This window comes from Bradyrhizobium sp. HKCCYLRH3061 (genome assembly GCF_051168015.1).
Classification (GTDB): domain Bacteria; phylum Pseudomonadota; class Alphaproteobacteria; order Rhizobiales; family Xanthobacteraceae; genus Bradyrhizobium.
The window spans coordinates 449,642-504,033 of record NZ_JBNPUE010000003.1; the positions used below are offsets into that span (position 1 = coordinate 449,642).

Below are 54,392 nucleotides of genomic sequence, written 5' to 3' on the forward strand. Positions count from 1 at the left end.
CGCTGAGGAATGGGCAGACCCATGACCGCCACCGATTTGAACGCGCTGCCCGTCACCGTCAACGACGTGCGCGCCGCCGCGGAAACCATCGGCGGCGCCGTGCTCGCGACGGCCTGCAACCAGAGCAGGACGCTCGGCGAGATCTGCGGCTGCAACGTCTGGCTCAAATTCGAGAACCTGCAGTTCACCTCCTCGTTCAAGGAGCGCGGCGCGCTGAACCGGCTGAATGCGCTGTCCGCCGGGCAGCGCGAACGCGGCGTGATCGCGATGTCGGCCGGCAACCACGCGCAGGGCGTCGCCTACAATGCGCGGCGTCTCGGCATTCCCGCGACCATCGTGATGCCGGTGGGCACGCCGATGGTGAAGGTGGAGAACACCAAGCGGCACGGCGCCGAGGTCGTGATTTCCGGCGCCACCCTGGAAGAGGCGGGGGCATTTGCCAGGGAGCACGGTGCGGCCAAGGGCATGACCATGATCCACCCGTACGACGATCCGCTGATCATCGCCGGGCAGGGGACGGTGGCGCTGGAGATGCTCGCGGTGGTCCCCGAGCTCGATACGCTCGTGGTGCCGATCGGGGGCGGCGGGCTGATCTCTGGCATGGCGGTCGCGGCGCGCGCCATCAAGCCGGGCCTGCGCATCGTCGGCGTGCAGGCCGAACTCTATCCCTCCATGTACAACGCCGTCCGCAACAGCCAGCTGCCGATGCGCGGTGATACGTTGGCCGAGGGCATCGCGGTGAAGTCGCCGGGCCGGATCACGACCGAGATCATCCGACAGCTCGTCGATGACATATTGCTGGTCACCGAGCCGCAGATCGAGCGTGCGCTGGCGACCTTGATCTCGATCGAGAAGACAGTGGTCGAAGGCGCCGGCGCCGTCGGTCTCGCCGCCGTGCTCGCGCATCCTGCGCAGTTTGCCGGACGCAATGTCGGCCTGGTGCTGAGCGGCGGCAACATCGATACCCGGTTGATCGCCTCGGTCCTGACCCGCGAGCTGGCGCGTGAGGGGCGGCTGACGCAGTTGTCGATCGACATCGTCGACCGCCCGGGACAGCTCGCTGCGGTCTCGACCCTGCTGGCCGACGCCGGCGCCAACATCATCGAGGTCTCGCACCAGCGCACCTTCTCGGACCTGCCGGCGAAGGCGACCCTGCTGGAGCTGGTGATCGAGACGCGCGACCAGGCCCACCTCAACGACGTGATGGCAAAACTCGTCGCCGCCGATTTCAAGGCACGGTGCACCTGAGCGTCATACGGTCCACGGCATATTCTCTTGCGCAGCCGGCGCCAGCTCGCGCCGGTCGGTCCCCGCCTTCCCAGCTCAGCTAGCCGTCTCTCCCGCCTGCAATACGTATCGCAAACGCGAACACCTCATCCTTGAGGTTCTCACTGTCAGAATTTCAGTTGCGCACCTCAGAAAATGAGGACAGGATTACCGCAACAAAGAAGACGGTTGGGAGGATTCCGATGGGACTGCTCGCGAAGCTGGGACTCGCCGCTGCCGCATGCCTGCTTGGTGCGACCGCCGCAAGCGCCGACACCACGGTGAAATGGCTGCATATCGAGGTCAATCCGGCCCAGGTGAAGATCTGGGAGGAGGTGGCCCGCGCCTACGAGGCGTCGCATCCCGGCACCAAGATCGAGATGCAGTTCCTCGAGAACGAGGCCTACAAGGCCAAGCTGCCGACCATCCTGCAATCCAAGGACCGGCCGAACATCATCTACAGCTGGGCCGGCGGCGTGCTGAAGGCGCAGATCGAGGCCGGCGTCCTCGAGGACATCACCGACCAGGTGAAGGGTTACAGCGACAGCGTGACGCCGGCAGCGCTCGCGGCCTTCACCGACAACGGCCATGTCTACGGCCTGCCGATCTCGCTGTCGCAGGTCGGCTTCGTCTGCAACAAGGAGCTGATGGCCAAGGCGAAGGTCGATCCGGCTGCCATCAAGAGCTGGGATGATCTGCTGGCGGCCGTGAAGGCGTTGAAGGCCGCGGGCGTGACCCCGATCGTCGTCGGCGGCGCCGACAAATGGCCGCTGCATTTCTACTGGACGCATCTGGCGGTGCGCATCGGCGGCAAGCCGGCATTCGACGCGGCGTTGCGCGGCGAGAATAGCGGCTTTGCTGGCGACACCTTCGTCAAGTCCGGCGAGCTGTTCAAGCAGCTCGTCGATCTCCAGCCGTTCCAGAACGGCTTTCTTGGCTTCAAGAATCCGCAGGCCGTCGGCTATTTCGGCGACGGCAAGGCGGCCATGACGCTCGCGATCAGCTCCGTCTACAACCTGCAGCGGGCGCTCGCCGCCGACAAGGTGGGCCTCAGCGAAGACAAGATCTGCTGGTTCGATTTTCCGGTCGTGCAAGGCGGCAAGGGCGCGCCGACGGATACGCTCGGCGGCATCACCGGCTGGCTGGTCACCAAGGGCTCGCCCAAGGAAGCGGTCGATTTCCTGAAGTACTTCATCTCCAAGGACGTCCAGACCCGGCTGGCGGCAGGGAATTTCATCATCCCGGTGGTGCAGGGCGCCGACGCCGGCCTCAACAATTCCTTCATGAAGCTGATCGCGTCCAATCTGGCAAAATCGAACTATCACCAGAACTTCTATGACCAGAGCCTGGGTCCCTCCGTCGGCCGTGTCGTCAATGACGTCTCCGCGGAGATTGCCGGCGGCAGCATGACCCCGCAGGACGCCGCCCAGGCGATCGAGGCGGCGCGGAAGCAGGGCAACTGACGTGGCGCGGCCGATCGCGGGCTCGCCGGCGATGGTGTCGCCGGCATCGCTCTCCGCGCGCGCGGTGCGCGGCCCGAGCTGGGACGGCCGCTTCACCGTCCTGGTCCTGTTCCTGCCGCCGGCGCTGCTGCTGTTCACGCTGTTCGTGGTGCTGCCGATCGGCGAGGCCGCCTGGTACTCCGGCTTCAACTGGAACGGATTCGGACGGCCGACCCATTGGATCGGCTTCGACAACTACCGCTTCGTGCTGGAGACGCGCGCCTTCTGGCTCGCGCTGCGCAACAACGGCCTGATCATTGCGGTCTCGCTCTGCGTCCAGCTGCCGCTGGCGTTGACACTGGCCCTGATGCTCGCGGAGCGGTTTCGCGGCGCGGTCGCGCTGCGCATGCTGTTCTTCATGCCCTATATCCTCGCCGAGATCGCGACCGGGCTGATCTTCAGCTTCGTCTATGACGGCGATTACGGCCTGGTCGCGTCGATCTGGCGCAGCTTCGGCGCCGAGCCGCCGCATCTGCTGGCCTCGACCGACACGGCGATGCTGGCGGTGCTGATCGTGATCGTCTGGAAGTATTTCGGCTTCCACATGATGCTGTTCATCGCGGCGCTGCAAAGCATCGACAAGAGCCTGATCGAGGCGGCACGGATCGACGGAGCCACCCGGACGCAGAGCCTGCGCCATGTCGTCATCCCCTTGCTCTATCCGACGATCCGGCTGTCGGTGTTCTTCGCCATCGTCGGCTCGCTGCAGCTGTTCGATCTCGTGATGCCGCTGACCCGCGGTGGCCCCGCCGACTCCTCGAACACGATGGTGAGCTTCCTCTACAACAACGGCATCTCCCGCATGCGGGTCGGCTATGGCAGCGCCATCGGTGTCATCCTGTTCGCGATCTGTGTGACATTTGCCTTCACCTACAAGCGATGGTTCATGCGCGATGAATAGTGCCGAGACGAGCCAAGCGCCGTTCGATCCCGCCGTGCTGTTCAAGGCGGTGTTCCTCGCGATCGTCGCCATCTTCGTGCTGGTGCCGCTGCTCGCGACGCTGCTGGGCGGCTTCAAGTCGCTCGGGGAACTGCGCGTCAATCCGTTTGGCCTGCCGCAGCGCTGGGAGTGGCAGAATTATGCCGACATCCTGTTCTCCGGGCGCTACTGGCAGCTGCTGCGCAACTCGCTGATCATCTCCACGCTGACGGTGGTCCTGACTCTCATCGTCGCGTCGATGGCGGCCTTCACCTTTGCTCATGTCCGATTCTACGGCAGCTCGATGCTGTTGAGCTATCTGACGCTCGGCCTGCTGTTTCCGGCGGCGACCGCGGTGTTGCCGCTGTTCATCAAGGTGCGCGATCTCGGGCTGCTGGACACCTATTTCGGCGTCGCGCTGCCGCAGGTCGCCTTCAGCCTTGCGATGAGCGTGCTGCTGCTGCGCCGCTTCTTCAAGGACATCCCCTACGAGCTGCTCGAGGCCGCGCTGGTCGACGGCTGCAGCTACGTCAAATTCTTCCGCTATGTGACGCTGCCATTGTCGCGCCCGATCCTGGCGACCGTGGGCACCATCACTTTCGTGAACAGCTGGAACGCCTATCTGTTGCCGCTCGTGATGCTCAACACCGACGCGCTGTATCCCTGGCCGCTCGGCATCATGGTCTATCAGGGCGAATATTCCTCCGAGTGGCACCTGATCCTCGCCTTCATCACCCTGACCATCCTGCCCACGATCGTCCTTTTCCTCCTGGCGCAGAAGCACATCGTTGCCGGCCTGACATCGGGCGCGGTCAAGGGATGAACGAGACCTCACGGAGACCCCAATGAGAAAAGTCGGCATCGGCATCATCGGCTGCGGCAACATCAGCACGGCGTATCTGAAGGCCGCGCAGCGCTTTCCCGTTCTGGACATCAAGGCGCTCGCCGACATGCGCAGCGACGCCGCCGAGCGGCAGGGCGCGGCCTTCGGCCTGCCGGCGATGCGGGTCGATCAATTGCTGAAGCGCGATGACGTCGAGATCGTCATCAATCTCACCGTGCCGCTCGCCCATACCGACGTCAGTCTCGCCGTGCTGAACGCCGGCAAGCACGTGCATTCCGAGAAGCCGCTGGGCATCGACGTCGCCGAGGCCCGCAAGGTGATCGAGCTTGCCGCGCAGAAGAATCTCCGCGTCGGCTGCGCGCCCGACACCTTCCTGGGCGGCGGACACCAGACCGCACGCAAGCTGATCGACGACGGCGCGATCGGCACACCCGTGGCCGGTAGCGCCTTCTTCGGCTGCCCCGGCCATGAGCGCTGGCATCCCGCGCCGGGCTTCTATTATCTGCGCGGCGGCGGGCCGATGCTCGACATGGGGCCGTACTACATCACCGATCTCGTGCAACTGCTCGGCCCGGTGGCGAGCGTCATGGGCTCGACCGCGCGCCCGCGAGCGGAGCGCCTCGTCACCAGCCAGCCGATGAGCGGCACGCTGATTCCGGTCGAGGTGCAGACGCACGTCGCAGGCACGCTCGAATTCGAAAGCGGTGCGGTGGTCTCGGTCACGATGAGCTTCGACGTCCCGAAGCACCGGCACGCCCCCATCGAGATCTATGGCGACGAGGGCAGCATGCTGGTGCCGGACCCCAACCGCTTCGGCGGCGAGGTCCAGGTCGCCAGGACCGGCGGCGACTGGCAGACGATGCCGTTGACGCATGGTCACATCGACGGCGAGTTCCGCTCCATCGGCGTCGCCGACATGGCGACCGCGATCCTGAACGACCGGCCGCATCGCGCCAGCGGCGCGCTTGCGTTCCACGTGCTGGAGGTCATGGAAGCGTTCCAGACCTCCGCAAACGAAGGCCGGCGGGTCAAGATCGAGAGCCGCGTGGAGCGGCCGGCGATGTTGCCGGTTGGACGCGACACCGGACAGATCGACTGAGGACAGAGACATGCGCAAGGCAATGATTGTGTGGGGCGGCTGGCCGGGACATGACCCCGATCTCTGTGCCTCGATGATCCGCGGCTGGCTCAAGGCGGAAGGCTTCGAGGTGCGGATCGAGACCACGACGGCTGCATTCGCAGATCCTGCGATCCACGATCTGTCGCTGATCATCCCGATCTACACGATGTCCAAGATCGAGAAGGCGGAAGCGCTCAATCTCTGCGCGGCGGTGCGCAGCGGCGTTGGGCTCGCCGGCCATCATGGCGGCATGTGCGATGCCTTCCGCGATTCGGTCGACTACCAGTTCCTGTGCGGCGGGCAATGGGTCGCCCATCCCGGCAATATCATCGACTACCGGGTCGACTTGACCCGGCCGGACGATCCCATCATGAAGGGCCTGACAAGTTTCGAGCACCGTTCCGAGCAGTATTACATGCACGTCGACCCGGCCAACGAGGTGTTGGCGACCACGACCTTCACCGGAGAGCACGCCCCGTGGATCGAGGGGGTGGTGATGCCGGTGGTCTGGAAGAAGCGCTACGGCGCGGGCAGGGTGTTCTATTCCTCGCTCGGCCACCGCGCTTACGAGCTCGACGTGCCGGAGATCCGGACGTTGATGACCCGCGGCATGTTATGGGCGGCGCGCGAGTGACGGCTGACGCGAACCCGTTGCCGGTCCGGGCCACGCTGGAGGACGTCGCGCGGACGGCGGGCGTGTCGCTCGCCACCGTCGACCGCGTCATCAACCGGCGCGAGGGCGTGCGTGCCAAGACCGTTGCCCGGGTGGAGGCCGCTGTTGCCAAGCTGGGTTATCGCGCCGACGTCGCCGCGGCACGGCTCGCGCGCGGCCAGAGCTTCCGCTTTGCCTTCGTGCTGCCGACCGGTGGCAACAGCTTCATGACCGTCCTGACCGAGCAGGTCCAGCGCACGGCGGAGTGGCTGGCCGGCCAGCGCGGCTTCATCGATATCCTCCACGTCGACGTGTTCGATCCTGACGTGCTGGCCGGTGCGCTGGAGAACCTGTCGCCGGCCTATCAGGGCGTTGCGGTCATCGCGCTCGATCACCCCAGAGTGCGCGCCGCGATCGACGAGCTCACCGCGCGCGGTGTCGCGGTGGTGACCCTGGTCTCGGACGCGCCCAGCTCGCGCCGCCTGCATTATGTCGGGATCGACAATCCGGCCGCGGGGCGAACCGCCGCCACCCTGATGGGACGCTATCTCGGCGGTCGCGAGGGAACGGTCGCGGTGATCGCGGGATCTCTGTCGCTGCGCGATCATGCCGAGCGGCAGTTCGGCTTCAACCAGATCCTCTCCAGCGAATATCCGAACCTGCGGGCGCTGCCCGTGATCGAGGGCCGCGACGACAGCGAGCGCACGCGGGAGCTGACCGCGGCGCTGCTCGCGCGCCATGCGGATCTGCTCGGCATCTATTGCTGCGGCGCCGGCAATCGCGGCATCGCCGATGCCCTGGAGGCCTCAGGGCGGGCTCGCGAGGTGGTGTGGATCACGCATGAGCTGACCCAGCACACCAGGAGGTTCCTGGTCCGCGGCACGTGCGACGCCATCATCAACCAGGATCCCGGCCACGAGGCGCGCTCGGCGGCGCGCGTCCTGCTCGCGCACTGCTCGGGGGAGCCGATCAGTCCCGATCAGGAGCGCATCCGCATCGATATCTTCCTGCGGGACAATCTGCCCTAGCGGATCGCTAGAGCCAGCCGAAGATCGCGACCGCGAGCACAGCCTGTGCCGCGAAGCCGACCACGAACGCCAGCGTCCGGAACACCGGCAGGCCGATCGCGTAGACGATGACGTGAGCGACGCGCGACCAGAAATAGACGGCGCAGGCGAGCACGGTCCATTTGGTCGAGTAGTCGATCGCATTGAGGATCAGCACCAGCGGCGCGAAGATCACGAGGTTCTCGACCGCATTGTCGTGCGCGAACATCAGCCGCGTGGCCCACGGTGCGTGCGGCTTGTCGTTGCGGGAGGGATTGGCCATGGCGCCCGTGAGGCCGCGGACCTGGCAGCGGTTCAGGATGTAGGGAACCCACAGCAGGCCGGTCAGAATGACCGTGAGCGTCAGCCAGAACAGTTCGCGCGTCATCGAGATCCCCTCAACTGATTCCCGTCCCGTCCCGGCGGGACGGAGCGGTTATAGTCAATCGCGGCGGATCACGCTATGCGCGGACGCGGACATAGGAGCCCGGCGCATCCTCGAGCGGTGGATAGGCCTCGCTGCCGACGTCGCGTGCGGGAACTTCTTCCGGATCCAGCTGGCTCAGCCATTCGCGCCAGTCCGGCCACCACGAGCCCTTGTGCTCCTGCGCGCCCTTCATCCAGTCCTTCAGCGAGATGTCGTGGATCTGGTCATTGGTCCAGTACTGATACTTGCCGGAGGAGGGCGGGTTGACGACGCCGGCGATGTGGCCCGAGCCCGACAGCACGTACTTTACCGGACCGCCGAAGAATTGCGATCCGTACAGCACGGAGTCGGCCGGCGCGATGTGGTCCTCGCGGGTGGCGAGATTGTAGACCGGCACCTTCACCTTGGAGAGGTCGAGCAGCGTGTTGTCGAGCACCATGGTGCCCTGCGTCAGCCGGTTCTCCAGATAGCAGTTGCGCAGATAGTAGGAATGGTTCGCCGCCGACATCCGCGTGGCGTCCGAATTCCAGTGCAGCAGGTCAAACGCCTGCGGCGCCTGGCCCTTCAGGTAATTGTTGACGACGTAGGACCAGATCAGGTCGTTCGAGCGCAGCATGTTGAAGGCCATCGCCATCTTGCTGCCTTCGAGCACGCCCGAGGCCTGCATGTCGCGTTCCAGCGCCGAGATCTGGGTCTCGTCGACGAACACCAGGAGATCGCCGGCATGGGTGAAGTCGACCTGCGCGGCCAGGAAGGTCGCGGAGGTCACGCGCTGGCGGCGCTTGTCGGCGAGCCAGGCCAGCGTCGTCGCCAGCATGGTGCCGCCGACGCAATAGCCCATCGTGTGCACCTTCATCTCGCCCGTCACCTTCTCGATGACGTCCATCGCGGTGAGCGGACCTTCCTTCATGTAGTCCTCCCAGGTCTTGGTCCCGAGCTTCTTGTCGGGATTGACCCAGGAGATCACGAACACCGTGAGGCCCTGATCGACGCACCATTTGATGAAGGATTTCTCGGGGCGCAGATCGAGGATGTAGAACTTGTTGATCCAGGGCGGCACGATCAGCAGCGGCGTGCGCAGCACGTTCTCCGTCGACGGCGCGTACTGGATCAGTTGCATCATGTCGTTCTGGAAGATGACCTTGCCCGGCGTCGTCGCCATGTTGACGCCGACCTCGAGATTGGCCGGGTCGGACTGGCGAATCTTGAGCGAGCCCTTGCCGGCCTCGATGTCCTCCGCGAGCATCTGCATGCCACGCACCAGGTTATCGCCGCTCGACGCCACCGTCTGCCGCAGCACCTCGGGATTGGTCAGAACGAAATTCGAGGGCGCCAGCGCATTGGTGATCTGGTTGACGTAAAACTCGGCCTTCTTGCGCGTGTGCGGATCGAGGCCTTCGGCATTGTGGACGAGGTCCTGCGCCCATTGCGTCGTCAGCAGATAGGCCTGCATCACGAAATCGAAGAACTGGTTCGACTTCCATTCCGGATCGGCGAAGCGCTTGTCGCGCGGCGAGGGCGAAATGGCCGGGGGCGCGTCTTCGCCGGCGAGACGGCGCGCGGCCGAGCCCCACAAATCGAGATAGCCCTTGGCGATCTTGGTCTGGACGTCGCTGGCGCGATCCTTGTCCGACAGCCAGTAGTCGGCGACCGCGGTGAAGGATTTGACGACCTCGGTCAATTCGGTCGGTGGCCGGTCCTGAACCTCGCCGGTCTCGCGCGGCTTCAGATAGGCGGACAGCGCCTTGCCGCTGCTTTCCATGGCCTTCGCGATGTTCATCGCGAACGCTTCCGCATCGAATGTTTTTTCTGGATTGCTGCTGTTCTGAACGTCGGTCATGGCTCGATCACACTATCGCGTCGGGATCGTTTCGTCACCGCGCGAGATCAATAATCCGCGAGTTTGCGGCAAATTCGATTTCTGATTGTTGCGCTGCGAAAAAATCTCTCGCTTCCGACATCATGATCACGTAGCTGGATGAAATTCCTGTTCAAGCCGGTCACGTTTCGAGTGACAATTGGTTGTGCTGCGGCAAAATGCGCCGCGCTGCGGTCGGGCCGGGGACCGTCGACTGGAAGTTGGGGGCTGAGGGACGTGCGCGTGGGGACGCAGGGGCGAGGTTGGAGGTCGGGACGGCGCGCCCTTGTTGCGGGACTCGTCGTGTTCGGCGCGCTCGCGCTTGCCGGGTGCTCCAGTCCAATCGCGGACATGCCTTCGCTCGACGCGGATGCCGTCGCCCGACCCAAGGAGCCGGGTGGGTATCTGCCCGTCAACGACGTGCCGCGCGACCGCGATGCGCCGATCATCTCGCCGCAGGAGCGCGACAAGATCGAAAAGGAGCTGCTCGCGGCGCGCGACCGCCAGGCTTCGGCGGGTACCAGCGTCAGGCCCAAATGACCGGCCCGGGACAAAGGCTGGGCGATCGGCCGCGTGGCGCGGCGTAATTGTCTGGCGCGGCGCGGCGGCCATGATAAAACAACCGGAATCAACACCTCCGCGTGTCGTTGCCAGCCAAGCCGCGAGCCCGTGCTAAACTCCTGATCCAGCACCGGTTTCAAGGCATGGCGCGCGCCGCCGCAGCGCCAGCCCTGCTGGCGAATCCGCCCCCGGTTGCCGGAGCCGAGAGACCCATGGAAGATTTTTACCGCATCCGCCGTTTGCCGCCTTACGTGTTCGAGCAGGTCAACCGGGCCAAGGCGGCCGCGCGGAATGCCGGGGCCGACATCATCGATCTCGGCATGGGCAATCCGGATCTGCCGGCGCCGCCGCACGTGCTGGAGAAGCTCAAGGAGACCCTGGGCAAGCCGCGGACCGACCGCTATTCGGCCTCGCGCGGCATCGTCGGACTGCGCCGGGCGCAGGCCGGCTATTACGACCGCCGTTTCGGGGTGAAGCTCAATCCCGACACTCAGATCGTGGCGACCTTGGGCTCGAAGGAAGGTTTTGCCAACGTCGCGCAGGCGATCACCGCACCGGGCGATGTCATCCTCTGCCCGAATCCGAGCTATCCGATTCACGCCTTCGGTTTCCTGATGGCGGGCGGCGTGATCCGCTCGGTGCCGTCCGAGCCGACCCCGCAATTCTTCGAGGCGGCCGAGCGCGCGATCATCCATTCCATTCCGAAGCCGCTGGCGCTGATCGTCTGCTATCCGAGCAACCCGACCGCCTATGTCGCGAGCCTCGACTTCTATCGCGACCTCGTCGCATTCGCGAAGAAGCACGAGATCCTGATCCTCTCGGACCTCGCTTATGCCGAGGTGTATTTCGACGACAAGAACCCGCCGCCGTCGGTGCTGCAGGTGCCCGGCGCGATGGATGTCGCCGTCGAATTCACCTCGATGTCCAAGACCTATTCGATGGCCGGCTGGCGCATGGGCTTTGCCGTCGGCAACGAGCGCATCATCGCGGCGCTCGCGCGCGTCAAATCGTACCTCGACTACGGCGCGTTCACGCCGGTCCAGGTGGCGGCCACCGCTGCGCTCAACGGCCCCGACGACTGCATCCGCGAGATGCGCGACGTCTATCGCAAGCGCCGCGACACGCTGGTCGAGTCGTTCGGCCGGGCCGGCTGGGAGATCCCGTCGCCGGAGGCCTCGATGTTCGCCTGGGCGCCGCTGCCGGAGAAGTTCAAGAGCCTCGGCAGCATGCAGTTCGCGACGCTCATGGTCGAGAAGTCCGGCGTCGCGGTGTCGCCGGGCGTCGGCTTCGGCGAGCATGGCGAGGGCTATGTCCGCATCGCGATGGTCGAGAACGAGCAGCGCATTCGGCAGGCCGCGCGCGGTGTCCGCCGCTTCCTTGAAAGCGGGATCGAAACGTTGCACAACGTCGTTCCCATCGCCAACCGGCGCTGAGCCCTCCCGTACTTTCCTTTCGACAGGTTCTTTGATTCCATGGTCGCACCCCTGAGAGTGGGCATCGCGGGCCTCGGCACCGTGGGTGTCGAGGTCGTTCGTCTCATCGAGCGTCAGGCGCGCGTGCTGACCGAGCGGACGGGGCGCCCGGTCAAGGTTGTCGCCGTGACGGCGCGGTCGAAGGCCAAGAAGCGCGGCATCGATCTGTCCGGCATCACCTGGGCCAAGGATGCGCTGGCGCTTGCCTCGGATCCGGAGGTCGATTGCCTGGTCGAGCTGATGGGCGGCGCCGGCGATCCTGCGCTGTCGGCGATCGACACCGCGCTGAAGGCCGGCAAGTCGGTGGTGACCGCCAACAAGGCGCTGATCGCAAAGCACGGTCTGAAGCTCGCCAAGGCGGCCGAGAAGCATGGCGGCGCGCTGAATTTCGAGGCGGCCGTCTGCGCCGCCATTCCGGTGATCAAGACCCTGCGCGAGGGTCTCGCCGGCACCGGCATCAGCCGCGTCTATGGCATCCTCAACGGCACCTGCAACTACATCCTGACCCGGATGGAGCAGGAAGGGCTGTCGTTCGACGAGTGCCTGAAGGACGCCCAGCGCCTCGGCTATGCCGAGGCCGATCCGTCGTTCGACATTCATGGCCACGACACCGCGCAGAAGCTCGCGATCCTCGCGAGCCTCGCCTTCGGCACCCAGGTGGCGGAGAAATCCATCTATGTGGAAGGCATCTCCTCGATCGCTCCGGAGGACCTGAAGGCGGCGGCCGAGCTCGGCTACCGCGTCAAGCTGCTCGGCGTCGCCGTGCGGACCGCCAAGGGCATCGAGCAGCGGGTGCATCCGACGATGGTGCCGAAATCCTCCTCGATCGCCCAGGTGATGGGCGTCACCAACGCGGTCACGATCGACGGCGACGGTATCCCGCCGATCACGCTGGTCGGTCCGGGAGCAGGGGGCGCCGCGACGGCCTCCGCGGTCGTGGCCGATATCGCCGATGTCGCGCGCGGCATCCGCGCCGCGCCGTTCGGCCGCCCGGTCGAGAAGCTGCAGGCGACCGAGAAGGCGCCGATGGAGCGGCACGAGGGTGGCTATTACATCCGCCTGATGGCGCGTGACCATGCCGGCACCGCCGCCACCATCGCCACCCGGCTGGCCGAGCAGAAGATCTCGATCGAATCGATCGTGCAGCGCCATCCCAACGGCAGCGAGCCGGCGAAGACGGCCGGCAAGTCGGCGCCGGTGCCGGTCATCCTGATCACCTATGCGACACACGAGGATGCCGTGCATCGCGCGCTCCAGGCGGTGCAGCGCGACAAGGTCATCAGCGGCAAGCCCCAGGTCATCCGGATCGAGAAGAACTAGCGCATGATGCCCAGGGAACCGCTTGTCCCTGCTCAAACAAACGCGTGGCGTTTGGTATAGGTTCATGCTCAAAGCGGGAGAGTAGACAGGCGGGGAGCGGCCGTTCGTGCCGACCGCCTGACCCGGATGCCGCCCAGGGGGGCGGCGTGCGAGCGGTAGATTTTGATGGCGGATGTCCGCCTTGACGTCTTGAGGAGTTGATCGATGTCGACGCAGATTTCTGTCCCGCAACAATTGCTGCTCGAGCGCATCCTGACGCTGGAGCTGGTGCGCGTGACCGAACGGGCGGCGGTGTCGGCGGCGCGGCTGCGCGGCCACGGCCAGGAGAAGCCGGCCGACCAGGCGGCCGTGGATGCGATGCGCCGCGAGCTCAACAAGCTGCCGATCGAAGGCACGGTCGTGATCGGCGAGGGCGAGCGCGACGAAGCGCCGATGCTCTACATCGGCGAGAAGGTCGGCCTCAATGCCGGCCCCAAGGTCGACATCGCGGTCGATCCGCTCGAGGGGACGACCTTGTGCGCCAAGAACATGCCGGGCGCGATCGCGACCATGGCGATGGCCGATGGCGGCACCTTGCTGCATGCCCCCGACGTGTACATGCAGAAGATCGCGGTCGGCCCCGGCTACGCCAAGGGCGTCGTCGACATCGACGCGACGCCGGCCGACAACGTGCGCCGGCTCGCCAAGGCCAAGGGCGTCGAGCCCGGCGCGATCACGGTGCTGGTGCTCGACCGTCCGCGCCACGCCGACATCATCCAGGGCGTCCGCTCGACCGGCGCCGCGGTGCGCCTGATCACCGACGGCGACGTCGCCGGCGTGATCCACTGCGCCGACCCGGACAATACCGGCGTCGACATGTATCTCGGCACCGGCGGCGCGCCTGAGGGCGTGCTGGCCGCGGTGGCGCTGCGCTGCATCGGCGGCCAGATGCAGTGCCGCCTGATCCTCGACACCGAGGAGAAGCGCGAGCGCGCCCACAAGATGGGCGTCGGTGATCCCAAGATGATCTACGGCATCGAGGACATGGCGCGCGGCGACTGCCTGTTCGCGGCGACCGGCGTCACCACCGGCTCGCTGCTCTCCGGCGTCAAGTTCCGCAAGGACGGCGTCATCGAGACCGAGACCGTCGTGATGCGCTCGGTCACTGGCACGGTGCGCTACATCCGCGCCGAGCACCGCCAGTTGGCGAAGTTCCACCTCGACTAATCCAACCCTGTCATTCCGGGGCACGCGACTTGTCCGCCGAAGCTCGTAGAGCGAAGGCGGAAGCGTGAACCCGGAATCCCGAGCTCGCAGATCGAGATTCCGGGTCTGCGCGCTTCGCAGGCATCCCGGAATGACGAAGTCGGGGAGCGATTCAGCATGTCCGATCTGTCCATGGTCAAGGCGCTGGTGTTCGACGTGTTCGGCACCGTCGTCGACTGGCGCACCAGCCTGATCAACGACTTCACCGCGTGGTCGAAGACCCGCGGCATCCAGGGCGACTGGACCGCGCTGGTCGATGGCTGGCGCGGGCTCTATGTCGGCTCGATGGACGAGGTCCGCAAGCACCCCGAGCGCGGCTACGTCATCCTCGACGTCCTGCATCGCCGTTCGCTGGAGACGCTGGTCGCCGAGCTCGGCATCACCGGGCTCACCGAAGCCGATCTCGATCATCTCACCCGCGGCTGGCACCGGCTGCATCCGTGGGCCGACAGTGTCGCCGGCCTGACCCGGCTGAAGTCCAAATACATCATCGCGCCGCTCTCCAACGGCAACGTCGCGCTGCTCACCAACATGGCGAAGTTCGCAGGCCTTCCATGGGACCTGATCCTCTCCGCCGAGCTGTTCGCGCACTACAAGCCCGACCCCGAGACCTATCTCGGCGCCGCGCGTCTGCTGGGTCTTGCGCCCGGCGAGGTGATGATGGTCGCCGCGCACAACAACGATCTCGAGGCGGCACAACGTTACGGCCTGAAGACCGCCTTCGTCGCCCGTCCCACTGAATACGGCCCGCTGCAGAGCCGCGACTTCGACGCCACCGGGGCCTGGGACATCGTTGCCGATGATTTCAACGGCATCGCCGACCGCTTGGGCTGCTGATCCTCCCGCCTCACGCGCCCGACACGATCACGCCGTACCAGCCGAGCCCCTTGTAGGTCTCGTAGCCGGGCGTGGCGTGGAACGCGACCAATCGTCCGGACGCATCCTGATAGAAGCCGCTGCGCTTGCCATCGAGCTTCAGCGACACGCGCTCGCTGAGAATGCCCTGACCGTCCGAGGATGCGATCACGCGCAGATTGGAGTCCACCAGCAGCACACGCGCCTTGTCGCTTTCGCTGACGCGCACGCCCTGGACGATCGCGCGCGCCTGCGCCTCCCAGTCGAAATGGATGGCGAGCACGCCGAGCGGCTTGCCATGCGCCTTGCCGTCCTCTCGGACCGAGGCGCAATAGGTCGCGACCTGGGCGTTGCCGAGCAGCGGCTGGCACTCAACGTCGCCGGCGACGTAGTCGTCGCCCGAGCGCAATCCACGCGCCTCGCGAAACCATTTGGTCTCGGCCACGCTCTGGCCGACGACGTTGAAGCGGTCGGCGCGGCCGTTGGCGATCACCTTGCCGCTGGGATCGCACAGCCACAAATCGAGATAGACCGTGTAGGCCGAGAGAATCACCGCGAGCCGTTCGGAGACATGGGCGACGCGCGCCGCGTCCGGAGCGGCGGCGCAATCGACCACGGCGGAGTCGGTCGCCCACCAGCGCACGTCGCAGGTCCGCTCATAGAGATTGCGGTCGATCAGCTCGATCGCATTCAGCGCCAGATCGACCATGCGCTCGCCGCGGGCCCGTTCGGTCATGCGCTCGATCGAGCTCTTGAGATTGCCGGTGCGCGTCGTGAGCTGGCCTTCGAGCTCGCGCGCGATGGTCTCGACCAATTGGCCGACGGCGCGGACCTCCTGGGCCACCACGGCGAAGCCCGCGCCCTGCGCGCCCACCCGCGAGCTCTCGATCAGCGCGTTCAAGGCCAGCATCTTCATCTGGTTGGTGATCTGCTGGATCGACTTGGTCTTCTCGCAGGCGATCTGATTGACCTCGCCGGTGAGCCGCGCGATCAGCGCCGAAACGTCGGTCTCGTCGTCCTTGGGAGTCGTTTGCGACGGAGCGGCGGAGGAAAGCGTCTTCAACTCGGGCGCGGTCAGCATCGGCAATCAACTCCATGTTGCCGCGCCTCCTCGTCGGCACGAAGAGGGCGAACAAATCGGACGAAATAATTGATTGAAATGTTACGGAATTCGCCTAACGGCTGTTTAATGCACTCCATTGAACGCAGCTCTAATTTTAGGCAGCCGGGCGTATATATCAGCAGCCCTCTCATTTCCTGTGAGTTCCGTGGTTCTCCGGCACAAATCCGGTGGGCTCCAGCGAAGGAACCTGCTGATGGATGCCAGTTGCTGTAGATTCGAGGGGTCCGTTTTCGAATCGCTGCGCTGCAAGCGAGGCCCTGCGCATCATGGCACCATCCGCCCTTGCACTGCCCCTGAGCGCTCCGCAGGCGTTCCTCGGCGTGCGGCTGTCGCTGACCAACAAAATGTGGCGCGACCGGCTGGACGCGCGCGGTGCGGCGCGGGCCCTGGCGATGGTGCAACGCTATCAGTTGCCGGAGATGCTGGCGCGCGTCCTCGCCGGCCGCGACGTCGAGCTCGACGCGGTCAACGACTTCCTCGATCCGACCATCCGCAAGCTGATGCCGGACCCGTTCACGGTGACGCAGATGGAAGCGGCGGCGCAGCGCATTGCCGACGCCGTGGTGAGGGGCGAGAAGGTCGCGATCTTCGGCGACTACGATGTCGACGGCGCGACCTCGGCCGCGCTGCTCGCCTGGCATCTGCGCCATTGCGGGCTCGATCCGCTGATCCACATTCCCGACCGCATCTTCGAAGGCTACGGCCCGAACGTCGACGCCATCCGAGCGCTGGCGAACAAGGGCGCGACCTTGCTCGTCACGGTCGATTGCGGCACCACCAGCCTCGAGCCGCTGGCGGAAGCGCGGCGGCTCGGCATGTCCGTGGTGGTGATCGATCACCATCAATGCGGCGACGAGCTGCCGGAGGTCGAGGCGCTGGTCAATCCAAACCGGCCCGACGACCTCTCCGGCCTCGGCTATCTCGCCGCGGTCGGGCTGACCCTGGTGACGCTGGTTGCCGTCAATCGCGAGCTGCGCGGCCGCGGCTTCTGGAGCAGCACGCGCCCGGAGCCGGATCTGCTGTCCATGTTGCATCACGTTGCGCTCGGCACCGTCGCCGACGTCGCGCCGCTGATCGCGCTCAACCGCGCCTTCGTCGCCAAGGGCCTGATCGCGATGCGCCGGCGCGACCATGTCGGTCACACCGCGCTGATGGATGTCGCCCGTCTCAACGGCCCGCCCGAAGCCTGGCATCTCGGCTTCATGCTGGGGCCGCGCATCAATGCGGGCGGGCGCATCGGCCGCGCCGATCTCGGCGTGCGGCTGCTGTTGGAGAGCGACGTCTCGGAAGCCGCGCGCATCGCCGCCGAGCTCGACCGCCTCAACAGCGAGCGCCGCGTCATCGAGCAGCAGGCCGAAGCGCAGGCGGAGGCCGAGGCGCTGGCCTCGCTCGGGCTGGAGGACAAGGGCGCGGTCATCGTCACGGCATCGGAAGGCTGGCATCCCGGCGTGGTCGGGCTGGTCGCCTCGCGGCTGAAGGAAAAGTTTGCCCGGCCGGCGTTTGCGATCGCGCTCGAGCCGGGCGGCATCGGCACCGGATCGGGCCGCTCGATTCCGGGTGTCGATCTCGGCAAGGCGGTGCGGCATGCGGTGGAGCAGGGCATCCTGATGAAGGGCGGCGGGCACGCGATGGCCGCCGGCGTCACCTTGCGCAAGGAGCGGCTGGCGGAATTCCGCGCCTTTCTCGAAAGCGCGCTCGCGGCTGACGTCGCCGAGGCGCGCCACGTCAACGAGATCCTGATCGACGGCGCCATCAGCGCGCGCGCCGCGACGCCCGAACTGGTCGCGACGCTGAATCGCGCCGGTCCGTTCGGCAGCGGCAATCCCGAGCCGATCGTGGCGCTGCCGTCGCATCAGCTGGTTTATGCCGACGAGGTCGGGCAGGCGCATCTCAAGCTGCGCTTCAAATCCGGCGACGGCGCTACCGTGAATGCGATCGCATTCCGCTCGGTCGGCCAGAAGCTCGGCAACGCCCTGGTTCAGCATCGGGGCCAGATCCTGCACGTCGCCGGCACCCTCACCGTCGACCGCTACCAGGGCGTCGAGCGCGTGCAGCTGCGCGTGCTGGACGTCGCCGTGCCGGACCACGGGCCGGCGATGATCAGGTAGCGGTTCCACATTCGGCGTCGTCCCGGACAAGCTTCCCATACGCCGCAGCAGTTGTTGTGAGAACGAAATGCTCACGCTGTTCGTGCCTCACCTTGCTCCCTGTGGGTATGGGTCCCGGCGCGGAGGCTGGGGCGACGACAGCGGGGGATGACGCGGCTGTCGTGCCTCTCATGAATTCGCGTGTCTTTGCATCCCGCCGCGCATTCGCGCCCGAGTGATGCATCGTCAAAGACCCTCTTGATGGGAGAGGGCGCAGGGAATGCCGGGCGAAGGCCTCACCCATGGCCCGCCTGCAAACAAAAAGCAGGCGGCAGTCACCACAGGTAGGCCGATCAACCGGCATTCCCTGCGCGATGGTTTTCACGCTTATACGCGATCTCCCCGGTGTCCGGCTTGTTAGCCACCGTCGCCCTCAGGGCTCATCATCACCCGACGACTTGGCGCCAGCTTCGGGGCGCCAGGACCACGCGATTTCACGTCCGCAACCTGCCGTTCGTCCGCGCGCATGGAGCACGCTGCGACACGATCGCGGCCACCGCATCCCGCCCTCCACGTTCATGACGATCGCGAAGCGCCCCTCTCATGAGGACGAGACCCGGATGTTATTTCCGATTTTCGGAATAAAAGCAAGCGGAAAGTTGGCTCCCGAGAGCTGAAGGAAGCAGGCGGCTGATTGTCCTGCGGAATGGGTTCGATTGGCGCAGCGATGCCGGCATGGCGCCACGTGATTGGAGAACTGAGGCCCCCGGGGCAGCGCGCCAGGTGCAGCACGCTTTGGCGAACGTCGAGGACGCGCACGCGCGAGGCGGTTGCACGCTCTTGACCGGCTCGGCAAGGTGCGCAGGCGGCTGAGGGGGGGGGGCTAGATGAATCGCGTATCGTTCAAGGGCGTCGTGATCGGAAACATCGTCGACATTCTGTCGACGAACCTTGCCATCTTTCCCGTGACGATCCTCGTCTTCATCGTGTCGGGATCGGCCGCGGCGGAGCTCGCGGCCTCCGATCCGCGCGCACTGATGGCGAGCAATCTCTTCAAGGCGTTGTCGTTCACGTTCGGAGCCCTCAGCTCCGTGTTGGGCGGCTACGTGTCCGGGCGGCTTGCCAAGCACGACGACATCTTGAACGGAGCTCTCTCGTCGATCCTGTGCATGGGGTTCGGCGCGTACGCGATGTTTGGCGGCCGTGGCAGGCTTGGGACGCAGCTGGCCCTCATCGCCTTGAGCCCGGTGCTGGGCGCTGTTGGCGGATATCTCAGCATGCGCCACAGGAAGCCGCAGTGACAGCCGGCGGGCCGCGTCGGAAGCTCAGCGCCAGGATGGCTTCGGGAGTTGATCAGGATTGAATCTCGGCGTCGGCCGGGGCGCTGGCGGGGGCGCGGCGTCGTCGGACGCCGAGAACAGCAGAAGCGCCTCGAACGGCACGTCGGGAGCTTCCGCGGCATAGCCGGAGCAGGTGACGGGCGTGCCTCGGCAGCACCCTTCGAGGCTGAGCGTCAGCTCGTCCGGGCCGAACAGCGACGGCTGTCCCGGGGCATGGCGCTTGGTCTTGATGATGGCGGTGAAACGGTCGCCATGGGCCTCGTAGCTGCCGGCATAGCTCAGCACTGTATCGCCGCCGCAGATCCTGCCACCGACCAGCTCGACGATGCCCGTTCCCTGGCCCTTGGGGGTCCTGAACCAGGCTGAATAGGTGCCTTCTTTCATCATCTGCCGTAGATCCCACCGTTGGGTCGCGCGCATCGTTGTGCGACGCAAATTAAGAGAAGGTGAAAACCACCGCCAGAACAGGTCGGGAACCCGGAATTTGTTCGTATACGAATGGTGGGGGCGCTGCGGGCCGTCTCCGCTGGCTACGCCCCGGGTCGTGCCAAGTCGTATCCCGTGGTCTTGCCATTCGTCTCAAGAAAATCATCCGGCCGGATATCGGCCCGCGTATAAGGGAATGAGAACAGGGCCTACTTTGGGGACTATCCGATGCCGTCCGAACCTCGCTCGCCGCGTCTTGCCGTTCTGATCGACGCCGACAATGCCTCGGCCAAGATCGCGGACGGGCTGTTCGAGGAGATCGCCAAGATCGGCGAAGCCAGCGTGCGCCGGATCTATGGCGACTTCTCCAGCCCGCGCTCGAAGCCATGGGCCGATACGCTGGCGCGCCACGCGATCGTGCCGCAGCAGCAGTTCGCCTACACCACCGGCAAGAACGCCTCCGACATCACGCTGGTGATCGACGCGATGGACCTGTTGCACAGCGGACGGTTCGACGGCTTCTGCCTGGTGTCGTCGGACAGCGACTTCACCCGGCTCGCCGCGCGCATCCGCGAGCAAGGCACCGACGTGTTCGGCTTCGGCGAGCAGAAGACGCCGGAGAGCTTTCGGCAGGCCTGCCGCAGGTTCATCTACACGGAGAATTTGCGCAGCGACGCTGCGAGCAGCAAGGATGCGGACAGCGCTGCGGCGCCGAAGTCGCTGCTGCCGATCAGCGCGGCGACGCCGATGATCAGGAAGGTCATCACGCAGATGGAGAGCGAGGACGGCTGGGTCGCGCTCGGCGAGGTCGGCAAGCAGCTCTCCAACCTGGTGTCCGACTTCGATCCGCGCACCTATGGCTGTCGCAAGCTCAGCGATCTCGTTCGCAAGACCGGCGCCTTCGAGATCGAGGAGCAGGCCAAGGGCGGCGGCTCGGTGCGCATCCGGGTGAAGGCTGCCAGCGCGTCGCAGCCCAAGGCGCGGGCGTCGAGGTCCGGCCACCGCGAGGCGGCCGCCAAGACGTGATCACTCCGGCGCGAGGCTCGCGATGACCGGAGCGTTGCGCTACTCGCCATGACGGCGAACTCGTAGGGTGGCCGAAGCAGCCGCCGAAGGAGGCCGCGTGCCCACCGTCGGGCCGCGTGCTCAACCGCGGGATGGTGGGCACGGCGCCACCGCGATTTCGATCGTTGAGAGAGCACGGCAGCGCCTTTGCCCACTCTACTTGTTGGTCACACGGCAGCGACCGTACCGCTCAACCGCCCTGTCTGAGCTTCGCCAGCACCTTCAGCCCACCATAGCCGTCGGCCGGCGTGAGGCCCGCTTTGGCCTGGAAGTCGCGGATCGCCTTCATGGTGTCGTTGCCGACGCGGCCGTCGGTGCCGCCGGTGTCGAAGCCGGCCGCGGTCAGGCGCTTCTGCATCTCCTGCACCTCGGCCAAGGTCAGCGCGCGCTCCGAGCCGGGGAAGGGCTGCAGGAAGGGCGGGGCGCCCAGAATGCGGTCGCCGAGATGGCAGATCGCGAGCGCGTAGCTCATGGCCGGATTATAGGACTTCACCGAGTAGAAGTTCGGGCCGAGCAGGAAGGCGGGGCCGCCCGCGACCGGAATCCAGAGCTGCGCTGACGCATTGGGCTGCGGGAACGGCTGGCCGTCGGCGCGGGTGACGCCGGCTGCCTGCCACGCCGCAAAGCTGCGGCTGCCAGACATGTTGCCGGGCGCGCGCACCTCGTAGCCCCAGTGCTCGCCGCGGTGATATTTGCCGCGGTTGACGAGATAGCGGGCGGTCGAGCCGAGCGCGTCGTCGGGACGGCCGAACGGGTTGATCTTGCCATCGCCGTCATAGTCGAAACCGACATTGAGCCAGACCTCGGGCATCCATTGCGTATGACCCATGGCGCCGGCCCAGGAGCCGCGCATCTCCTCCGGCGTGCTCCAGCCGCGATCGACGATTTTCAGCGCATTGGTGAGCTCGGTCTCCCAATAGGCCTTGCGGCGCGGCTCGTTCCAGGCGAGCGCGGCGAGCGCCGGAAACACCGGGCGCATGTGGTTCTGCTGCACCAGCGGATCGCCGAACGCGGATTCGACGCCCCACAGCGCGAGAAGCGTGCCGCGCTCGACGCCAAAATCCTTCTCGATGCGGGCGAACAGCGCCTCGTTCTTCTGCAGCGCGATCTTGCCGTTGATGACGCGCCAGTCGGAGACGCGGCGGTTGATGTATTGCCAGAGCTGCTCCTTGAACTCGGGCTGGTTGCGCATCTCCTTGAACACGGTCATGTCCGGCTCGAGCCGTGCCATGACCCGCGTCCAGGTCGCCTGCGAGATGCCCTTGGCGAGCGCGCGGTTGCGGAAGCCGTCGCGCCAGGCCTCGAACTCGGCCGGCGCCGCGGACGCCGGCAGGGCCGGGACGAGCAGCGCGGCGGCGCCGAGGCCGGAGCGGAGCAGGGCGCGGCGGGTCACCGGATCGGGTCGTGAATCGGACTGGGTCATGGCCGCCAGTCTACCCGGTCAGGGCGGTGCGCGGCAAAGCCTTGGCAGCGCCGGGAACCCGCTAGGCGCCGTGGAGATCGGCGGCGATGTGCGCGAGCCAGCGCCGGATGGTCGCGAGCTCACTCCGTTTCAAGCCGCGGGCGAGCCTGCGTTCGATGGCGGTGGCCTGCCGACGCGCCGTGGCAAGCAGCGCGAGGCCACGGCGCGTCAGGCTCCATTGCAGCATCCGGCCATGGACCGGATGCGGCGTCCGCCGGACGGCGCCGTCCCGCTCCAGATTGCCGATGATGACGTTGACGGTCTGCGGCGTCAGCAGCGCGACGCGGGCGCAGTCGGCGCCGGACAGGCCGGGATAGGCCTTGAGCATCGTCAGCACCACGAATTGCGGATGGGTCAGGCCGGTGGCGACGAGCGCGCGGTCGAGCGAGAGCCGCGCCGCGGCCTGCGCCTGGCGCAGCAGATAGGCGAGGTGGCCGTCCTCGCCGCGCTTGCCCTCGCCGGGCGATGGCGGACGGGCCGCCGTCTTGGGCTGACTCTTGGGTTGAGACTTGGGTTGCGTCTTGGATTGCGATTTGGGCCGACGCGCGGGGCCGGCCTTTCGCGAGGCTCGCGAGTTCGTCAACGCCGGTGCCTTGCGCATGTCATCAGAGCCCTGATAAGTTCTCAGACATCTGATAACATGAGAGACGGATAATGTCACATGCGCGCAGCGAATACACCGCGTTCCGGAGCCAGGCGCCGGAGCTGTACGAGGCCATCCTGGCGGTGAGCCAGCAGGCGGCCAAGGCCGGCCTCGACAAGCAATTGCTCGAGCTCGTCAAGATCAGGGCGTCGCAGATCAACGGTTGCGCGTTCTGCGTGCAGCATCACGTGCTGCTGGCAGAGAAGCTCGGCGTCTCCGCCGACAAGATCAACCTGGTCGTCGTGTGGCGCGAGGCGCCGCAATTCTCGGCCCGCGAGCGCGCGGCGCTGGCGTTCACCGAGGCGCTGACCACGCTGCACGGCGGCGTCAGCGACGAGGTCTACGCCCAGGCGCGGGCCGAATTTTCCGAAACGGAGCTGGTGTTCCTGACGTCGGCGATCGGCGTGATCAATCTCTGGAATCGCTATGGCGTCGCGTTCCGCTGGACGCCGGCGGAGCGGCCGGCAAGGGCGCCGTCCTGAGCTGCCTGGAACCGCAGCGGGGCCGGGCGGGTTATGCGTGCAACTCAGAGGAGGCGCGCATGACCGGGACGGACGAACCGCTCAAGCCGGAGGATTTCCCGCTGGAGGCCGACAAGGAGCGCGTGCAGCGCCAGGACGGCAAGCCGATCGCCACGACGAAGAACGAGGCGATGGCGCACGAGATCGCCGAGCGTCTCAATCCGAGGAGCAACGCCGCGAAGAGGACAAGTGGTCGGCGTGACCGACGACAACGAGCTCATGAGTTGCCTTGCGAGACGGCGAGCCGCGCGATGTGAACGATGATCTCGCGGCTTGCGCCATGCACCTCGCCGGGAGAGGTCGGATCGAGGGTGACAGGTCTACCACTCATACTTCCCGTGCGGCTGCCCCTCACGCCAACCCTCTCCCCGTAAGAACAGGGCGAGGGACCACACCGGTGATGGCGGGCAAGCTTGTGTCTCTCTGAGAGCCGCGGGAGACAGATACCGGCTGCAAGCTAATAAGTATGTCGCGCTCAGAACGGATTGGCCGGCTGCGCGCGCTTGGGGCCTTCCGGCTTGGGCTCGACCGCGAGGCTAGGGTCGGTCGGCATCACGCGCGCGCCGGCAGCGCGGGCGACCTGGCCGGTGGTCGAATGACGCGCTTCGTCGGCCGACTTGATCTCGGGCGGATGCCAGCGGTCGCGCACCAGCATCGTCAGCGCGCCGACACAGACCAGCGCAATCGCCGCTGAAACGAGCGCCGGGCCGGCTCTGCGATGTGGGTTGGCTGTCACCGTCTGCGATCCTCCGCGCAGACAACCCGGAACGGTGGGCCGCGGTTCCAGCCGCGCCGGCGATCAGTTCCGGTCGCGCCCGGCGGCAGCATCGGCCGCAGGTCCGGGCGGCGAGGGTCCGAGCGCGCCGGTGGTCAACGGCGGCTGCGACGCGGTGATCTCCTCCAGCCCGACCTCGCGGCCGCGGCCGCCGATCAGACGCTCATAGGCTGCGATCAGCGTCATGTAGGGATTGACCCAGATCCAGCCGTCGCGCGTGAACAGTTGCACGTCGAAGTGCAGGTGGCGCGTGGTGCCGTTCGGATGGTCGAGATAGTTCGAGACCACACCGATCGGCTCGCCTTCGCGCAAGCGCCGGCCGTTGAGCAGGCCGTCGGCGTCCATCGCCGAAGGGTTCATGTGCATGTAGCGGAAGCGGATGTGCTCGGTGCCGCTGTTGACCTGCACCGTCACGGCCTGCTGCCGGGTCGAGCGGATCACGACGCCGTCGCGTACGGCGAGCACCCGCTGCCGCCACGGATTGCAGCCCTCGGCGCCGTCGCGCCGCACCGGGCAGGCCCCCGGCCTGAGATCCTGGCCCTGATGGCCGAAGCCGCTGGCGCACTGGCCGACGTTGAAGCTGCGCGCCTCGCAGAAATTGTCGCGCCAGGGATACTGGCTCCACGGCTGGTCGAATTTGTCGCTCGCGCGCCGGCGGCCGAACGACTGCGAGTGCACATAGGCCGGCGCATCCAGGGGATAGCGGATCTGCGAATAGACGGTGCGGTCGGCCCGCCCGCTCCGGCCGCGTCCGCCGCTGTTGGCGACGATGTCGCCAACAGGCCGATAGGTGAAATCGGCATCGAACGTGACCGGACGCTCGGCTGTGAGCGGCGCGATCTCCGGCGGGATGCGCGACGGCTGCCCGCCGGCGATGCGCAGCGCCTTCAGGAAACGCTCGGCGATGGGATAGGCCTCGCGGCAGGCGAGGCGCCGCGGCCGCGGCGCGCTGTCGAGACACTGGATCGAGACCACGTAGGGCACGCCGAAGCGGGTGAAGGCGTAGCGGACATAGCCCTCGCGAATGAAGCGGCGCAGATCTGGATATTGCGCTGACAGCGCCTTGACGCTTTCGCCCTTGCCGCCGGCGGGATCGGCGACCTCGTAGGTGAGGAGTGAGCCGGTGATCTGGATCTCGACCGGCTTGGCGAAGACGCGCGACGGCAGACCGGAGGTCACCTCCGGCGGCAGCGAGAACACGGCGTCGTAGCCGGACGGGCCGGCATCGAACAGGTCGGTCTGGAAGTCGGCCTGATAGCGCGACAGGTCGCGCGCCGCGATGGCGGCGCTGCGGCGCGCAGCGAGATAGGCGATGGTGTCGAACGGCAGCAAAACGGGGACCGGACTGCGTCCGATCCCCGTGAAGATGGTCGAGGTTACGCCGTTGAGCTGGACCAGCGCGGGCCTGCGCCGGGCATCGCCGGCGGAAATACCGCTCCGGCGCGCGGACAGAGCGAAGTCGGCGGCGACCTCGGGCGCCGCGTTGAGCTCGGAGCGGAGCTGATCCAGCGCCGCGCGCCAGTCGGCGCGGTTGATGGTGAGGGCAGGCGGCGCGAAGTCATCGGCCGCGCGCGTCGTCGATGGCGCGGCCAGCGTGATGATCGCCGCCAGGGCGGCGATGAGCGTGATGACCCGTGCCCCCAAATTCCCCCACGCCCCCCGGCGTCAGATCCTCGCGATGCCTCAGTCCTTGGCGCGCTCGCAGTAGGAGCCGTCCTCGGTCATGACGACGATGCGGGTGCCGACCGTGATATGCGCCGGCACGCCGGTGCGGACGCCGTTGGAGAGCACCGCCGGCTTGTAGGACGACGACGCGGTCTGGCCCTTGGTGACCGGCTCGGTCTCGACAACCTCGAGCGTGACCCGCTGCGGCAGGGTGATCGCCACCGGCACCACGTCGTGCATCGACAGCTTGACCGTCATGTTCTCCTGGAGATAGGCGGCCTGGTTTCCGACCACGTCCTTCGGCACCTGGACCTGGTCGTAGGTCTCCGGGTTCATGAAGTGGAAGCCGTCGGCATCCTCGTAGAGGAACGTGAAGTTGCGCTCCTCGATCGTCGCCTTCTCGACCTGGTCGGTGGTCTTGAAGCGCTCCGAGATCTTCACGCCATCGCTGATTCGGCGCATTTCGATCTGGCTGACCGGGGTGCCCTTGCCGGGATGGATGTTCTCGGCGGTCACGACGACATAGAGCTTTCCATCTTGCTCAATGACGTTACCCTTGCGAATAGAGCTGGCGATGACTTTCAAAGCTGTTTTCCTGACACTGAAAAGGGGGCGCCGGCCCAAGCCGGGGCGCCACGCGACGCGGAATGCGGTTTCGGGCGGCAACATACTGATTTTGTCCGGGGTTGCCAGTCTTTTGCGGCCCGAACGGACGACCCTCTGATGTCCCGGGAGCCCGCGCCTTCGCCGTGGTGGTCGCCGCAGCGGCACGCCGATGTCAGGCCGTTCCTGCTCGCCCGGGCCGCGATATCCCGGGCGTTGCGGGCCTGGTTCGACGAGCAGGGCTTTACCGAGGTCGAGACCGGCATCCTGCAGGTGTCGCCGGGCAACGAGACCCACCTGCACGCACCACGCACCGACCTGACGAGCCCGGATGGAACCCGCTACCGGCGTTTTTTTCGAACCTCACCGGAATTCGCCTGCAAGAAGCTGCTGGCGGCCGGGGAGCGGCGGATATTCGAGTTCGCCCGGGTGTTCCGCGACCGCGAGCGCGGCGACCTGCACCTGCCGGAATTCACCATGCTGGAATGGTATCGGGCGGAGGCGCCTTACGACGCGATCATGGCCGACACCGTCGTGGTGATCGCCCACGCCGCCCGGACCACCGGCATCCGGCAATTCGCGTTCCGTGGCCGCACCGCCGATCCCTTCGCCGAGCCGGAGCTGCTGACGGTTGCCGGCGCGTTCGCGCGCCATGCCGGGATCGACCTGCTCGCGACCATCCGTGACGGTGCGGGCGACCGTGCGGCGCTGGCCCAGGCCGCCGCCGGCAAGATCCGGATCAGCGGCGATGACACCTGGTCGGACCTGTTCAGCAAGGTGCTGGTCGAGCATGTCGAGCCGCATCTCGGGCAGGGGCGGCTCACCGTGCTCTATGAATATCCGGCGCCGGAGGCCGCCCTGGCACGGGTGGCGGCCGACCCCCGCGTCGCCGAGCGGTTCGAGGTCTATGCCTGCGGCGTCGAGCTCGCCAATGGCTTCGGCGAGCTCACCGACGCCGCCGAGCAGCGCCGCCGCTTCGAGCAGGAGATGGCCGAGAAGGAGCGCCGCTATGGCGAGCGCTATCCGCTCGACGAGGACTTCCTCGCCGCCGTGACCGAGATGCCGCAGGCGAGCGGCGTGGCGCTCGGCTTCGACCGCCTGGTGATGCTGGCGGCCGGCGCCGTCAGGATCGACCAGGTGGTGTGGACGCCGCCGGCAGGTGAGCGATGAACAGGATCGAACGTCCGACGACATTGCGCAGCGCCGAGGATCTCGTCGCGCAGGGACTGGCCGACCCGGCGGACCAGCCGGTGCTGGCGCGCGTGGCGCAGCGCTACGCCGTGGCGGTGACGACGCATCTCGCCGACCTGATCGACGCCGAGGATCCCAATGATCCGATCGCGCGCCAATTCGTGCCCAGTCCGGACGAGCTGAAGGCCGCGCCCGGCGAGCGCGGCGATCCGATCGGGGACGATTCGCATGCGCCGGTGCCCGGCATCGTGCACCGCTATCCCGATCGCGTGCTGCTCAAGCTGGTGCATGTCTGCGCGGTGTATTGCCGTTTCTGCTTCCGCCGCGAGATGGTCGGGCCCGGCAAGGACAATGCGCTGTCGGAGGAGGCCTATCGTGGGGCGCTCGATTACATCCGCGCACATGCCGAGATCTGGGAGGTGATCCTCACCGGCGGCGATCCGCTGATGCTGTCACCGCGGCGGCTGAAGGAGATCATGGCCGATCTCGCCGGCATCGAGCACGTCAGGATCATCCGTATCCACACCCGTTTGCCGGTCGCCGATCCCCAGCGCATCACGCCAGCGCTGGTCGACGCGCTGAAGGTGCCGGGCGCAACGACCTGGGTCGCGCTGCACGCCAACCATCCGCGCGAGCTCAGTCCTCCGGTTCAGGCGGCCTGCGCGCGGCTGATCGATGCCGGCATTCCCATGGTCAGCCAGTCGGTGCTGCTGCGCGGCGTCAATGATGACGCGGCGACCCTGGAGGCGCTGATGCGCGCCTTCGTGGAGATCCGCATCAAGCCGTATTACCTGCACCATGGCGACCTCGCGCCGGGCACGGCGCATCTGCGGACCACGCTGGCGCAAGGTCAGGCCCTGATTCGAACGCTGCGCGGCCGGGTGTCCGGCCTGTGCCAGCCCGACTACGTGCTCGACATTCCCGGCGGCTACGGCAAGGCGCCGGTGGGGCCGCAATACCTCACTGCCGATGAAACTGTTGAGCAGGATCATGTGGCAGCTGCGCAAACGCGCTATCGTGTGATTGACTATTGCGGTGAGGCGCACCTCTATCCGCCCGCCGCGGGATGAAGTGTCCTGCTGATTCCGCTGACACGGAGGAGCAACATGAAGAGACTTGCGATCGCGATGGGGCTCCTGATGGCCGCGACTGACGGCATCGCGCTGGCGCAGAGCGGCAGCGGCTCCTCCGCCGGCACCGGATCGAAGAGCGGCATGCCGCCGCAGGCGCCGATCGGCCATCGCCAGGTGCGTCCCAGCGACCTGCCGAAGGCCGAGCAGACCGAAGACAATTCGATGAGCGGCATGACCAAGGAAGACCGCGACCTCGATCGCAAGATCAAGGGCATCTGCCGCGGCTGCTGAGTCCGACCAGCGGCGCGCCCGACGCGCGCCGCCTTATTGGTTCGTGAGCGTTACGCCGAGCGCTCGTGTGGGGAGTTGCGAAGCGCCGCACGCCGGGCGGCGACGGCTTCGGCGAGCTGCTCCAGCACCTCCACCGTCGTGTCCCAGCCGATACAGCCGTCGGTGATGCTCTGGCCGTAGGTCAGCGGCACGCCCGGCTTGACGTCCTGCCGTCCCGCGACGAGGTGGCTCTCGATCATCACGCCCATGATGCGCTGCTCGCCTGCGGCGAGCTGGCGGCCGACGTCGGCGGCGACCAGCGGCTGGTTCTCCGGCTTCTTGCTCGAATTGGCGTGGCTGGTGTCGATCATCAGGCGCGCCGGCAGTCCGGACTTGATCAGCTCGGCCGCGGCCTGCTCGACATGGGCGGCGTCGTAATTGGGGCCGCTGCCGCCGCGCAGGATGATGTGGCAGTCCTCGTTGCCCGTGGTCGCCGCGATGCCCGAGCGGCCGCCTTTGGTCACCGCCATGAAATGATGCGGATGGGCGGCCGACTTCACCGCATCCGCGGCGATGCGGATGTTGCCGTCGGTGCCGTTCTTGAAGCCGACCGGGCACGACAGGCCTGAGGCCAGCTCGCGGTGGATCTGGCTCTCGGTGGTGCGCGCGCCGATCGCAGCCCAGGCGACGAGGTCGGCGATGTATTGCGGGGTCGTCATGTCGAGGAATTCGCATCCCGCCGGCAGGCCGAGATTGTTGACGGCAGACAGCACGCTGCGCGCGAGCCGCAGGCCCTTGTTGATGTCGAAGGAATTGTCCAGGCCGGGATCGTTGATCAGGCCTTTCCAGCCGACGGTCGTGCGCGGCTTCTCGAAATAGACCCGCATCACGATCTCCAGGCGGTCGGCGAGGCGCTCGCGCAGGGCAGCGAGGCGGCCGGCGTAGTCGATCGCGGCGGCGGGATCGTGGATGGAGCAGGGGCCGACGATGACCAGCAGGCGGTCGTCGCTGCCGGTCAGGATGGCGTGGATCGCATTGCGCGCGGCCATCACCACACGGGTGGCAGTGAGGGTGCGGGGGATTTCACCCATCACCTCCGCCGGCAGGCTCAATTCCTTGATTTCCTTGATACGAAGATCGTCTGTGGTGCTCAGCACGGCGGGCTCCTGGGTCTCTTGGGTGGGCACCTGCCGGCAATAAAAAAGCCGCCAGGTCTGGCGGCTCGTTCGGATATCTTGCTGCAATGTGTCAGATTGAGCGCGATCCTCCCGCCGCCAGCGAGCTGTCGTAGCTAAAGTACCAATAGTAGCTGGTGGCGGCGTTGATCATGATCGCTCTATAGCGGCCGCGCGGCCGCTTGTCATCCCGAAAATCGCAACCCTCGGACTCAGGCGTTGCGGGCGGCGAGCGCCATGCCGATCATCGACAGCCCGCCGAACAGCAGGTTGATGCCGACCAAGAGACCGATCGCCCACAACGCCGTGCCCGGCAGCCCGGAAATGATGATGCCGGCGATCGCGATGTCGACGACGCCCGAAATTGCCAGCCACGACCAGCGCCCGGACAGCTCGCGGCGGTGCTCCAGCGCATACATGATGGTGGCGACGCCCTCGGCGAGGAAATAGACGCCGATCACGATCGTCAGCGTCACCGTCCCCTGGACCGGCTGCGCCACCAGGATGATTCCGGCGACGATGGCGAGCACGGCCGACAACAGCGACCACCAGAAGCCCGGCATGCCGCGAGCCCAGAAGGTGAGTGCGAGCCCGGCGATGCCCGAGATCAGGAACATCCAGCCGAGGAAGATCGTGACCGCGAGGCTCGCCAGCGGGGTGAGGATCATTGCCAGCAGGCCGAGCACCGCGAGCAGGATGCCCTCGATCAGGAAGGCCTTCCAATGCGCGCGCATGGCCGCCCCCATTTGCGACCTCATGCGTTCGAGCTCGGGCGGAATCGTATCCTGGGGAAGGGTCATGATCGTCACTCCGGGCAAGGTCACGCGCTCAACGCCGCGGCCGCCTGTCCACGCACATGGTGAGGACCTGCGGCCCGGACAAGCGCGCGATGCGCGTTTCGTTGCTCTGCCGGCCGCAGCAGGCCGGGACTAGGCCGTCGTCCGCATCCGGTTGCGGCCGAAAACATAGACCGTCGTTGTGACAATCAGAAGGGCCATGCCGACGATGATCGCGGTGAGACCGAGTGGAACCAGCACGGCGGCGACGTTGCGGTCGGGGTTGAGCAGCCAGTGCCGAATGGAGGTCAGCACGAATCCGAGCCCGACGAAGCCGGCGGCGCCGCCGAACAGCAGCAGCGCCCACATCCTGCGCAGCTGGCTCAGCCTTGCCCGCGCTACCTCGGTGCGCGGCGTGTGGTGATGGGCGACCCGGCGCACCAGCCGCACGGCAAGGCCGATCGAGGAGAACCCGATCAGCACGCTGACGCCGCCGAGCCAGAGGCGCGCGGCGGCGTCGAGGGTCGACGCCCGCTGCAGCAGCAGCAACGGATAGTCGAAGGCCGCATGCAGCATCACCGGAGCGGCCAGCACCAGTGCCCAGCTCGACAGCCGCGCCCCTTCGCGATTGTGGCGGTTGGCGCCGAGCGCCGTACTGGTGCGGGCGATCGCGAGATAGGCACCGGCAATAATGCCGAGCGCACCATGAAACGGCACGGTGAGCACGCTGCGCAGCACCGCCAGCGAGCGCCACATCTCGGCATGCTGGACGAGATAAGCCAGGTTCTCGTAGGCCGCGAAGCCGAGCCCGACGGCGGCGCCGTAGAACACCGTGTCCATGGCATTGCCGACCTGCCGGCGCCGCGACCAGAGCGCGGCGATCACCGCGACCTTGGCGAGCTCTTCCGGCAAGGCGACGCCGAACAGAGCCCGGACCGCTTGCGCGATCCAGGGATTCTCCAGCGTCAGCCCGACATGCTGGAACGGGATCCGGACGATGCCGAGCAGCAGCACGCTGGCGGCACCCAGCAGGAAGGCGGTCCAGATCTTGAGCGGGGGGCCTGAATTGTCACCCGCGGCGACCACCAGCCAGAGGATCAGCAGCGCGGGCGCGATCGCGGCGGTGCCGATCACGGTCGCGAGGGCTTCGAGCAGGTTCATTTGCGATGGCAAGTAAGCCATGGTCTCCGATCATCCAATGCGGCGGGGCCGAACCGGCCGCCACCACCCGCACGGGGGATGGATTTGACATCGGTCCGTGGCCGCACGGCAAGATCTACATGTCGGAAGAATGAGCCGCCCTTCAAGGGAAAGAACCCCGTCCGGATGCTCGATTGGGGAGGGACCGCTGTGCGGCCGCAGTCCGCGGCCGCACGGCAGGGCTCAACGGGGCCGGGGTCCTCTTGGCGTCGCCGTATCGCTGTCGCGCGCCGGCGCCTCCTGGCGCGGCTCGCCCGGGGTCCAGGCGTCGGTGCGGGAGGGGCTCGGCGCCTGGGCGGTCGTCGGCGTTTCCACGCAGCTCAAGCGCGGCGTCGGGTCGGCTACGCGCCGGCACTCCAGACCCTCAGCAAAAGCGGTCTGGCTGATGGCGCACGCAACCAGGACAATCGAAAGAACAACTCTCATGGTGCCCCTCGGAGCAGGCTCGGCTCGCCCGTGATGCAGGCTCGACTCGGTCGTATTGGCCGATCATCTCCAGCTTGGTCGCAAAAGCGTGCATTTGTTTGACCATTCTCGCCGTCATTCAAAAAAAACTTCCGAAAATCGCTTGCATTATCGGAAGGTTGCAAGTCGTGCGCGAGTTCTGGCCGGCGGAATGAATGCGCGGTTGCGCTCGCTCTCGAACGGCGCCAAGTGCGCGGCCGGCGCCGAGCCGCTGCCGGACCATTTGCCCCCAGCTTGCGCGGCATGAACGGTCGGCCGGGCTTGATGTGGCGGATGGATCATGGTCGGTTGCCGCGATGAATTCGCCGCCTTGGTCAGCTTCCGACAGAGCCTGTGGTCCACGCTATCGCCGTGGCTGGGTCGACGACGCCGTAGCGGCCATCGAGGCCGACCAGTGCCGGACCGCCGACACGCATCTGATCCGGCTGATCGTGCCCGCGCTCGCCGGCATCGACATCTACCTGAAGGACGAATCGACCCACCCGACCGGGAGCCTCAAGCATCGGCTGGCCCGATCGCTGTTTCTCTATGCGCTGTGCAACGGCCATATCCGGGAAGGCACGCCGGTGGTCGAGGCCTCCTCCGGGTCGACAGCGGTCTCGGAGGCCTATTTCGCGCAGATGATCGGCGTGCCGTTCTACGCGGTGATGCCGCGCACCACCTCGGAAGAGAAGATCGCCGCGATCACGCATTACGGCGGCAATTGCCACCTCATCGACGACGGCCGGTTTCTCTATGCCGAGGCGGCCGCGCTCGCAGGCCGGCTCGGTGGCCATTACATGGACCAGTTCACCTTCGCCGAGCGCGCCACCGATTGGCGCGGCAACAACAACATCGCCGAGTCGATCTTCAACCAGTTGCAGGGCGAGCGCTGTCCGCTGCCGGAATGGATCGTGATGGGCGCAGGGACCGGCGGCACGTCGGCGACGATGGGCCGCTATCTGCGCTACCGCCGCCACCCGACGCGGCTGTGCGTCGCCGATGTCGAGCATTCGGCCTTCTTCGACGCCTTCTGCAACGGCGACAGCGCCCGGACTTGCGAACGGCCGTCATTGATCGAAGGCGTCGGCCGTCCGCGCTGCGAGCCGTCCTTCGTGCCTGGCGTGGTGGACCGGATGATGAAGGTGCCGGATGCCGCGTCCGTGGCGGCCATGAACGTGCTGACGCGGCGGCTGCGGCGGCCGGTCGGCGGCTCGACCGGAACCAACTTCCTGGCGCTGTGCCGGCTGGCGGCGGAGATGCGGCAGCAGGGACAGACGGGGTCGCTGGTCACGCTGATCTGCGATTCCGGGGAGCGCTACCGCCAGACCTATTACGAGCCGCAATGGCTGTCCGCGCGTGGTCTCGACCCCGCGCCGTACGAGGCCGCTCTGTCCGCCTTTCTTGATAGCGGGGCGCCGCTACGGCTCGATATTGCCGATGCGGGGAATCCGCTGCCCGCCTGAATGCCTCCGCGCGCGTCGTGGTGAGAGCCGCGGCGAGCGGTGTCCGGATGCCCGGCAATGTGCGCGATCCCTGATCTGGATCAACGAAGAAGGCGCCGGATTGCGCTTTGGTCCGACCCCGAGCAGGGCTCCAAGGGCGCGCCGGAACGCAGGTTCGGGACGCGGGCAGGGGAAGGACGGATCAGGTGATGAACTACGACAGCTATTTCGACCGTGCCCTCGACCAGTTGCACCAGGAGCGGCGCTATCGCGTCTTTGCCGATCTGGAGCGCCTCGCCGGCCGCTTCCCGCGCGCGATCTGGCATTCGCCGGAGGGGCCGAAGGATGTCGTGATCTGGTGCTCCAATGACTATCTCGGCATGGGCCAGCATCCGAAGGTGATCGGCGCCATGGTCGACGTGGCCGCGCGCATGGGCACCGGCGCCGGCGGCACCCGCAACATCGCCGGCACCAACCATCCGCTGATCGAGCTCGAGCGCGAGCTCGCCGATCTCCACGGCAAGCAAGCGGCGCTGGTGTTCACCTCGGGCTACGTCTCCAACGAGACCGGCATCTCGACCATCGCAAAACTGCTGCCGAACTGTCTGCTGCTGTCGGACGCGCTCAACCACAATTCGATGATCGAGGGCGTCCGCAAGGCCGGGAGCGAGAAGCAGGTCTGGCGGCACAACGACCTCGCCCATCTCGAAGAGCTGCTGCGGGCGGCCGATCCCGACCGTCCCAAGCTGATCGTCTGCGAGAGCCTGTATTCGATGGACGGCGACGTGGCGCCGTTGCACCGGATCTGCGATCTCGCCGAGCGTTATGGCGCGCTGACTTACGTCGACGAGGTCCATGCGGTCGGCATGTACGGCCCGCGCGGCGGCGGCATCGCCGAGCGCGACGGCGCGATGGCCCGCATCGACATCCTCGAGGGCACGCTCGCCAAGGCCTTTGGCTGCCTCGGCGGCTACATCGCTGCCAATGCCAATCTGATCGATGCCGTACGCTCCTATGCGCCGGGCTTCATCTTCACCACCGCCTTGCCGCCGCCGGTTTGCGCCGCGGCGACCGCCGCGATCCGCCACCTCAAGACCTCGCAATGGGAGCGTGACCGGCACCAGGATCGGGCGGCGCGGCTCAAGGCCGTGCTGAACGCCTCGGGGCTGCCGGTCATGCCGTCCGACACCCACATCGTGCCGGTGCATGTCGGCGATCCCGAGAAGTGCAAGACGGCGTCCGACCTGCTCCTGTCCGAGCACGGCATCTACATCCAGCCGATCAACTATCCGACCGTGCCGCGCGGCCTGGAGCGGCTGCGGATCACGCCATCGCCCTACCATGATGACGGCCTGATCGACGCCCTGGCCGAGGCGCTGGTCGACGTCTGGGACCGGCTCGGCCTTGCACGGGCGCCGCAGGCGCTGGCCGCGGAGTGAGCCCGTTCCGCTGACCTGTCACATCGGCCTGTCAGTTTGATCTGCCGCAATGCCGCCCGCGCCCGCGCGGGCGTAGTCTTTTGCGTTCAGGGAAAATGCCGGTTCGGCAAGGCCCGGCCGGCGCACAGGCGAGGGCGGCCATGGCAAGGATCATCGAAGCGCTGCTGCAGGAGCACGAGAATCTCGAGAAGCTTCTCTCGGTGCTCGAGCATGAACTGGAGCTGTTCGATCACAATCGGCGGCCGGACTACGACATTCTGCAGAGCATCATCGCCTATTTCGAGGACTATCCGCAGCGCTGTCATCATCCCAAGGAGGAGATGATCTTCGGCAAGCTGCGCGAGCGCGATCCAGCCGCGGCCGCGGCCTATGGCGACGTCGACGACGAGCACGAGACCGAGGCGCGGCGGCTGCGCGGCTTTGCCGACGCCGTGAACGCGGTGCTGTCGGACCAGGAGATCCTGCGCGAACGCTTCCACGCCGCCGTGCATGAGTTCATCGACAGCCAGCGCGAGCATCTGCGCAAGGAGGAGACCCTGCTGTTTCCCGCGGCGCTGCGTACCCTCCAGGCGGAGGATTGGGCCGACATCGACGCCCGCATGTCCGACCGCAAGGACCCGCTGTTCGACGGCGACGTCGCCGAGAAATTCCACAATCTCGAGCGGACCATCCTGCGCTGGGAACAGGAGGCGGAGCAGGCGCGCGCCACGGCCGGCTGATGGCATTTTGCCCAATTGCGCCCCGCGAGCCGTGGACTATAGTTTCAGCTCGGGGGCAGGCACTCGTCTCGGAGTTGGCTATGACCGCTTTGAACACAGGGCTCGAACCGGCCCGAGGTTCGCAGGATGCAGGTGCCGTCGACGCGACGGGCAGGCCTGCGCAGGTCCCGATGGCGCAGCAGAACGCCTTCGGCAGCCACGGCTATGACATGTATCCGCAGAAGCTCATCCGGCTGTCGGGCTGTCAGGAGCGCGCGCTCCGTCGCGAGAAGAAGCTCCCGTTGCTGCTGAGCTGACGGTGCTGCCCCGTAAGCATACGGTTGGCTGGCTTGTATTAAGACATCGTTAACCAGGCCGCGCGACCCTGTTCGCATGCTCCCCCAGGAGTGCGACGGAACCGGACGGCCGGAGCCGGCAGTCGCGACAAGAGGCCGGCGGCGTAACGCCCGCCGGCCTTTTTGCGTGGGCGGGGTGTCTTGGAATCCCCCTCGATCAGTTGCGTCGCGCCAGCGAGCGCAGGAAGCCCTGATATTCCTCGTTCAGCTCCATATCGACGGCGGGTGCGAGCCGCAGCAGCACGTTGGCGATGAACGCCTGATCGTTGCGGGGGTCCGCCAGCACCTCGCGCAGCACCGGGACGTTGTCCTCGATGTGGTGCAGGAAGGCGACGCCTTTCTCCGCCGTCTCGGTCCAGCGCGCCCGCGTCCATTTCGCCAGCGGATACATGATCTCGTGGACGAAGTTCGATTTGCGCGCCTTCTCGAAGAAGCGCAGTCCGGCGCTCCAATTTTCCTTGGCGCGTAGCGGCGGTGGCGGCAGATCGCCGGTCAGCATCTTCCTGCCGGCCTGGCCGACGAAATCGTCCAGCGTGGTCGGCGCATCGATCGTGGCGCGGAAGTGCCACAGCGCGAACGAGCCGGGAAAATCCTTGCCCATGCCGTCGAGCAGGGCCGTCTCGACCGTGTCGACCGCCGCCTTGTCGCCCTTGAGCGACGCCGTCATCGCGAAGGCGAACAGCGCGTCGTTGCCGACCTCATGGACGCCGCCGTTCTTCAATTGCGCCGCCGACAATGCGGGCGTCTTGCCGTCGGCAGGCACCGTGGCCTCGCCGGCGCGCTGCGCCTTGATGAAGGCGGTGATCTCGAGCCAAGCCGTGAGGTTGGCGATGAAGGCGTCGGGATCGACATGCACGATGGCGAGATTGAGCGGCTCCTTGCGCGTTCTCAGCTCGGTCATGTCGGTCATGTCGCACTCCGCAGCAGCTCGCCGCCGAACGGTCTGTCGCCTTTGCGACATGATGGCTCGTTCGACGAAGATGCCGGGAAGGGCAGCAAGAAGGGTGCCACGGTCTTGTCGGGCTCGCGGGCACGGCGCGATCCTCGGAACGAGTCTTGCTCGGGCTGCTTCGCGTGCGATGTTCGCAACGGAAAGCATGAGGCCAGTGAATGTTCACCCGTGTCTGCAAGGCCGACACCATCGACGAAGGCGGCATGCGCCTCGTGATCGCCGATGCCCAGCTCATCATCCTGGCCTGGCCCGACGATGGCGAGCTCAAGGCGTTCCAGGGCGTCTGCCCGCACACCGCGGCGCCGATGGAGGAGGCCGGCTTCGACGGCCGCGTGCTCAGTTGCCCCGTGCACAATTGGACGTGGGATGCCCGTACCGGCGCACCGCTCCACCCTCCGGAGAGTGCGTTGGCCGCGTATCCGGTGAAGGTCGAGGACGGCGTGGTCTACATCGACACGGACGGCATCTCTCCGCTGTTTGCGGCCCGTTGAGCATGCGGGACCAGACTGGAAAGACCGGCACGGGGTGGCTTGCCCGGCCGGCGAAACGCCTCTATACGTTCGGCGCGCGGCACGGAATCACCGTCGGTGGTTCAGCCGACCTCGCAGATCATCGCCTCAAGCGGCTGATTTGCTGAAGGTTTTGCCGAAACGTGCAAGCGGCGATGGCACCGGGGCCTCGTGCCCTCTGGCATCGTGCGTATTGCTCCCTTCGTCTATCGGTCAGGACGCCACCCTTTCACGGTGGAGAGAGCGGTTCGATTCCGCTAGGGAGCGCCATTCCGCGCCGGCTTTCCTTCCATCTCCGATCTTGAAACGGACGGTTTGCGCCGAGACGTGTCGGCGCGGGGTCCTGCATCCATGAATCGCACGCCCAGTACGTGATCCGGTCAACCGTCCATTAGGGTCCTTGCCGTACTGCAGCGGGCGAGCAGGAGCAGGATGATGGCCGCGCCCAAGAAGCGGGAAGCCCGCAAATCGATGAAGCAGCCGGCGTGGATCACGCTGGATGGCGGGTTCGCCGTGCGCCATTGCCTGGTTCAGGACATTTCCAGCGCCGGCGCCAAGCTGACCTTGCAGGACGCGGCGGCGCTGCCGGCGACCATCCGGCTCGCCTTCGCGCGCGACGCAAGAACCGGCCGGCAGTGCCAGGTGGTGTGGCGCCGCGGCGCCTCGGTCGGCGTCAAGTTCATCGGCAAATAGACCAGTATCGCTTCACTGCCGCAGACGCGCTAACAAGCGGCATGTGTCGATCTCTCATCCTGGGCGTCCTCGCGGCGTTCGCCGCCGTGACCGTTGCGGCCGCCGGCTCGCCGGGGTCATCGCTTCTTGTGCCATCGCTTCCCGGGCCGAATAAGGCTGGGCCGAATAAGGCCGCACCCCGTTCAGGCGCCGCCACCAACAATCCCTGCGCGTCCTACGGTGCGAACTTCGTACGCGTCGAGGGAACCGATACCTGCGTGAAGGTCGGCGGCGCCCTGGGCGTCGAGATGGGCACCTCGGCCGGCCGCTGAGGCGCTCACGACAGCGGCGGCGCGATGTGGCGGATGAAGGCCGGGCGTTGCGCGATCTGTCCGTACCAGCGCGCGAGACTCGGCAGCTCCGGCTTGTCGACACCTTCGACTCCGAACCAGCGCCGCGCATAGGCGCCGAGCGCGATGTCGGCGAGCGTGAAGCGCTCGGCCTCGACATGGCTGCGCGTGGCCAGATGCGCGTCGAAGATGCGCCACATCGCCGCGGCGTCGTCGGCCGCCTTCTGCAAGGCGGGCATGTCGCGCTGCTCCGGTGGCGTACGCACCAATCCCCAGAACAGCGGACGCTCGATCGGCTGCACCGTCGACAGCGTCCAGTCCAGCCAGCGCTCCACCGCGGCGCGGTGCCGCGGCGTCGTCGGGTAGAGCGGCGTGCCGTCGCCATGAGCGAGGCAGAGGTAGCGCATGATCGCGTTGCTCTCCCACAGCACGAAATCACCCTCGACCAGGGTCGGGATGCGGCCGTTCGGATTCATCGCGAGATAGTCCGCTTCGTTGTTGCGGCCGTACTGCATGCCGGCGTCGATCCGGTCATAAGCGATCTCGAGCTCGGCGAGACACCAGAGCACCTTCTGCACGTTCACCGAATTGGGGCGGCCCCAGATCGTCAGTCTGTTGTCGGCGGACACGTTCGGCTCCTCTCTGGCGAGCGTCATCATTAGCGCATGTTACGCAAAAAGCCCCGCTCGTTGGCGGGGCTTTTCGGTCGAGCACGTCGTTCGCGGGATCAGCGGCCGAAGAACAGCCATAGCAGAATGATCACCGGAATCGGCACGCCCAACAACCACAATAGAATTCCACGACCCATCTCGGCCTCCTCGTATCCTCACCGTCAATCGGAGGGACAACGCGAGGGTGGCCTCGATGTTCCGGCCGGAATCACGCGGGCAGATGACTCACCAATGTCCGGTGTTCGGCATCGACAGCCAGGGCTCGGCGGGCGCCTTCGGCTCGCCCTTCTGCAACAGCTCGATCGAGTGCAGGTCGGGCGAGCGGACGAAGGCCATGTTGCCGTCGCGCGGCGGCCGGTTGATGGTGATGCCGAGCTTCATCAGCCGGTCGCAGGTAGCGTAGATGTCGTCGACCTCATAGGCGAGATGGCCGAAGAAGCGGTCCTCGCCATAGCTCTCCTCGTCCCAATTGTAGGTGAGCTCGACCAGCGGGGCGCCGCGCGTCGGCGGCAGGCTCTTCAGCAGGTGTTCATCCTCGGGTGCGCAGAGAAACACCAGTGTGAAGCGACCCTTGTCGTTGTCGATCCGGCGCACCTCCTTGAGGCCGAGCGCATCGGAATAGAATTTGAGCGCGGCGTCGAGATTGCGCACGCGCAGCATGGTGTGGAGATAACGCATCGTTTCTTCTCTCCCTGAACTCGAAGCGGATGGTCAATGGCCGCCTGCGGACGCCGATCCATAGCAGCAATTCGTTCGCCCGTGTATCGAGCCCGATGCTGCGGCGATGCCGGCTCGCGCGGATGTGCGGTGCGCGCGGCGACGCATTCGATGGGCTGCGCGGTGTTGCGAAAGCCTCTCCGCATGCCCGCGAATCGCTGTTTTGGCAGTGATTCGCGGTGGGGATGAACGGGCGCGATGCGACCGCATGCAGGTATTTCAGCGTGTTTCGCCTGCAATGTGCGGCCAAAATCACGCAGGACCGTCGAAAATGCCTAGAAATATAGGGGAAAATGAATCGCATGCTCCGTTCGATCGCCAACGCAGCTTGACTTCTGCGCGCTCCGTTGGAATTTTGGCGCCGCTGTGGGTGCTTCGGGGCCCCTTGAAATGCAGGAGAATCCCGAAAATCGCGGGGTGATACGCCACCAGACGACTGAAGTCCCGGCTGTGCAATGCAGCCAGAAAGCCCCGACCAGTCTGCGCAGCAATGCGCTGATAGCCGCGCAGTCGTCACGTCATTCACCAGTATCAATCACAAGGAGATACGATGGCTACCCAACTTTCCAAGTCGCAACTGATCGAGAAGATTGCGACCTCGACCGAGCTGTCCAAGCGCGACGTCAAGAACGTCATGGAGACGCTCACCGACGTCGGCCACAAGGAGCTGAAGAAGAACGGCGTGTTCCTGGTGCCGGGCTTCGCCAAGTTCGTCGTCGTCAAGAAGCCCGCCGTGAAGGCGCGCAAGGGCACCAACCCCTTCACCGGCGAAGAGATGATGTTCAAGGCCAAGCCGGCCCGCAAGATCGTGCGCGCGCGCCCGGTCAAGGCCGCCAAGGACGCGGTTGCCTGATCTGACCGTCAGTCACGGTCGTGATCACGTCAAAGGCCTCCCGGAAGGGAGGCCTTTTTCGTTGCGGCTATGTGGTTGCAGCGCGGCTGAGCGTTGCGGTCGCCGAAGCGCCGCCGTCCCCGGATCGCGAAGGTTGGCACCACGGGGGCCCGAAAAACGACAGCAGCGCCAGCGCGACGGAATATCTTCGTCGCGTGGCGCCACCCTCGAGCACTGGGCCCTGAAATCCCCAGTACTGATCTGTCTCGGGGTGGCGCAGGCAGGTTCAAAGGATTTTGCGGGAAAATTGACCGGCCCGTGCGACCTCCGGCCCGCGCAGGAGCGCCGTCGCGCGTGCTGGGGAGAAGCCGGTGGATATGGCGCAGCAAGCCGTTGATCAGCAATCCGGAGAGTCCAGGCGAGGAGCTGTGGACAAGCGTTGGATCGACTGTGGATGAAGGCCCGGCGATCGCCGCAAAGCTCGGTCTCTAGCGGCGCTCGCCGTTCAGATCCGCGCCGTCGTCCGCTCCTGTTTCAGGCGCTACACCGGCCGCCTCGGTCCTGGGATGACAGGACGCAAGCACGACGAATCCGCCATAGCCGATGATGTTGAACAGAAGTTCCAGCCAGGATGCCATCGCGGATTCCCCCCATGGCAGTGAACGTGTGGCGACGGTGACGGTTCCAGACGCGCGCGGCGGTGAGCCTGCCTGCAACCAACTCCCCAGCATCTGCGTTGTTTGGACGCACGGGAATTGGAGGACATTCGATCATGAGAAAGACATTGGCTGTTCTGGCGACCGCGGGCGCCGTCGCCATCACCGCACTGGCGGCACCCGCTCCGGCACAGGCGCGCGGCATCGGCCCGGGTCTCGCATTCGGCCTCGCGGCGGGAGCGCTGACCGCCGGCGCGATCGCGGCGTCGCACCCGTATTACTATGGTCCGGGCTACGGCTACTACGACTACGGCCCGCGTTACGTCTACGCGCCCGGGCCGTATGCCTATTACGGCGGACCGTACTATCATCGCTACCACCACTGGCGTCATCACTGGTAAGCGCCAGTCGTAAGGAGGAGGGCCCGGATGGCGAAAGCCTCCGGGCTCTTCTCTCATCCCTGCTATTCCGCGGCCTCGCCGCGCTGTGCCTTCTTCCACGCCAAGCGGGCATATTCCTCGCGTTCGCGCGCGAACTTCTCCTGGGTCGACTTGAACCGTGCAATCCTTGCGGTGATGTCGGCGCGCTCCTTCGCGCGGCGGTCGTCCTGCGTCTCGTTCTGCCTCACGGATCCTCTCTGCTCCGGTCGCTATCCGGCGAGCCTCGCCCTGAGACGCGTGACAAACTTCCTGGCGAATCGCTGGCGCGATGTGGATGTCCGATTGAGGCGTGATTGCGGACGCCCGGCCCCGCTGCAGGCGGCTCGCGCGTTTTGCTGGGGACAGAAGGCGAGCACCGCCAACGTCTTCAGGTAGAACGGAACGATCCGACTCGTCCTGCTTGCGGTCGCGTCGTTCACGGCTGGTTCCGGAGGATGCGGAGTGGCGCAACGACGCAGCCGGGCCGGACATGCTCGGAGGCGGGAGCCAGCTTGCCGTGCTATGAAGGGAGGACAATGATGGTGCGAGGTTTCATGGTTCGGGGCCGCCGCTGATGATTGCATCCGATCTGCACGACGGGGTGAACCGCCTGGGAGACATGATCGCTGCGGCGCGTGTGATCGTGCCCTTCACCGGCGCTGGAATATCGACCGAGACGGGCATTCCGGATTTCCGGTCTCCCGGCGGTCTATGGACGCGCAACCGGCCGATCCATTTCGACGAATTCGTCGCCAGCCAGGAGGCGCGGGACGAGGCCTGGCGGCGGCGCTTCGCGATGCAGGAGACGTTTGCCGCGGCGCGGCCCGGCCGCGGACATCTGGCGCTTTCGTCGCTCTACCGTGCGGGGAAAATTCCGGCCGTGATCACTCAGAACATCGACAACCTGCACCAGGACTCCGGTTTCGCGCCGGATCACGTCATCGAGCTGCACGGCAACACCACCTACGCGCGATGCATCGGATGCGGGCAGCGCTATGAGCTCACCTGGGTGCGCGAGCGCTTCGAGGCCGACGGGGCCGCGCCGGATTGCCCCGATTGCGCGGAGCCGGTGAAGACCGCGACGGTATCCTTTGGTCAGTCGATGCCGGAGCATGAAATGCAGCGCGCCACCGAGCTCGCGCAGCACTGTGATCTGTTCGTCGCGATCGGCTCGTCGCTGGTTGTGTGGCCGGCCGCTGGCTTTCCATTGATGGCAAAGCGGGCTGGCGCGCGACTCGTGATCATCAACCGGGAACCGACCGATCAGGACGACGTTGCCGACCTCGTTGTCCACCACGAGATCGGCGAAGTACTCGGATCGTTCGTCCGTAATTGAACGGAAATTGATGCATTTTTGTCGGCATCTCTGTTCATATGCCTCAGTGAAACCGATTTTTATCTATGCGCGGCACGAGGGAATGTTATCTTTGATTCGAGAGATTCGCGTGACTCATCGTGGGTATAGGTGGTGAGCACGTGTATGAGGGCGCCGTTGCAGGGGTGGCGGCTCACAATTCATATGTGAGGTCCGGGGTTATGGGGTCGGACGGATTTGAGTCCAAGAAGCTTGGGGTGCCGGTCGTTGGTGGTTCGACACCAACCCGGCTCGGGGCGGAATATCAAACCGGCGTCGCGCGCGACTCGGCAATCGATGCGATGACCGGTCTTGGCGAGAACCTCGTCGAAATCAGCGGCGTCATCAAATGGTTCGACGCCTCGAAGGGATACGGTTTCATCGTTCCCGACAATGGCTGGCCGGACGTGCTGCTGCACGTCACGGTGCTCAGGCGCGACGGCTACCAGACCGCCTATGAAGGGGCTCGCCTGGTGGTGGAGTGCGTGCAGCGCTCCAAGGGCTACCAGGCCTTCCGCATCGTCTCGATGGACGAGTCGACGGCGATCCATCCGGCGCAGATGCTGCCGCCGCGCACCCATGTCACGGTGACGCCGACCAGCGGGCTGGAGCGAGCCCAGGTCAAGTGGTTCAACCGCCTGCGCGGCTTCGGCTTCGTGACCTGCGGGGAAGGGAGCCCGGACATCTTCGTCCACATGGAGACCCTGCGCCGCTACGGCATGACCGAGCTGCGCCCCGGCCAATGGGTGCTGGTCCGCTACGGGCCCGGCTCCAAGGGCATGATGGCGGCCGAGATCCACCCCGAGACGGGTTCGCCGGCATTGTCCTCGCACTGAGTTGCTTGCGATCACTGCACTTGACGGCCCTGGAAAGGTGCTTTCCGGGGCCGTTTTCATGTCGGCTCCATCTTCACGGCCAGGCCGCGGTCTTGCTGCCGAGGCCGCGACCGTGTAGTGACGGGTTCGTCGAGGACAATCGTCCCTTGAGAACATCGGGGTATAGCGCAGCCTGGTAGCGCGGCAGTTTTGGGTACTGCAGGTCGTTGGTTCGAATCCAGCTGCCCCGACCATCTCCGCAGCAACGTGGCCTCGTAGGTGAGACCTGATAGCTGGCGCGAACTGCGCGACGAGGCCGATAAAAAATTCGGATGCTCCCGCAGCGGCAAAACCCGGGAGCATCCGAAGTGTGCGGGTGAATCCGGGGAAGGAACATCCGCTGGCCGCCAGCATCCTCTGAATCGGAATCTCGCGTCTTTGCGCTAGATCAAATCGGGCGTGGGCGGCGGTTCGCGCGTCGGCCGTGCCGAGGTCGCGGCGGGGGGATCAGCGCGCCAGCTCGTCCTGCGCCAGCCGGCCGTCGATGATGTGCACGCGCCGTTGCATCTGAGCGGCGAGGTTGAGGTCGTGCGTGACCGCGACCACCGTCTTGCCGCGCAGGGTGACGAGATCGCGCAGGATGCCGAACACCTGCGCGGTCGCGGCGGTGTCGAGGCTGCCGGTCGGCTCGTCGGCGAGGATGACGGGAGGATCGTTGGCGAGCGCGCGCGCCACCGCCACGCGCTGGCGCTGGCCGCCCGACAGCTTGTCCGGCGTCTTGCGCAGATGCTCGGCGAGGCCGAGCGAGCTCAGCAGCTCCTCGGCGCGCGTGGTGATGGCGCGCGGCGACAGCCGTGCCAGCGCGCGCATCGGCAGCGCGACGTTCTCGGTGATCGAGAATTCCGGCAGCAGGAAATGAAACTGGAAGACGAAGCCGAGCCGTGACAGCCGCACCTCGGCGCGCTCGTCCTCGTTCATGCCCGTCGTCGAGCGGCCGTCGATCAGCACGTCGCCCTGGCTCGGCAGGTCGAGCAGGCCGAGCAGATAGAGCAGCGAGGATTTTCCCGAGCCCGACGGTCCGGTGATGGCGATGAGCTCGCGCGGATGGATCACGAGATCGATGTCGGCGACCAGCGTCACCGGCACCTCGCCGGGCAGCACCTTCGTCACTTGCCGCGCCTCGATCAGGGGCGGGCTCACGTCGCGCCCCGGATGATGTCGACCGGATGCAACCGCGCCGCGGCGCGGGCCGGAAAGTAGCCGGCGACGGCGCTGGAGATCAGCGCGACCGCGCCCGCCAGCAGATAGTGCTTCAGCGAATACAGCACGGGCAGATGATTGTAGTCGGAGAACGGCGTCTTGAACTCGAGCGAGGCGAGCCCGCGGGTGAGCAGGTAGCCGAGCGCCCAGCCGAGAGCGGCACCGGTCAGGCCGATGAACAGCGCCTCGACGATGAAGATGGTGCGGACCGTGCGGTCGCGGAAGCCGAGCGACTTGAGGATGGCGATGTCGCGGGTCTTCTCGTGGGTGATGGTCGAGATGATGTTGTAGGTGCCGAAGCTCGCGACCAGCAGGATGGCCCCGACGATGGTGTACATCAGCACGTTGCGCAGCGTGATCGCCGACAACAGGTCCTCCTGCGCCTCCTGCCAGGAGACCGCCTTGTAGCCGGTCTGCTCGCCGATGCGCTCGCTGATCAGGCGCGCCTGCATCGGATCGTTGGTGCGGACGCGGATCTCGTTGATGATCCCGGTCTGGCGCTCCAGGATCTGCGCGGTGCGCAGCAGCACGTAGCCGGTGGTCTCGTCGGTGCCGCGGAAGCCGGAATGGAAGGTGCCGACGACGGTCGCGTTCATGCTGACGCCCTGGGCCGAGGCGAGCGTGATGTTGGAGTTGACCCGCGCGCCGATCTTGGCCGCGAGCCGGTCACCGAGCAGGATCGCGTGCGAGGACCGGTACAGCGAATTGAGGTTGCCCTGCCGCATGTGGCTCGCCAGCGTCGAGACCTGGCCCTCCGTGCGCGGATCGATGCCGATGATCGCGACCGTGAGGTTGCGGCCGGCGAAGCGCAGCACGGCCTTGGACTGCACCGACGCCGTCAGCGCGCCCGGCACCCAGCCCTGCAGCGAGGCGATGGTGGCCATCGGGTTCTTGATGCCGGGGCGGCGGACGTTCGGGGTCAATCGGTGGAATTCGGCTGCCGCATAGATCTGATCGGCCGGCTGACGGGTCGGCTGGCGCAGCTCGTCGGTGATCGAAATGTGCGGCAGCGCATCGACCAGCGTGCGGATGAAGTCGTCCTGGGAGCCCTCCATCATCGCCGCCATCATCACCGAAAACGCCACGCCGGTCATCACGCCCGCGATCGCGACCAGCGTCTGGCGGACGCGATGGCGCACATGGGTCCAGGCGATGGTCAGGACGAGGCTCATGGCGACGACGTCTCGGGCCCGATCACGCGGATCCGCTCGCCGTCCTTGATGTCGGCGGTCGCGGGCGCTGCGACCAGCTCGCCCTCGCGGGCGCCGTCGAGGATCTCGACCGCCGCGGAGCCGCGGATGCCGATCCGCACCGCGCGCCGCTGCACACGGCCGCCTTCGATCACCATGAGGCTGCCATTGACGATGGCATTGGCCGGCGCGAGCAGGGTGTCGGCCGTCTCCCGGCTGACGATGTTGGCCTCGACGCTCATGCCGACGCGCAGCGGCGTGTCGTCCGGCAAGCCGATCCGCACGCGGAACGTCTTGGCCACGGGATCGCCCGCCGGCGTGATCTGCTTCACCGTCCCGGGCAGGGCCTGGTTTCCGAACGCATCGGCGCGCAGCAGCGCCTTCTGCCCGACCTGGACACGGGGGATGTCCTCCTCGTTGACGTCGGCGACGACCCAGAGCGGCTTCTCCAGGCCGACGCGGTAGAGGATGGTGCCGGGATCGACCATGTCGCCGACCTCGCCGTCCTCCTTGAGGACGACGCCGTCCATCGGCGCTACCAGCTTGAAGTAGTCGAGGCGCTGGGTCTGGGCCGCGATCTGGGCACGGATGCGGGCGAGATCGCTTTCGGAGCGCTGGTAGGCTTGCGAGGTGGCCGCCCCGCGGGCCAGCAACTGCGACTGTCGCTCGAACTCGTGGCGCTGGAATTCCTCCTGTGCACGCAGATCGTTCAAGGTGGCCAGCGCCTCCTTGTCGTCGAGCCGCGCCAGCAAGTCGCCGGCCTTGACCGACTTGCCCTCGCAGCGGCAGCGCTCGATGATGCGGCCGCGGACCAGCGGCGTGCTCCGCGACCACGTCTCCGGCTCCACGGCGCCGGTCGCATACACGATCTCGGCCGCCGTGCCGCGGGTGATGCGGGCGGTCGCAATCAGCGGTCCACGCCCCCACCATGCGGCAAGCCCAGCCAGTGCGCCGGACAGCAGGATGATCGAGAGCAGGCCGCGCCACGGAAAACGACGCCGGCCGCGATCGACGGCCGGCGTGGCAGCAATGGCGTTGGATTGGTCCGGCGACAGCATGTCCATGATCGAACGGACCCTGCGACGGGAGAAAGGCTATACTTAGCCCGTAGTGCCCGTCGCCACGCGGGGCGGAGCCATCTTGAAGTGCTGCTTGGCATAGGCGACGATCTGGCGATCGGTCGGGTGATCGGCGGCTTCGACGCCGACGATGCGCTTTCCGACCGCAGGATGCTTCTCGTGCAGGTACTTGGCAAGCTCGGTCTTGGCGCCGGCCGGGCCGATGATCAGGATCTCGCCGGCGTCATCGAGCGCGTGCGCGACCTCTTCGAGGAAATTCTTGTCGGGCGCCGCGTGGCCGCTGCCGATCTCGTTGGCCTTGTGGTGCAGATGCTTGGTCTGCAGGTGCGGATGCAGCGTCAGCTCGTCGGCACCGGTCAGTCCGATGTGGAACACCTTGGCCTCGCTGTGATCGAGCCACACGACGGCATGGAAATGGGTCGGCATGATCTGGTCCTTGTCAGCAAATCACCGCTTGCGCAGCCTCGCGCGTTCGCAAGCGAACGCGCGCCGCGGGAAGCGGCTCCGTTGGTGATGCAAACCTTAGCGAGCCCGATCGGGCCCGGCTTGATGCAGGTCAACGGAGGCGGGGCGCGACCACGCGCCCCCAATGGCGCGAAGTCTACTTCGGCGCGGGCGGCTTCGGCTGCGGCTTGTCCTGCCGCTTCGACCAGGAGATGTAGTAGGCGACGGTTGTCATGATCGCGATGCCCGCCGCGCTGACCAGGATCTGCGCCAGCAGCGAGCCCGAGCTCAGCATCAGGGTGAAGTGGCCGATGAAGGACAGGAACACGCCGACGCAGAACACCGCCAGCGACTGTTGGCCGCAGACGATGAGGGGATCGAACGCCTTCCACTCCAGGCCCGGCCATTCCTTCGGCACGAACCGGATGACCAAAATGACGATCACCACGAAATGCAGGAAGCGGTACGGCGCGAGATTGGTCTTGTCGTTCGGGTTGAAGGCCGCATAGAGCCAGTTCGGAAACATCGATCCGAGCTCAGGGAAGCGGCCGGCCATCGTCATGACCAGTGCGAGCACCATGTAGGCGATGCAGAAATAGAGCGTGGCCGGCGCCATGATGATGCCCATCGAGCGGCGGGCGCCGCCGAGCGCGCACCAGGAGCCGAACACGAACAGCACCTGCCAGCAATACGGATTGAAGTACCAGGTGCCCGCCGGATAGGCCGCGAAATTCCAGCCCATCTGTCGCGCCAGGAGCCAGAGCACGATCGAGGCGATCATGGTCAGGTCGGGCTGGCGCAGCATCATCCACAGCACCGGCGGGAAGAAGCCCATCAGCACGATGTAGAGCGGCAGCACGTCGAGATTGACCGGCTTGAACTTCAGGATCAGTCCCTGGGCCAGCGTATCGCTGGCGTGGTCGACGAGGCCTGCGACGTTGAACTCGTCGATGATCTCGGAGACGCCGAACCGCGTCGCCAGATAGCTGATGGCCACGATATAGATCACGAACAGCACGATGTGGGCGACGTAGAGCTGCCACACCCGCTTGAACAGCCGGGTGGCGCCGACGATGAAGCCGCGGTCGATCATCATGCGCGCATAGACGAACGAGGCGGTATAGCCGGAGATGAAGACGAACAGGTCGGCGGCGTCGCTGAAGCCGTAATTCCGCGTGGTGATCCAGTTCACCACATTGTCCGGGATGTGATCGAGAAAGATCGCCCAGTTGGCGATTCCGCGAAACAGGTCGAGCCGCAGGTCGCGCCCGCGCTCGGGCAGCGTGGCATTGATTTTCATGGCCGCTTCAACGCACTGTTTTGAATGGAAAACGTTCGGGGAGCAGAGGGCGCCGTGGCAGTCGACCGAGATTGTCACGGGACGGCAGAATGACTATACGGGGCACGATAGACGGTCACGTCCTGGATGGGAATCACCGTTCCGTGCTGGATCTTGCCTGTACCCCATCCCTGCCGTTTCCGCCAAACGCATGACGACCTCAGCTTCCAGGGGCTCTTCCAGCCATGACCGCACGCATTTTCAAGCCCGCCAAGAACGCGATGCAATCGGGCAAGGCCAAGACCAGGGACTGGCAGTTGGATTATGAGCCGGAGCAGCCGCGTTCGGTCGAGCCGCTGATGGGCTGGACGTCCTCCTCGGACATGAAGCAGCAGGTCACCTTGCGCTTCGATACCAGGGACGAGGCGATCGCCTATTGCGAGCGCAAGGGCATTCCCTACCAGGTGATCGAGCCGAAGGAGCCGGTGAAGCGGCAGATCGCCTATGCCGACAATTTCTCGTTCCGCCGCGGTGAGCCCTGGACGCACTGATTTGGACGCATTGAGGGGCCGGCTCGGCCGTCATCCGTTCAACCCGTTTGAGGCGGACCGCCGGGGATGGGCAGCGGCGCGTCCTTGGACAGGCCGAGCACCGGGAAGCTCCTGATGGCCCGGACGCCGGGCAGGGCGGCGAATTGGCGGAGCTGGCGGCTCATGCCTTCGACGCCCGTCGACACGCATTTCAGCAGAAAATCCGCATCTCCCGACAGCCGCCAGCATTGCTGGACCCAGGGCAACGTCACGATCGCGGCCTCGAACGATTCCAGCGCCGTCTGGTGCTGGCTGTCGAGCTGAATCGACACGAACGCGACCACCTCATAGCCCAGCGATCGTTCATCGATGGCGGCGCGGATGGACTTGATCACGCCGCTGCTGCGCAGCGTCCGCACCCGGCGCAGGCAGTTCGGATGCGAGATCCCGACCCGGTCGGCGAGCTCGTTGATGCGGATCCGGCCATCGGCCTGGAGCTCCGCCAGGATCCTGCGATCGATCGCGTCGAGCTCCGGGCTGCCAGCCATCGGCGCGGCCCGTTCAGCCGGTCGGGCGATCAGGCCGGCCACCGCCGGCCGGATCAGGCTCGGCGGTGCGCGGCATGACGCCCGAGAGCACGAGCTTCTCGTGGGCCGCGATGATCGCCTCCCTGGTGAGCCGGCCGCCGGGACGGTACCAGCTGCACAGCCCGGTCAGGAGCGCGATGATGGCAAAGGTCGCGACCTGGATGTCGTCGACGTCGAACACGCCTTGCGCCACGCCGTCGCTGAGGATGTCGGCCAGCCGGCGCTCATAGGCGCCGCGCAGCGCCACCACCGCCTCGTAGTTGCGGGGATCGAGGCTGCGCAGCTCCGAATTGGCGATGAAGACCTCGCGCTTCCGGGTCATGTGATAGCTGACGTGGAAGGCGACGAATGCCCGGAGGCGTTCGACCGGACCCTGGGTGTCGCGGAGCGCCTGCTCGAGCTCGTGCAGCAGGTCGTTGATGTGGTCCTGGATCAGCTCTGCCAGCAGCTCCTGCTTGGTGCTGATGTGATTGTAGAGCGAGCCCGGCTGGATGCCGACCTCGGCGGCGAGCTGGCGCAGGCTCATGGCCTCATAGCCGTGCTGGAAGATCAGCCGCAGGCCGGCCCTGCGGATCGCCTCCATCGTCGTCGGACCATGTGACCCGATCGTACGCGCCATCTCGTCCTCGCTGGACCGTCCCGATGCCAATCGCGGCGGATCCGCCACGGCGGGGGGTCCCGTAGTGAAGTCTGAAAATTCCGTGGTCTCAAGCAAATGCTGCTCGCCCCGGACCCTACAACAATCCGCTTGAGAATAGAATTTAAAAACGTATGATCGTTTAATTCGAGAAGGACGGACGGTCGCAAACCGGCCGCCGGCGGGCAGGGAGGACAGCATGCGGGCAAAGATGGTACACCCGGGCTCGCAGCGGCCTGAACGGCCGCGACCGCTCTGACGCGTGCTCCCACGGCTTCCCCCTCCAGCCCCGCAACGAAGACGCCGGTCATGACGCTTCACTCCACGATCGATCCATCGTCCTCCGATTTCGCCCGCAATGCCGACGCCATGCGCGCGCTGGTCGCCGACCTCAGAACGAAGCTGGGGCAGGTCGCCGAGGGCGGCGGCGAGACCTCGCGCAAGCGGCATTTGTCGCGCGGCAAGATGCTGGCGCGCCAGCGCGTCGACCTGCTGCTCGACCCCGGAACGGCGTTCCTGGAGCTGTCGCCATTGGCCGCGCACGGGCTCTATGGCGGCGACGTCCATTCGGCGAGCATCGTGACCGGCATCGGCCGCATCGCGGGGCGCGAATGCGTCGTCGTCGCCAACGACGCCACCATCAAGGGCGGCACCTACTACCCGATGACGGTGAAGAAGCATCTGCGCGCCCAGGACATCGCGCGGCAGAACAATCTGCCCTGCGTCTACATGGTCGATTCCGGCGGCGCGTTCCTGCCGCTGCAGGACGAGATCTTCCCGGACGAGCGGCATTTCGGCCGGATCTTCTACAACCAGGCGCAGATGTCGGCGCAGGGCATTCCGCAGATCGCGATCGTGATGGGCTCGTGCACCGCCGGCGGCGCCTATGTGCCGGCGATGTCGGACGAGAGCATCATCGTGCGCAACCAGGGCACGATCTTCCTCGGCGGTCCGCCGCTGGTGAAGGCCGCGACCGGCGAGGTCGTCAGCGCCGAGGAGCTCGGCGGTGCCGACGTGCATTCGCGACAGTCGGGCGTGACCGATCACTACGCGCAGAACGATGCCCATGCGATCGGCATCGCCCGCCGCATCGTCGGCACCCTTAAGCCGCCGGGCGCGCGCACCGTGCTCAACATGCGCGAGGTGCGCGAGCCGCGCTATGCCGCGGAAGAGATCTATGGCGTCGTGCCGGTCGACGGCCGCAAGCCGTTCGACGTGCGCGACATCATCGCGCGGGTGGTCGACGGCTCGGAGTTCGACGAGTTCAAGAAGCTCTACGGTCAGACGCTGGTGTGCGGCTTCGCCCACATCTGGGGCCATCCGGTCGGCATCATCGCCAACAACGGCATCCTGTTCAGCGAGAGCTCGCTGAAGGGCGCGCACTTCATCGAGCTGTGCTGCCAGCGCAACATTCCGCTGGTGTTCCTGCAGAACATCACCGGCTTCATGGTCGGCAAGAAATACGAGGCCGGCGGCATCGCCCGCGACGGCGCCAAGCTGGTGACGGCGGTCGCGACCGCGTCGGTGCCGAAGTTCACCGTCGTGATCGGCGGCTCCTACGGCGCCGGCAATTACGGCATGTGCGGCCGCGCCTATGCGCCGCGTTTCCTGTGGATGTGGCCGAACGCGCGCATCTCGGTGATGGGCGGCGAGCAGGCCGCGATGGTGCTGAGCCAGGTCCGGCGCGACGGCATCGAGGCCAAGGGCGAGAGCTGGCCGGCGGAAGAGGAAGAGAAATTCCGCAGCCCCATCCGCGCGCAATACGAGGCGCAGGGCAATCCGTACTACGCGACCGCGCGGCTGTGGGACGACGGCGTGATCGATCCCGCCGATACCCGCCTCGTGCTCGGCCTTGGATTGTCTGCCGCCGCCAATGCCCCGGTCGAGCCGACCAAGTTCGGCCTGTTCAGGATGTGATCATGGCTCGTCCCGGATTGTATCGTCGTTTTCGCAAGCTCCTGATCGCCAACCGCGGCGAGATCGCCGTGCGCGTCATCCGCACGGCGCGCGCGATGGGATTGAAGACCGTCGCGGTCTATTCGGAGGCCGACCGCAACGCGCTGCACGTCGCGCTGGCCGACGAAGCGGTGCTGCTCGGCCCTGCGCGCGCCCGCGACTCCTATCTCAACATCGAGCGGCTGATCGAGGCCGCCAGGCAGACCGGTGCCGAGGCCGTTCATCCCGGCTATGGCTTCCTGTCCGAGAGTGCCGAGTTCGCACAGGCCTGTCTCGATGCGGGGCTGGTGTTCGTCGGGCCGACCGCGGCGATGATCACGGCGATGGGGTCGAAGTCCGGCTCGAAGTTTCTGATGGAGCAGGCGGGCGTGCCGCTGGTGCCCGGCTATCACGGCGAGGCGCAGGATGACGCCACGCTCGCCAATGAAGCCGCGCGGATCGGCTTTCCCGTGCTGATCAAGGCGTCCGCCGGCGGCGGTGGCCGCGGCATGCGCGTGGTTCACGCGGCCGGCGACCTCACTGATGCCGTCACCAGCGCCAAGCGCGAGGCCAAGGCGGCGTTCGGCGACGACCGCGTGCTGATCGAGAAGTTCGTCGAGAGCCCGCGTCACATCGAGGT

At 66.3% G+C, this 54,392-nt stretch carries 57 protein-coding genes and 2 tRNA genes (1 of these 59 cut by a window edge); 35 read left to right on the forward strand and 24 right to left on the reverse strand.

What is annotated here, in order from left to right; genetic code table 11:
- Nucleotides 1–21 precede the first annotated feature (21 nt).
- From ACQR2C_RS08860 to ACQR2C_RS08890, 7 genes are all read left to right on the forward strand, one after another.
- Nucleotides 22–1,248 (forward strand): threonine ammonia-lyase, encoded by a 1,227-nt coding sequence (locus ACQR2C_RS08860; RefSeq protein ID WP_315800118.1) that lies wholly within the window; start codon nt 22–24, stop codon nt 1,246–1,248.
- 221 nt (nt 1,249–1,469) lie between these two features.
- The gene (locus tag ACQR2C_RS08865; RefSeq protein ID WP_434880928.1) at nt 1,470–2,729 is read left to right on the forward strand and encodes an extracellular solute-binding protein; all 1,260 of its coding nucleotides are present in this window, start codon (nt 1,470–1,472) and stop codon (nt 2,727–2,729) included.
- Nucleotide 2,730: 1 nt separating this feature from the next.
- Complete coding sequence (locus tag ACQR2C_RS08870; RefSeq protein WP_434880929.1) at nt 2,731–3,669, forward strand: carbohydrate ABC transporter permease; 939 nt, start codon at nt 2,731–2,733, stop codon at nt 3,667–3,669.
- Nucleotides 3,662–4,510 (forward strand): carbohydrate ABC transporter permease, encoded by an 849-nt coding sequence (locus ACQR2C_RS08875; RefSeq protein ID WP_315800115.1) that lies wholly within the window; start codon nt 3,662–3,664, stop codon nt 4,508–4,510. Before ACQR2C_RS08870 ends, ACQR2C_RS08875 begins: the two co-directional genes overlap by 8 nt.
- Before the next feature lie 22 nt (nt 4,511–4,532).
- A complete protein-coding gene (locus ACQR2C_RS08880) occupies nt 4,533–5,630 on the forward strand; it encodes a Gfo/Idh/MocA family protein (protein ID WP_315800114.1) in 1,098 nt (365 codons plus the stop codon).
- A 10-nt stretch (nt 5,631–5,640) separates the two neighbouring features.
- On the forward strand, nt 5,641–6,285 hold the full coding sequence (locus tag ACQR2C_RS08885) for a ThuA domain-containing protein (RefSeq protein ID WP_315712128.1): 645 nt from the start codon (nt 5,641–5,643) through the stop codon (nt 6,283–6,285).
- Entirely contained in the window at nt 6,282–7,331 is a 1,050-nt protein-coding gene (locus tag ACQR2C_RS08890; RefSeq protein ID WP_315800113.1) for a LacI family DNA-binding transcriptional regulator, read from the forward strand. The genes ACQR2C_RS08885 and ACQR2C_RS08890 overlap by 4 nt, the downstream gene beginning before the upstream one ends.
- A 7-nt stretch (nt 7,332–7,338) precedes the next feature.
- Here ACQR2C_RS08890 and ACQR2C_RS08895 read toward each other — a convergent pair whose 3' ends face one another.
- Nucleotides 7,339–7,737: an MAPEG family protein gene (locus ACQR2C_RS08895; protein WP_315800112.1), complete on the reverse strand. Its 399-nt coding sequence runs from the start codon at nt 7,735–7,737 to the stop codon at nt 7,339–7,341.
- 73 nt (nt 7,738–7,810) lie between these two features.
- Nucleotides 7,811–9,616, reverse strand: a complete 1,806-nt coding sequence (locus ACQR2C_RS08900; RefSeq protein ID WP_315800111.1) for a PHA/PHB synthase family protein — start codon at nt 9,614–9,616, stop codon at nt 7,811–7,813.
- A gap of 321 nt (nt 9,617–9,937) precedes the next feature.
- Between ACQR2C_RS08900 and ACQR2C_RS08905 the strand changes: the two genes are divergently transcribed.
- The 5 genes from ACQR2C_RS08905 (at nt 9,938) to ACQR2C_RS08925 (ending at nt 15,069) form a co-directional block, all read left to right on the forward strand.
- Nucleotides 9,938–10,174 (forward strand): hypothetical protein, encoded by a 237-nt coding sequence (locus ACQR2C_RS08905; RefSeq protein ID WP_315800110.1) that lies wholly within the window; start codon nt 9,938–9,940, stop codon nt 10,172–10,174.
- A gap of 233 nt (nt 10,175–10,407) precedes the next feature.
- Complete coding sequence (locus ACQR2C_RS08910) at nt 10,408–11,628, forward strand: LL-diaminopimelate aminotransferase (RefSeq protein ID WP_315800109.1); 1,221 nt, start codon at nt 10,408–10,410, stop codon at nt 11,626–11,628.
- 39 nt (nt 11,629–11,667) lie between these two features.
- Entirely contained in the window at nt 11,668–12,987 is a 1,320-nt protein-coding gene (locus ACQR2C_RS08915; RefSeq protein WP_315800108.1) for a homoserine dehydrogenase, read from the forward strand.
- Nucleotides 12,988–13,191: 204 nt separating this feature from the next.
- The gene (gene glpX / locus ACQR2C_RS08920) at nt 13,192–14,193 is read left to right on the forward strand and encodes a class II fructose-bisphosphatase (protein ID WP_315712118.1); all 1,002 of its coding nucleotides are present in this window, start codon (nt 13,192–13,194) and stop codon (nt 14,191–14,193) included.
- Nucleotides 14,194–14,349: 156 nt separating this feature from the next.
- Nucleotides 14,350–15,069: a haloacid dehalogenase type II gene (locus ACQR2C_RS08925; protein WP_434880930.1), complete on the forward strand. Its 720-nt coding sequence runs from the start codon at nt 14,350–14,352 to the stop codon at nt 15,067–15,069.
- 10 nt (nt 15,070–15,079) lie between these two features.
- Here the strand turns inward: ACQR2C_RS08925 and ACQR2C_RS08930 are convergent, their stop codons facing one another.
- The gene (locus tag ACQR2C_RS08930; protein WP_434880931.1) at nt 15,080–16,168 is read right to left on the reverse strand and encodes a methyl-accepting chemotaxis protein; all 1,089 of its coding nucleotides are present in this window, start codon (nt 16,166–16,168) and stop codon (nt 15,080–15,082) included.
- A 308-nt stretch (nt 16,169–16,476) separates the two neighbouring features.
- On the opposite strand from ACQR2C_RS08930, the gene recJ reads away from it, so the two are divergent.
- Both recJ and ACQR2C_RS08940 read left to right on the forward strand, forming a co-directional pair.
- Entirely contained in the window at nt 16,477–18,318 is a 1,842-nt protein-coding gene (gene recJ / locus ACQR2C_RS08935) for a single-stranded-DNA-specific exonuclease RecJ (RefSeq protein WP_434880932.1), read from the forward strand.
- Nucleotides 18,319–19,211: 893 nt separating this feature from the next.
- Nucleotides 19,212–19,598, forward strand: a complete 387-nt coding sequence (locus tag ACQR2C_RS08940) for a hypothetical protein (RefSeq protein ID WP_434880933.1) — start codon at nt 19,212–19,214, stop codon at nt 19,596–19,598.
- 24 nt (nt 19,599–19,622) lie between these two features.
- On the opposite strand, the gene ACQR2C_RS08945 is transcribed toward ACQR2C_RS08940, so the two are convergent.
- Nucleotides 19,623–20,024: a hypothetical protein gene (locus ACQR2C_RS08945; protein ID WP_434839497.1), complete on the reverse strand. Its 402-nt coding sequence runs from the start codon at nt 20,022–20,024 to the stop codon at nt 19,623–19,625.
- 267 nt (nt 20,025–20,291) lie between these two features.
- On the opposite strand from ACQR2C_RS08945, the gene ACQR2C_RS08950 reads away from it, so the two are divergent.
- Nucleotides 20,292–21,089, forward strand: coding sequence for an NYN domain-containing protein (locus tag ACQR2C_RS08950; protein WP_434880934.1), 798 nt, complete (start codon nt 20,292–20,294; stop codon nt 21,087–21,089).
- A 229-nt stretch (nt 21,090–21,318) separates the two neighbouring features.
- Here the strand turns inward: ACQR2C_RS08950 and ACQR2C_RS08955 are convergent, their stop codons facing one another.
- A complete protein-coding gene (locus ACQR2C_RS08955; RefSeq protein WP_434880935.1) occupies nt 21,319–22,551 on the reverse strand; it encodes a lytic murein transglycosylase in 1,233 nt (410 codons plus the stop codon).
- Nucleotides 22,552–22,612: 61 nt separating this feature from the next.
- On the reverse strand, nt 22,613–23,191 hold the full coding sequence (locus ACQR2C_RS08960; RefSeq protein WP_316178888.1) for a MarR family winged helix-turn-helix transcriptional regulator: 579 nt from the start codon (nt 23,189–23,191) through the stop codon (nt 22,613–22,615).
- A 53-nt stretch (nt 23,192–23,244) separates the two neighbouring features.
- Here ACQR2C_RS08960 and ACQR2C_RS08965 point away from each other — a divergent pair, with 53 nt between their 5' ends.
- Together ACQR2C_RS08965 and ACQR2C_RS08970 are read left to right on the forward strand one after the other, a co-directional pair.
- Nucleotides 23,245–23,715 (forward strand): carboxymuconolactone decarboxylase family protein, encoded by a 471-nt coding sequence (locus ACQR2C_RS08965; RefSeq protein ID WP_316178886.1) that lies wholly within the window; start codon nt 23,245–23,247, stop codon nt 23,713–23,715.
- A 59-nt stretch (nt 23,716–23,774) separates the two neighbouring features.
- Entirely contained in the window at nt 23,775–24,011 is a 237-nt protein-coding gene (locus tag ACQR2C_RS08970) for a hypothetical protein (RefSeq protein ID WP_434880936.1), read from the forward strand.
- A gap of 218 nt (nt 24,012–24,229) precedes the next feature.
- Here the strand turns inward: ACQR2C_RS08970 and ACQR2C_RS08975 are convergent, their stop codons facing one another.
- From ACQR2C_RS08975 to efp, 3 genes are all read right to left on the reverse strand, one after another.
- Complete coding sequence (locus tag ACQR2C_RS08975; protein ID WP_315800095.1) at nt 24,230–24,490, reverse strand: hypothetical protein; 261 nt, start codon at nt 24,488–24,490, stop codon at nt 24,230–24,232.
- Nucleotides 24,491–24,553: 63 nt separating this feature from the next.
- Entirely contained in the window at nt 24,554–26,173 is a 1,620-nt protein-coding gene (locus ACQR2C_RS08980) for a M23 family peptidase (protein WP_434880937.1), read from the reverse strand.
- Nucleotides 26,174–26,212: 39 nt separating this feature from the next.
- A complete protein-coding gene (efp, locus tag ACQR2C_RS08985) occupies nt 26,213–26,779 on the reverse strand; it encodes an elongation factor P (protein ID WP_006614774.1) in 567 nt (188 codons plus the stop codon).
- 138 nt (nt 26,780–26,917) lie between these two features.
- On the opposite strand from efp, the gene epmA reads away from it, so the two are divergent.
- Genes epmA through ACQR2C_RS09000 form a run of 3 tightly spaced genes read left to right on the forward strand, consistent with a single transcriptional unit; the run spans nt 26,918 to nt 29,352 of the window.
- Nucleotides 26,918–27,967: an EF-P lysine aminoacylase EpmA gene (gene epmA / locus ACQR2C_RS08990; RefSeq protein ID WP_434880938.1), complete on the forward strand. Its 1,050-nt coding sequence runs from the start codon at nt 26,918–26,920 to the stop codon at nt 27,965–27,967.
- Nucleotides 27,964–29,058, forward strand: a complete 1,095-nt coding sequence (locus tag ACQR2C_RS08995; protein ID WP_434880939.1) for a lysine-2,3-aminomutase-like protein — start codon at nt 27,964–27,966, stop codon at nt 29,056–29,058. Before epmA ends, ACQR2C_RS08995 begins: the two co-directional genes overlap by 4 nt.
- Before the next feature lie 36 nt (nt 29,059–29,094).
- Nucleotides 29,095–29,352: a hypothetical protein gene (locus ACQR2C_RS09000; protein ID WP_315800091.1), complete on the forward strand. Its 258-nt coding sequence runs from the start codon at nt 29,095–29,097 to the stop codon at nt 29,350–29,352.
- A 50-nt stretch (nt 29,353–29,402) separates the two neighbouring features.
- Here ACQR2C_RS09000 and ACQR2C_RS09005 read toward each other — a convergent pair whose 3' ends face one another.
- From ACQR2C_RS09005 to ACQR2C_RS09015, 3 genes are all read right to left on the reverse strand, one after another.
- Entirely contained in the window at nt 29,403–30,488 is a 1,086-nt protein-coding gene (locus ACQR2C_RS09005; RefSeq protein ID WP_316178876.1) for a 3-deoxy-7-phosphoheptulonate synthase, read from the reverse strand.
- Nucleotides 30,489–30,718: 230 nt separating this feature from the next.
- Nucleotides 30,719–31,306: an HdeD family acid-resistance protein gene (locus tag ACQR2C_RS09010; RefSeq protein WP_316215752.1), complete on the reverse strand. Its 588-nt coding sequence runs from the start codon at nt 31,304–31,306 to the stop codon at nt 30,719–30,721.
- Between the two features lie 129 nt (nt 31,307–31,435).
- Nucleotides 31,436–32,464: a PrsW family glutamic-type intramembrane protease gene (locus tag ACQR2C_RS09015; protein ID WP_315800088.1), complete on the reverse strand. Its 1,029-nt coding sequence runs from the start codon at nt 32,462–32,464 to the stop codon at nt 31,436–31,438.
- Between the two features lie 779 nt (nt 32,465–33,243).
- Here ACQR2C_RS09015 and ACQR2C_RS09020 point away from each other — a divergent pair.
- From ACQR2C_RS09020 to ACQR2C_RS09035, 4 genes are all read left to right on the forward strand, one after another.
- Nucleotides 33,244–34,392 (forward strand): PLP-dependent cysteine synthase family protein, encoded by a 1,149-nt coding sequence (locus ACQR2C_RS09020; RefSeq protein WP_315800087.1) that lies wholly within the window; start codon nt 33,244–33,246, stop codon nt 34,390–34,392.
- A 188-nt stretch (nt 34,393–34,580) separates the two neighbouring features.
- Nucleotides 34,581–35,810 (forward strand): 5-aminolevulinate synthase, encoded by a 1,230-nt coding sequence (hemA, locus tag ACQR2C_RS09025; RefSeq protein ID WP_315800086.1) that lies wholly within the window; start codon nt 34,581–34,583, stop codon nt 35,808–35,810.
- Between the two features lie 140 nt (nt 35,811–35,950).
- Nucleotides 35,951–36,529, forward strand: a complete 579-nt coding sequence (locus tag ACQR2C_RS09030; protein ID WP_315800085.1) for a hemerythrin domain-containing protein — start codon at nt 35,951–35,953, stop codon at nt 36,527–36,529.
- 80 nt (nt 36,530–36,609) lie between these two features.
- The gene (locus ACQR2C_RS09035) at nt 36,610–36,825 is read left to right on the forward strand and encodes a hypothetical protein (protein ID WP_315800084.1); all 216 of its coding nucleotides are present in this window, start codon (nt 36,610–36,612) and stop codon (nt 36,823–36,825) included.
- A 196-nt stretch (nt 36,826–37,021) separates the two neighbouring features.
- Here the strand turns inward: ACQR2C_RS09035 and ACQR2C_RS09040 are convergent, their stop codons facing one another.
- Entirely contained in the window at nt 37,022–37,774 is a 753-nt protein-coding gene (locus tag ACQR2C_RS09040; protein WP_315800083.1) for a hypothetical protein, read from the reverse strand.
- A 200-nt stretch (nt 37,775–37,974) separates the two neighbouring features.
- Between ACQR2C_RS09040 and ACQR2C_RS09045 the strand changes: the two genes are divergently transcribed.
- The 3 genes from ACQR2C_RS09045 (at nt 37,975) to ACQR2C_RS09055 (ending at nt 39,018) form a co-directional block, all read left to right on the forward strand.
- Nucleotides 37,975–38,307, forward strand: coding sequence for a Rieske 2Fe-2S domain-containing protein (locus tag ACQR2C_RS09045; RefSeq protein WP_315800082.1), 333 nt, complete (start codon nt 37,975–37,977; stop codon nt 38,305–38,307).
- A gap of 213 nt (nt 38,308–38,520) precedes the next feature.
- Nucleotides 38,521–38,595 (forward strand) — tRNA-Glu (locus ACQR2C_RS09050).
- 165 nt (nt 38,596–38,760) lie between these two features.
- Entirely contained in the window at nt 38,761–39,018 is a 258-nt protein-coding gene (locus tag ACQR2C_RS09055) for a PilZ domain-containing protein (RefSeq protein ID WP_315712079.1), read from the forward strand.
- 316 nt (nt 39,019–39,334) lie between these two features.
- Here the strand turns inward: ACQR2C_RS09055 and ACQR2C_RS09060 are convergent, their stop codons facing one another.
- Together ACQR2C_RS09060 and ACQR2C_RS09065 are read right to left on the reverse strand one after the other, a co-directional pair.
- A complete protein-coding gene (locus tag ACQR2C_RS09060; RefSeq protein WP_315800081.1) occupies nt 39,335–39,976 on the reverse strand; it encodes a glutathione S-transferase family protein in 642 nt (213 codons plus the stop codon).
- Nucleotides 39,977–40,243: 267 nt separating this feature from the next.
- Entirely contained in the window at nt 40,244–40,696 is a 453-nt protein-coding gene (locus tag ACQR2C_RS09065) for a VOC family protein (protein ID WP_012044102.1), read from the reverse strand.
- A 589-nt stretch (nt 40,697–41,285) separates the two neighbouring features.
- On the opposite strand from ACQR2C_RS09065, the gene ACQR2C_RS09070 reads away from it, so the two are divergent.
- A complete protein-coding gene (locus tag ACQR2C_RS09070; protein WP_172109121.1) occupies nt 41,286–41,588 on the forward strand; it encodes an HU family DNA-binding protein in 303 nt (100 codons plus the stop codon).
- A gap of 467 nt (nt 41,589–42,055) precedes the next feature.
- Here ACQR2C_RS09070 and ACQR2C_RS09075 read toward each other — a convergent pair whose 3' ends face one another.
- Complete coding sequence (locus ACQR2C_RS09075) at nt 42,056–42,205, reverse strand: hypothetical protein (RefSeq protein ID WP_315800080.1); 150 nt, start codon at nt 42,203–42,205, stop codon at nt 42,056–42,058.
- Nucleotides 42,206–42,339: 134 nt separating this feature from the next.
- Here ACQR2C_RS09075 and ACQR2C_RS09080 point away from each other — a divergent pair, with 134 nt between their 5' ends.
- The gene (locus ACQR2C_RS09080) at nt 42,340–42,624 is read left to right on the forward strand and encodes a hypothetical protein (RefSeq protein ID WP_315800079.1); all 285 of its coding nucleotides are present in this window, start codon (nt 42,340–42,342) and stop codon (nt 42,622–42,624) included.
- 62 nt (nt 42,625–42,686) lie between these two features.
- Here the strand turns inward: ACQR2C_RS09080 and ACQR2C_RS09085 are convergent, their stop codons facing one another.
- On the reverse strand, nt 42,687–42,851 hold the full coding sequence (locus tag ACQR2C_RS09085; RefSeq protein ID WP_315712073.1) for a hypothetical protein: 165 nt from the start codon (nt 42,849–42,851) through the stop codon (nt 42,687–42,689).
- 365 nt (nt 42,852–43,216) lie between these two features.
- Here ACQR2C_RS09085 and ACQR2C_RS09090 point away from each other — a divergent pair, with 365 nt between their 5' ends.
- The 3 genes from ACQR2C_RS09090 to ACQR2C_RS09100 all read left to right on the forward strand — a co-directional run bounded on the left by ACQR2C_RS09090 (nt 43,217) and on the right by ACQR2C_RS09100 (nt 45,065).
- Nucleotides 43,217–43,978 carry an SIR2 family NAD-dependent protein deacylase gene (locus ACQR2C_RS09090; protein WP_315800078.1) on the forward strand — a complete coding sequence of 254 codons (762 nt, stop codon included), beginning with the start codon at nt 43,217–43,219 and terminating at the stop codon, nt 43,976–43,978.
- Between the two features lie 200 nt (nt 43,979–44,178).
- Nucleotides 44,179–44,832, forward strand: a complete 654-nt coding sequence (locus ACQR2C_RS09095) for a cold-shock protein (protein ID WP_315800077.1) — start codon at nt 44,179–44,181, stop codon at nt 44,830–44,832.
- Nucleotides 44,833–44,988: 156 nt separating this feature from the next.
- Nucleotides 44,989–45,065 (forward strand) — tRNA-Pro (locus ACQR2C_RS09100).
- A gap of 253 nt (nt 45,066–45,318) precedes the next feature.
- On the opposite strand, the gene ACQR2C_RS09105 is transcribed toward ACQR2C_RS09100, so the two are convergent.
- The 5 genes from ACQR2C_RS09105 to ACQR2C_RS09125 form a co-directional block, all read right to left on the reverse strand.
- Nucleotides 45,319–46,011, reverse strand: a complete 693-nt coding sequence (locus tag ACQR2C_RS09105) for an ABC transporter ATP-binding protein (RefSeq protein WP_315800071.1) — start codon at nt 46,009–46,011, stop codon at nt 45,319–45,321.
- Nucleotides 46,008–47,243, reverse strand: coding sequence for an ABC transporter permease (locus ACQR2C_RS09110; protein WP_315800070.1), 1,236 nt, complete (start codon nt 47,241–47,243; stop codon nt 46,008–46,010). Before ACQR2C_RS09110 ends, ACQR2C_RS09105 begins: the two co-directional genes overlap by 4 nt.
- Nucleotides 47,240–48,319, reverse strand: coding sequence for an efflux RND transporter periplasmic adaptor subunit (locus tag ACQR2C_RS09115; protein ID WP_315800069.1), 1,080 nt, complete (start codon nt 48,317–48,319; stop codon nt 47,240–47,242). Before ACQR2C_RS09115 ends, ACQR2C_RS09110 begins: the two co-directional genes overlap by 4 nt.
- Nucleotides 48,320–48,361: 42 nt before the next feature.
- Nucleotides 48,362–48,766, reverse strand: coding sequence for a translational machinery protein (locus ACQR2C_RS09120; RefSeq protein WP_315800068.1), 405 nt, complete (start codon nt 48,764–48,766; stop codon nt 48,362–48,364).
- 175 nt (nt 48,767–48,941) lie between these two features.
- The gene (locus ACQR2C_RS09125) at nt 48,942–50,084 is read right to left on the reverse strand and encodes an OpgC domain-containing protein (protein ID WP_315800067.1); all 1,143 of its coding nucleotides are present in this window, start codon (nt 50,082–50,084) and stop codon (nt 48,942–48,944) included.
- 224 nt (nt 50,085–50,308) lie between these two features.
- Here ACQR2C_RS09125 and ACQR2C_RS09130 point away from each other — a divergent pair, with 224 nt between their 5' ends.
- Nucleotides 50,309–50,614, forward strand: a complete 306-nt coding sequence (locus ACQR2C_RS09130; protein ID WP_315800066.1) for an ETC complex I subunit — start codon at nt 50,309–50,311, stop codon at nt 50,612–50,614.
- A gap of 38 nt (nt 50,615–50,652) precedes the next feature.
- Here ACQR2C_RS09130 and ACQR2C_RS09135 read toward each other — a convergent pair whose 3' ends face one another.
- Nucleotides 50,653–51,141 (reverse strand): Lrp/AsnC family transcriptional regulator, encoded by a 489-nt coding sequence (locus ACQR2C_RS09135; protein ID WP_434880961.1) that lies wholly within the window; start codon nt 51,139–51,141, stop codon nt 50,653–50,655.
- Nucleotides 51,142–51,154: 13 nt separating this feature from the next.
- Nucleotides 51,155–51,799, reverse strand: coding sequence for a TetR/AcrR family transcriptional regulator (locus tag ACQR2C_RS09140; RefSeq protein ID WP_315800065.1), 645 nt, complete (start codon nt 51,797–51,799; stop codon nt 51,155–51,157).
- Between the two features lie 327 nt (nt 51,800–52,126).
- Between ACQR2C_RS09140 and ACQR2C_RS09145 the strand changes: the two genes are divergently transcribed.
- Together ACQR2C_RS09145 and ACQR2C_RS09150 are read left to right on the forward strand one after the other, a co-directional pair.
- Complete coding sequence (locus ACQR2C_RS09145) at nt 52,127–53,734, forward strand: carboxyl transferase domain-containing protein (RefSeq protein ID WP_434880940.1); 1,608 nt, start codon at nt 52,127–52,129, stop codon at nt 53,732–53,734.
- A gap of 2 nt (nt 53,735–53,736) precedes the next feature.
- Nucleotides 53,737–54,392, forward strand: partial view of an acetyl/propionyl/methylcrotonyl-CoA carboxylase subunit alpha gene (locus ACQR2C_RS09150; protein ID WP_434880941.1) — the 5' end (the start) only. 1,348 nt of this gene lie beyond the right edge of the window; 656 of the gene's 2,004 nt are visible here — the first part of the coding sequence; the start codon lies at nt 53,737–53,739; the stop codon falls past the right edge of the window.

Bases quoted from the DNA above. Each gene is read 5' to 3' on its own strand.
- ACQR2C_RS08900 (WP_315800111.1), bottom strand. From the start codon at position 9,616: ATGACCGACGTTCAGAACAGCAGCAATCCAGAAAAAACATTCGATGCG.
- ACQR2C_RS08960 (WP_316178888.1), bottom strand. From the start codon at position 23,191: ATGCGCAAGGCACCGGCGTTGACGAACTCGCGAGCCTCGCGAAAGGCC.
- ACQR2C_RS08995 (WP_434880939.1), top strand. From the start codon at position 27,964: ATGAACAGGATCGAACGTCCGACGACATTGCGCAGCGCCGAGGATCTC.
- ACQR2C_RS09030 (WP_315800085.1), top strand. From the start codon at position 35,951: ATGGCAAGGATCATCGAAGCGCTGCTGCAGGAGCACGAGAATCTCGAG.
- recJ (WP_434880932.1), top strand. From the start codon at position 16,477: ATGGCACCATCCGCCCTTGCACTGCCCCTGAGCGCTCCGCAGGCGTTC.
- ACQR2C_RS09130 (WP_315800066.1), top strand. From the start codon at position 50,309: ATGACCGCACGCATTTTCAAGCCCGCCAAGAACGCGATGCAATCGGGC.
- ACQR2C_RS09145 (WP_434880940.1), top strand. From the start codon at position 52,127: ATGACGCTTCACTCCACGATCGATCCATCGTCCTCCGATTTCGCCCGC.
- ACQR2C_RS09125 (WP_315800067.1), bottom strand. From the start codon at position 50,084: ATGAAAATCAATGCCACGCTGCCCGAGCGCGGGCGCGACCTGCGGCTC.
- glpX (WP_315712118.1), top strand. From the start codon at position 13,192: ATGTCGACGCAGATTTCTGTCCCGCAACAATTGCTGCTCGAGCGCATC.
- ACQR2C_RS08910 (WP_315800109.1), top strand. From the start codon at position 10,408: ATGGAAGATTTTTACCGCATCCGCCGTTTGCCGCCTTACGTGTTCGAG.
- ACQR2C_RS09045 (WP_315800082.1), top strand. From the start codon at position 37,975: ATGTTCACCCGTGTCTGCAAGGCCGACACCATCGACGAAGGCGGCATG.
- ACQR2C_RS09135 (WP_434880961.1), bottom strand. From the start codon at position 51,141: ATGGCTGGCAGCCCGGAGCTCGACGCGATCGATCGCAGGATCCTGGCG.
- ACQR2C_RS08860 (WP_315800118.1), top strand. From the start codon at position 22: ATGACCGCCACCGATTTGAACGCGCTGCCCGTCACCGTCAACGACGTG.
- ACQR2C_RS09000 (WP_315800091.1), top strand. From the start codon at position 29,095: ATGAAGAGACTTGCGATCGCGATGGGGCTCCTGATGGCCGCGACTGAC.
- ACQR2C_RS08880 (WP_315800114.1), top strand. From the start codon at position 4,533: ATGAGAAAAGTCGGCATCGGCATCATCGGCTGCGGCAACATCAGCACG.
- ACQR2C_RS09140 (WP_315800065.1), bottom strand. From the start codon at position 51,799: ATGGCGCGTACGATCGGGTCACATGGTCCGACGACGATGGAGGCGATC.
- ACQR2C_RS09115 (WP_315800069.1), bottom strand. From the start codon at position 48,319: ATGCTGTCGCCGGACCAATCCAACGCCATTGCTGCCACGCCGGCCGTC.
- ACQR2C_RS08885 (WP_315712128.1), top strand. From the start codon at position 5,641: ATGCGCAAGGCAATGATTGTGTGGGGCGGCTGGCCGGGACATGACCCC.
- ACQR2C_RS09010 (WP_316215752.1), bottom strand. From the start codon at position 31,306: ATGACCCTTCCCCAGGATACGATTCCGCCCGAGCTCGAACGCATGAGG.
- ACQR2C_RS08925 (WP_434880930.1), top strand. From the start codon at position 14,350: ATGTCCGATCTGTCCATGGTCAAGGCGCTGGTGTTCGACGTGTTCGGC.
- ACQR2C_RS09035 (WP_315800084.1), top strand. From the start codon at position 36,610: ATGACCGCTTTGAACACAGGGCTCGAACCGGCCCGAGGTTCGCAGGAT.
- ACQR2C_RS09055 (WP_315712079.1), top strand. From the start codon at position 38,761: ATGGCCGCGCCCAAGAAGCGGGAAGCCCGCAAATCGATGAAGCAGCCG.
- ACQR2C_RS09015 (WP_315800088.1), bottom strand. From the start codon at position 32,464: ATGGCTTACTTGCCATCGCAAATGAACCTGCTCGAAGCCCTCGCGACC.
- ACQR2C_RS08945 (WP_434839497.1), bottom strand. From the start codon at position 20,024: ATGATGAAAGAAGGCACCTATTCAGCCTGGTTCAGGACCCCCAAGGGC.
- ACQR2C_RS08950 (WP_434880934.1), top strand. From the start codon at position 20,292: ATGCCGTCCGAACCTCGCTCGCCGCGTCTTGCCGTTCTGATCGACGCC.
- epmA (WP_434880938.1), top strand. From the start codon at position 26,918: ATGTCCCGGGAGCCCGCGCCTTCGCCGTGGTGGTCGCCGCAGCGGCAC.
- ACQR2C_RS08895 (WP_315800112.1), bottom strand. From the start codon at position 7,737: ATGACGCGCGAACTGTTCTGGCTGACGCTCACGGTCATTCTGACCGGC.
- ACQR2C_RS09090 (WP_315800078.1), top strand. From the start codon at position 43,217: ATGATTGCATCCGATCTGCACGACGGGGTGAACCGCCTGGGAGACATG.
- ACQR2C_RS09095 (WP_315800077.1), top strand. From the start codon at position 44,179: ATGGGGTCGGACGGATTTGAGTCCAAGAAGCTTGGGGTGCCGGTCGTT.
- ACQR2C_RS08930 (WP_434880931.1), bottom strand. From the start codon at position 16,168: ATGCTGACCGCGCCCGAGTTGAAGACGCTTTCCTCCGCCGCTCCGTCG.
- ACQR2C_RS09040 (WP_315800083.1), bottom strand. From the start codon at position 37,774: ATGACCGACATGACCGAGCTGAGAACGCGCAAGGAGCCGCTCAATCTC.
- ACQR2C_RS09080 (WP_315800079.1), top strand. From the start codon at position 42,340: ATGAGAAAGACATTGGCTGTTCTGGCGACCGCGGGCGCCGTCGCCATC.
- ACQR2C_RS09070 (WP_172109121.1), top strand. From the start codon at position 41,286: ATGGCTACCCAACTTTCCAAGTCGCAACTGATCGAGAAGATTGCGACC.
- ACQR2C_RS08955 (WP_434880935.1), bottom strand. From the start codon at position 22,551: ATGACCCAGTCCGATTCACGACCCGATCCGGTGACCCGCCGCGCCCTG.
- ACQR2C_RS09065 (WP_012044102.1), bottom strand. From the start codon at position 40,696: ATGCGTTATCTCCACACCATGCTGCGCGTGCGCAATCTCGACGCCGCG.
- ACQR2C_RS09075 (WP_315800080.1), bottom strand. From the start codon at position 42,205: ATGGCATCCTGGCTGGAACTTCTGTTCAACATCATCGGCTATGGCGGA.
- ACQR2C_RS09020 (WP_315800087.1), top strand. From the start codon at position 33,244: ATGAATTCGCCGCCTTGGTCAGCTTCCGACAGAGCCTGTGGTCCACGC.
- ACQR2C_RS08965 (WP_316178886.1), top strand. From the start codon at position 23,245: ATGTCACATGCGCGCAGCGAATACACCGCGTTCCGGAGCCAGGCGCCG.
- ACQR2C_RS09120 (WP_315800068.1), bottom strand. From the start codon at position 48,766: ATGCCGACCCATTTCCATGCCGTCGTGTGGCTCGATCACAGCGAGGCC.
- ACQR2C_RS08865 (WP_434880928.1), top strand. From the start codon at position 1,470: ATGGGACTGCTCGCGAAGCTGGGACTCGCCGCTGCCGCATGCCTGCTT.
- ACQR2C_RS09110 (WP_315800070.1), bottom strand. From the start codon at position 47,243: ATGAGCCTCGTCCTGACCATCGCCTGGACCCATGTGCGCCATCGCGTC.
- ACQR2C_RS08970 (WP_434880936.1), top strand. From the start codon at position 23,775: ATGACCGGGACGGACGAACCGCTCAAGCCGGAGGATTTCCCGCTGGAG.
- hemA (WP_315800086.1), top strand. From the start codon at position 34,581: ATGAACTACGACAGCTATTTCGACCGTGCCCTCGACCAGTTGCACCAG.
- ACQR2C_RS08875 (WP_315800115.1), top strand. From the start codon at position 3,662: ATGAATAGTGCCGAGACGAGCCAAGCGCCGTTCGATCCCGCCGTGCTG.
- ACQR2C_RS08915 (WP_315800108.1), top strand. From the start codon at position 11,668: ATGGTCGCACCCCTGAGAGTGGGCATCGCGGGCCTCGGCACCGTGGGT.